The 57,141-nt window shown below is 67.1% G+C and carries 50 protein-coding genes and 1 riboswitch (1 of these 51 only partly in view); of the genes, 25 read left to right on the top strand and 25 right to left on the bottom strand.

Features of this window, described 5'->3' with window-relative positions:
* Positions 1-982 carry the 5' portion of a phospholipase D-like domain-containing protein gene (locus FHY05_RS10795; protein ID WP_183944410.1) on the bottom strand. 455 nt of this gene lie to the left of the window's left edge, so only the first 982 of its 1,437 coding nucleotides appear in the window; it begins with the start codon at positions 980-982; its stop codon lies off the left edge, out of view.
* A gap of 124 nt (positions 983-1,106) precedes the next feature.
* Between FHY05_RS10795 and FHY05_RS10790 the strand changes: the two genes are divergently transcribed.
* Positions 1,107-1,916 carry an alpha/beta fold hydrolase gene (locus FHY05_RS10790; RefSeq protein ID WP_183944409.1) on the top strand — a complete coding sequence of 270 codons (810 nt, stop codon included), beginning with the start codon at positions 1,107-1,109 and terminating at the stop codon, positions 1,914-1,916.
* 118 nt (positions 1,917-2,034) lie between these two features.
* Positions 2,035-3,219, top strand: a complete 1,185-nt coding sequence (locus FHY05_RS10785; protein ID WP_183944408.1) for a benzoate/H(+) symporter BenE family transporter — start codon at positions 2,035-2,037, stop codon at positions 3,217-3,219.
* 54 nt (positions 3,220-3,273) lie between these two features.
* Here FHY05_RS10785 and FHY05_RS10780 read toward each other — a convergent pair whose 3' ends face one another.
* From FHY05_RS10780 to FHY05_RS10760, 5 genes are all read right to left on the bottom strand, one after another.
* Complete coding sequence (locus FHY05_RS10780; RefSeq protein ID WP_183944407.1) at positions 3,274-3,990, bottom strand: TIGR02594 family protein; 717 nt, start codon at positions 3,988-3,990, stop codon at positions 3,274-3,276.
* Between the two features lie 67 nt (positions 3,991-4,057).
* The gene (locus FHY05_RS10775) at positions 4,058-4,897 is read right to left on the bottom strand and encodes an N-acetylmuramidase domain-containing protein (RefSeq protein ID WP_183944406.1); all 840 of its coding nucleotides are present in this window, start codon (positions 4,895-4,897) and stop codon (positions 4,058-4,060) included.
* Positions 4,898-4,922: 25 nt separating this feature from the next.
* Complete coding sequence (locus FHY05_RS10770) at positions 4,923-6,311, bottom strand: hypothetical protein (protein WP_183944405.1); 1,389 nt, start codon at positions 6,309-6,311, stop codon at positions 4,923-4,925.
* A 303-nt stretch (positions 6,312-6,614) separates the two neighbouring features.
* Entirely contained in the window at positions 6,615-8,534 is a 1,920-nt protein-coding gene (locus tag FHY05_RS10765; protein WP_183944404.1) for an AAA family ATPase, read from the bottom strand.
* Between the two features lie 272 nt (positions 8,535-8,806).
* A complete protein-coding gene (locus FHY05_RS10760) occupies positions 8,807-9,706 on the bottom strand; it encodes a LysR family transcriptional regulator (protein ID WP_183944403.1) in 900 nt (299 codons plus the stop codon).
* A 91-nt stretch (positions 9,707-9,797) separates the two neighbouring features.
* On the opposite strand from FHY05_RS10760, the gene FHY05_RS10755 reads away from it, so the two are divergent.
* Positions 9,798-10,853, top strand: coding sequence for an alpha/beta hydrolase (locus FHY05_RS10755; protein ID WP_183944402.1), 1,056 nt, complete (start codon positions 9,798-9,800; stop codon positions 10,851-10,853).
* On the top strand, positions 10,850-11,272 hold the full coding sequence (locus tag FHY05_RS10750) for a VOC family protein (RefSeq protein ID WP_183944401.1): 423 nt from the start codon (positions 10,850-10,852) through the stop codon (positions 11,270-11,272). Before FHY05_RS10755 ends, FHY05_RS10750 begins: the two co-directional genes overlap by 4 nt.
* A gap of 64 nt (positions 11,273-11,336) precedes the next feature.
* On the opposite strand, the gene FHY05_RS10745 is transcribed toward FHY05_RS10750, so the two are convergent.
* The gene (locus FHY05_RS10745; RefSeq protein WP_183944400.1) at positions 11,337-12,641 is read right to left on the bottom strand and encodes a tyrosine-type recombinase/integrase; all 1,305 of its coding nucleotides are present in this window, start codon (positions 12,639-12,641) and stop codon (positions 11,337-11,339) included.
* 350 nt (positions 12,642-12,991) lie between these two features.
* On the opposite strand from FHY05_RS10745, the gene FHY05_RS10740 reads away from it, so the two are divergent.
* From FHY05_RS10740 to FHY05_RS10725, 4 genes are all read left to right on the top strand, one after another.
* On the top strand, positions 12,992-13,456 hold the full coding sequence (locus tag FHY05_RS10740; RefSeq protein ID WP_183944399.1) for a helix-turn-helix domain-containing protein: 465 nt from the start codon (positions 12,992-12,994) through the stop codon (positions 13,454-13,456).
* Positions 13,457-13,780: 324 nt separating this feature from the next.
* On the top strand, positions 13,781-14,065 hold the full coding sequence (locus FHY05_RS10735; protein ID WP_183944398.1) for a hypothetical protein: 285 nt from the start codon (positions 13,781-13,783) through the stop codon (positions 14,063-14,065).
* Positions 14,062-14,955 (top strand): 3'-5' exonuclease, encoded by an 894-nt coding sequence (locus tag FHY05_RS10730; protein ID WP_183944397.1) that lies wholly within the window; start codon positions 14,062-14,064, stop codon positions 14,953-14,955. The genes FHY05_RS10735 and FHY05_RS10730 overlap by 4 nt, the downstream gene beginning before the upstream one ends.
* A 176-nt stretch (positions 14,956-15,131) precedes the next feature.
* Entirely contained in the window at positions 15,132-15,479 is a 348-nt protein-coding gene (locus FHY05_RS10725; RefSeq protein WP_183944396.1) for a hypothetical protein, read from the top strand.
* Here the strand turns inward: FHY05_RS10725 and FHY05_RS10720 are convergent.
* From FHY05_RS10720 to FHY05_RS10695, 6 genes are all read right to left on the bottom strand, one after another.
* Entirely contained in the window at positions 15,459-15,926 is a 468-nt protein-coding gene (locus FHY05_RS10720; protein WP_183944395.1) for a hypothetical protein, read from the bottom strand. The two genes, FHY05_RS10725 and FHY05_RS10720, sit on opposite strands and share 21 nt — an antisense overlap.
* Entirely contained in the window at positions 15,923-17,992 is a 2,070-nt protein-coding gene (locus FHY05_RS10715) for a hypothetical protein (protein WP_183944394.1), read from the bottom strand. The genes FHY05_RS10720 and FHY05_RS10715 overlap by 4 nt, the downstream gene beginning before the upstream one ends.
* Positions 17,993-18,105: 113 nt before the next feature.
* Positions 18,106-19,932: a hypothetical protein gene (locus FHY05_RS10710; protein ID WP_183944393.1), complete on the bottom strand. Its 1,827-nt coding sequence runs from the start codon at positions 19,930-19,932 to the stop codon at positions 18,106-18,108.
* Complete coding sequence (locus FHY05_RS10705) at positions 19,922-21,196, bottom strand: tyrosine-type recombinase/integrase (protein ID WP_183944392.1); 1,275 nt, start codon at positions 21,194-21,196, stop codon at positions 19,922-19,924. The genes FHY05_RS10710 and FHY05_RS10705 overlap by 11 nt, the downstream gene beginning before the upstream one ends.
* 479 nt (positions 21,197-21,675) lie before the next feature.
* The gene (locus FHY05_RS10700; RefSeq protein ID WP_183944391.1) at positions 21,676-22,488 is read right to left on the bottom strand and encodes a hypothetical protein; all 813 of its coding nucleotides are present in this window, start codon (positions 22,486-22,488) and stop codon (positions 21,676-21,678) included.
* Between the two features lie 218 nt (positions 22,489-22,706).
* A complete protein-coding gene (locus tag FHY05_RS10695) occupies positions 22,707-23,282 on the bottom strand; it encodes a hypothetical protein (RefSeq protein ID WP_183944390.1) in 576 nt (191 codons plus the stop codon).
* A gap of 306 nt (positions 23,283-23,588) precedes the next feature.
* Between FHY05_RS10695 and FHY05_RS10690 the strand changes: the two genes are divergently transcribed.
* The 9 genes from FHY05_RS10690 to FHY05_RS10650 all read left to right on the top strand — a co-directional run bounded on the left by FHY05_RS10690 (position 23,589) and on the right by FHY05_RS10650 (position 32,318).
* Positions 23,589-24,488 (top strand): cation diffusion facilitator family transporter, encoded by a 900-nt coding sequence (locus FHY05_RS10690; RefSeq protein ID WP_311732446.1) that lies wholly within the window; start codon positions 23,589-23,591, stop codon positions 24,486-24,488.
* Positions 24,489-24,604: 116 nt separating this feature from the next.
* Positions 24,605-25,201: a Dps family protein gene (locus tag FHY05_RS10685; protein WP_183944388.1), complete on the top strand. Its 597-nt coding sequence runs from the start codon at positions 24,605-24,607 to the stop codon at positions 25,199-25,201.
* 18 nt (positions 25,202-25,219) lie between these two features.
* A complete protein-coding gene (locus FHY05_RS10680) occupies positions 25,220-25,897 on the top strand; it encodes a DJ-1/PfpI family protein (RefSeq protein ID WP_221191135.1) in 678 nt (225 codons plus the stop codon).
* 124 nt (positions 25,898-26,021) lie between these two features.
* Complete coding sequence (locus tag FHY05_RS10675; protein ID WP_183944386.1) at positions 26,022-26,546, top strand: 2Fe-2S iron-sulfur cluster-binding protein; 525 nt, start codon at positions 26,022-26,024, stop codon at positions 26,544-26,546.
* Positions 26,543-27,532 (top strand): xanthine dehydrogenase family protein subunit M, encoded by a 990-nt coding sequence (locus FHY05_RS10670; protein WP_183944385.1) that lies wholly within the window; start codon positions 26,543-26,545, stop codon positions 27,530-27,532. The genes FHY05_RS10675 and FHY05_RS10670 overlap by 4 nt, the downstream gene beginning before the upstream one ends.
* The gene (locus tag FHY05_RS10665; protein ID WP_183944384.1) at positions 27,529-29,748 is read left to right on the top strand and encodes a xanthine dehydrogenase family protein molybdopterin-binding subunit; all 2,220 of its coding nucleotides are present in this window, start codon (positions 27,529-27,531) and stop codon (positions 29,746-29,748) included. The genes FHY05_RS10670 and FHY05_RS10665 overlap by 4 nt, the downstream gene beginning before the upstream one ends.
* A 195-nt stretch (positions 29,749-29,943) precedes the next feature.
* Positions 29,944-30,234, top strand: a complete 291-nt coding sequence (locus FHY05_RS10660; RefSeq protein WP_183944383.1) for a hypothetical protein — start codon at positions 29,944-29,946, stop codon at positions 30,232-30,234.
* A 196-nt stretch (positions 30,235-30,430) separates the two neighbouring features.
* Positions 30,431-31,300 carry a 4,5-DOPA dioxygenase extradiol gene (gene ygiD / locus FHY05_RS10655; protein ID WP_260181507.1) on the top strand — a complete coding sequence of 290 codons (870 nt, stop codon included), beginning with the start codon at positions 30,431-30,433 and terminating at the stop codon, positions 31,298-31,300.
* A 574-nt stretch (positions 31,301-31,874) separates the two neighbouring features.
* A complete protein-coding gene (locus FHY05_RS10650) occupies positions 31,875-32,318 on the top strand; it encodes a hypothetical protein (protein ID WP_183944381.1) in 444 nt (147 codons plus the stop codon).
* A 339-nt stretch (positions 32,319-32,657) separates the two neighbouring features.
* On the opposite strand, the gene FHY05_RS10645 is transcribed toward FHY05_RS10650, so the two are convergent.
* From FHY05_RS10645 to FHY05_RS10635, 3 genes are read right to left on the bottom strand one after another with little or no spacing between them, the layout of a single operon-like run.
* The gene (locus FHY05_RS10645; RefSeq protein WP_183944380.1) at positions 32,658-33,137 is read right to left on the bottom strand and encodes a hypothetical protein; all 480 of its coding nucleotides are present in this window, start codon (positions 33,135-33,137) and stop codon (positions 32,658-32,660) included.
* A 6-nt stretch (positions 33,138-33,143) separates the two neighbouring features.
* The gene (locus tag FHY05_RS10640; protein ID WP_183944379.1) at positions 33,144-33,605 is read right to left on the bottom strand and encodes a helix-turn-helix transcriptional regulator; all 462 of its coding nucleotides are present in this window, start codon (positions 33,603-33,605) and stop codon (positions 33,144-33,146) included.
* Entirely contained in the window at positions 33,598-34,029 is a 432-nt protein-coding gene (locus FHY05_RS10635; RefSeq protein WP_183944378.1) for a hypothetical protein, read from the bottom strand. Before FHY05_RS10635 ends, FHY05_RS10640 begins: the two co-directional genes overlap by 8 nt.
* A 171-nt stretch (positions 34,030-34,200) precedes the next feature.
* Between FHY05_RS10635 and FHY05_RS10630 the strand changes: the two genes are divergently transcribed.
* The 5 genes from FHY05_RS10630 to FHY05_RS10610 all read left to right on the top strand — a co-directional run bounded on the left by FHY05_RS10630 (position 34,201) and on the right by FHY05_RS10610 (position 39,622).
* Positions 34,201-35,820: an adenylate/guanylate cyclase domain-containing protein gene (locus FHY05_RS10630; protein WP_183944377.1), complete on the top strand. Its 1,620-nt coding sequence runs from the start codon at positions 34,201-34,203 to the stop codon at positions 35,818-35,820.
* Positions 35,817-36,545 carry an E2 domain-containing protein gene (locus tag FHY05_RS10625; protein ID WP_183944376.1) on the top strand — a complete coding sequence of 243 codons (729 nt, stop codon included), beginning with the start codon at positions 35,817-35,819 and terminating at the stop codon, positions 36,543-36,545. The genes FHY05_RS10630 and FHY05_RS10625 overlap by 4 nt, the downstream gene beginning before the upstream one ends.
* Positions 36,542-37,477 (top strand): cyclic nucleotide-binding domain-containing protein, encoded by a 936-nt coding sequence (locus tag FHY05_RS10620; protein WP_183944375.1) that lies wholly within the window; start codon positions 36,542-36,544, stop codon positions 37,475-37,477. Before FHY05_RS10625 ends, FHY05_RS10620 begins: the two co-directional genes overlap by 4 nt.
* 66 nt (positions 37,478-37,543) lie before the next feature.
* Positions 37,544-38,629, top strand: a complete 1,086-nt coding sequence (locus FHY05_RS10615; RefSeq protein ID WP_183944374.1) for a CHAT domain-containing protein — start codon at positions 37,544-37,546, stop codon at positions 38,627-38,629.
* Positions 38,630-38,815: 186 nt separating this feature from the next.
* Positions 38,816-39,622: a hypothetical protein gene (locus FHY05_RS10610; protein ID WP_183944373.1), complete on the top strand. Its 807-nt coding sequence runs from the start codon at positions 38,816-38,818 to the stop codon at positions 39,620-39,622.
* A gap of 39 nt (positions 39,623-39,661) precedes the next feature.
* Here the strand turns inward: FHY05_RS10610 and FHY05_RS10605 are convergent, their stop codons facing one another.
* From FHY05_RS10605 to FHY05_RS22270, 4 genes are all read right to left on the bottom strand, one after another.
* Complete coding sequence (locus FHY05_RS10605; RefSeq protein ID WP_183944372.1) at positions 39,662-40,045, bottom strand: hypothetical protein; 384 nt, start codon at positions 40,043-40,045, stop codon at positions 39,662-39,664.
* A 543-nt stretch (positions 40,046-40,588) separates the two neighbouring features.
* Complete coding sequence (locus FHY05_RS10600; RefSeq protein WP_183944371.1) at positions 40,589-41,671, bottom strand: serine protease; 1,083 nt, start codon at positions 41,669-41,671, stop codon at positions 40,589-40,591.
* A 1,039-nt stretch (positions 41,672-42,710) separates the two neighbouring features.
* Positions 42,711-43,901 (bottom strand): hypothetical protein, encoded by a 1,191-nt coding sequence (locus FHY05_RS10595; RefSeq protein ID WP_183944370.1) that lies wholly within the window; start codon positions 43,899-43,901, stop codon positions 42,711-42,713.
* 162 nt (positions 43,902-44,063) lie between these two features.
* Entirely contained in the window at positions 44,064-44,480 is a 417-nt protein-coding gene (locus tag FHY05_RS22270; RefSeq protein WP_221191134.1) for a hypothetical protein, read from the bottom strand.
* On the opposite strand from FHY05_RS22270, the gene FHY05_RS22790 reads away from it, so the two are divergent.
* The gene (locus FHY05_RS22790) at positions 44,364-45,515 is read left to right on the top strand and encodes a phospholipase effector Tle1 domain-containing protein (RefSeq protein WP_311732458.1); all 1,152 of its coding nucleotides are present in this window, start codon (positions 44,364-44,366) and stop codon (positions 45,513-45,515) included. The two genes, FHY05_RS22270 and FHY05_RS22790, sit on opposite strands and share 117 nt — an antisense overlap.
* Before the next feature lie 234 nt (positions 45,516-45,749).
* Here the strand turns inward: FHY05_RS22790 and FHY05_RS10585 are convergent, their stop codons facing one another.
* The 5 genes from FHY05_RS10585 to FHY05_RS10565 form a co-directional block, all read right to left on the bottom strand.
* The gene (locus FHY05_RS10585; RefSeq protein WP_311732445.1) at positions 45,750-47,087 is read right to left on the bottom strand and encodes a PepSY domain-containing protein; all 1,338 of its coding nucleotides are present in this window, start codon (positions 47,085-47,087) and stop codon (positions 45,750-45,752) included.
* Positions 47,084-49,132 carry a TonB-dependent receptor gene (locus tag FHY05_RS10580; protein WP_183944369.1) on the bottom strand — a complete coding sequence of 683 codons (2,049 nt, stop codon included), beginning with the start codon at positions 49,130-49,132 and terminating at the stop codon, positions 47,084-47,086. The genes FHY05_RS10585 and FHY05_RS10580 overlap by 4 nt, the downstream gene beginning before the upstream one ends.
* A gap of 98 nt (positions 49,133-49,230) precedes the next feature.
* Entirely contained in the window at positions 49,231-50,175 is a 945-nt protein-coding gene (locus FHY05_RS10575; RefSeq protein WP_221191132.1) for an alpha/beta hydrolase, read from the bottom strand.
* Positions 50,172-52,301 carry a TonB-dependent siderophore receptor gene (locus tag FHY05_RS10570; RefSeq protein ID WP_183944368.1) on the bottom strand — a complete coding sequence of 710 codons (2,130 nt, stop codon included), beginning with the start codon at positions 52,299-52,301 and terminating at the stop codon, positions 50,172-50,174. Before FHY05_RS10570 ends, FHY05_RS10575 begins: the two co-directional genes overlap by 4 nt.
* Before the next feature lie 84 nt (positions 52,302-52,385).
* Entirely contained in the window at positions 52,386-52,796 is a 411-nt protein-coding gene (locus FHY05_RS10565) for a DUF2946 family protein (protein ID WP_183944367.1), read from the bottom strand.
* Between the two features lie 233 nt (positions 52,797-53,029).
* Positions 53,030-53,235: riboswitch (cobalamin riboswitch) on the top strand.
* Between the two features lie 100 nt (positions 53,236-53,335).
* Between FHY05_RS10565 and FHY05_RS10560 the strand changes: the two genes are divergently transcribed.
* Together FHY05_RS10560 and FHY05_RS10555 are read left to right on the top strand one after the other, a co-directional pair.
* Positions 53,336-55,507, top strand: a complete 2,172-nt coding sequence (locus FHY05_RS10560; RefSeq protein ID WP_183944366.1) for a TonB-dependent siderophore receptor — start codon at positions 53,336-53,338, stop codon at positions 55,505-55,507.
* Position 55,508: 1 nt separating this feature from the next.
* A complete protein-coding gene (locus FHY05_RS10555) occupies positions 55,509-56,990 on the top strand; it encodes a PepSY domain-containing protein (protein ID WP_183944365.1) in 1,482 nt (493 codons plus the stop codon).
* Positions 56,991-57,141: the final 151 nt, after the last annotated feature.

Raw genomic sequence — 57,141 nt, 5'->3', positions numbered from 1 at the left:
TCTCGCGTGCGGCGGCGAGAACGGAGACGAACACGTCGGACATCGTCGCGCGCGGGGAGAGCGGACCGGTTCCGACCGAGATGGCGGCGAAGCCGCCCGTCGGCGCGCGGACCGGCTCGGCATCGAATACGCGGGTCATGTCCTCGCCGGTCTCCGCCATCCACGCCGAGCAGAAGATGACTTCGGCCTGCCGCGCGACGGGACCCTCGAGCCGGAGGAGGATGTCCACCCAAGGTGCGAAGCGCCGCTTCGGCAGGAACGCGGCATCGGCGCAGTTCTGGCTTCCGCACCAGGTGAGGCGGCCGTCCACGACCACGATCTTGCGGTGGTTGCGCAGGTCGGCGCGCCGACCGACCACGAAGCCGAGGCCGAACGGTATCGGCAGGGACTCGCAGAGGATGGCGCCGGCCTTGCGCATCGCCGCCCACTGCGGGGAGCGGATCAGGGCGCGCGATCCCAGCGCGTCGGCGACGACGCGGCAGGTCACGCCGCGCGCGGCGGCTCGGCAGACCGCCTCGACGATCGTCGACCCGTTGCGGTCGCCCAGCCAGATGTAGAAGGAGAGGTGGACCGTACGGACCGCGGCGTCGATGTCGGCGGCGATCATGTCGATCGCCTCGTCCGATCCGGGTGCGAGCCGTGCCAGGTTGCCGCCCGACGTGGGCCAGCCGCTCGCAGCCTCGCATGTCCTGAACGCGTTCTCGCTGGCCTGGCGCACGACCACGGGGCGGATCGCATCAGGCCGCGCGTAGGGCGCTAGCGCCTCGGCGGCCTTCGTCCAGCGGACTCGGACACGGGGCGAGATCCACGGTTCGCCGAACAGGAGGTAAAGCGCTGTGCCCGCTCCCGGCGCAGCGAGCAGGACGATGAGCCAGGACGCGCGCGCGTACGGTTCGCGCCCTTGGAGCAGAACTGCCCGGATGACGACCGCCACGTGGATCGCTCCGAGCATCAGCCAGACGGCGGTCCTCAGCTCGATCACGGCTTCCCTCCCAGCTGAGACGTCCTCTGGCGCTTAGCAGCGGTCCGCCCGCATCAGTAGCGCCGACGCACATCGCAAGGAGGGCTTGCGCGACGCGCTCGGGCTGTAGGCGACGAGCCGCGGTATGTTCTTCCGCGCCATTCAATGGGAGGTGCATGTGAAACGACTGATCGCCGGATGCCTCTTTCTCGTCGCCACCGCCGCGACACAGGCGGCCGGGGCGCAGGAGCCCAAGCCGACCATCGTCCTCGTCCACGGAGCGTTCGCCGACTCGTCGAGCTGGAACGGGGTGATCTCCCGGCTCGAGGACGACGGCTACCGCGTCATCGCCGCTCCGGACGCGCTGAGGAGCGTTCGGGGAGACGCGCGGATAGTGTCGTCGTTGGTCAGGAGCGTGTCCGGCCCGGTCGTCCTCGTGGGTCATTCCTACGGCGGGTCCGTGATCAGCGAGGCCGCCTCTGAGCAGTCCAACGTGAAGGCGCTCGTCTACGTGGCGGCGTTCGCGCCTGACGCCGGCGAGACGGCCCTCGGTCTCACCGGAAGGTTCGCCGGCAGCACGCTCGCCGCGGCGCTGAGCGCTCCGGTGCCGCTCGGCTCCGGCGTCAGCGACCTCTACATAGACAGGGACAAGTTCCGAGCGCAGTTCGCGGCGGACGTTCCGCCCGAGACCGCCAGGCTGATGGCTGCGGGCCAGCGGCCGATTGCGGACGCGGCGCTGAAGGAGCCGTCGGGGGCGCCGGCGTGGCGCAGGCTGCCCTCCTGGTTCGTCTTCGGCGATCAGGACAGGAACATTCCCGTCGCAGCCCACCGCTTCATGGCGAAACGGGCGGGCGCGAAGGCCACGCTGCAGGTCGAGGGCGGGTCCCACGTCGTCATGGTGTCGCATCCGGGCGAGGTCGCGCGGCTGATCGAGCAGGCCGCGGCGGCCCGCTGAAGGGAGGTCCCCCCGCCGTCCGTCCGCCGCAGCGGCGGTGGCGCACCGGCCGGACGGCGGAAGGCGTGCTTGCGCGTCGCGCAAGCACGCCGAGCCGCACGTGTCCGTACAGCGAGGCGTGGAAAACCGCCTGCTTCCGCCGAGCGCCTGGACCTCGGCCTTTGTCGCTGCCGCGATAGGCTTCGGCGCCACCGTGCCGCTGGTGGCGCTCGCGCTTCATGGGCTGGGCGCCACCGTGGCGCAGGCGGCGTCGGCGATCACGGCGCTGTGCCTCGCCATATCCGCCGCGAGCGCCATCACGTCCATCCGGCTGCGGATGCCGGTGACGTTCGGCTGGTCAACGCCGGGAGCCGCGCTGCTGGCCGCCGCCGCGCCGACGGTCGGCTGGCAGGCGATCGTCGGCGCGTTCGTCGCCGCTGCGTCGATGAACGTGGTCCTCGCATCCGTGCCGCCGCTCGACCGGCTCGCCGGGCGTATACCGAAGCAGGTGTCCTCGGCGCTGCTCGCGGGAGTCCTGCTCCCGTTCTGCCTGGCGTTCTTCGGGGCGGCGGGCGCAAGGCCGCTTCTGGTAGCCGCCGTGCTTCTCGTCTTCCTCGCCTTCCGACATCGCGCGACCCGCTACGCCATACCGGCCGCCATGTGCGCCGGACTTGTCCTTCTCGTTCTTCGTGGGGACGTCGCGCCGCCTCCCTCCGGCGTCTCGGCCACCGGCCTGATTCTCACGACGCCGATCCTCTCGCCGGCGGCGGTCGTCGCCATCGGACTGCCGCTCTTCCTGGTCACGCTCGCCTCGCAGAACCTGCCGGGCGTCGTGGTGCTGAGAGCGGCGGGATACGACCCGCCGGCGCGCGCCCTACTACTCTGCGCAGGGGTGGCCAGCCTGGCCGCCGCGCCGTTCGGCGGGCACGCCGTCAACCTCGCGGCGGTGACCTCGGCGATCTGCACGAGCGAGGATGCGCATCCGAGCCATGAGCGCAGATGGGTGGTCGGCGTGATCTACGGCGGCTTCTACGGCATGTTCGGGCTGTTCTCGCCGACGCTGGTCCATCTGTTCCTCGCCATGCGCCCCGAAGTTCTGGCGGTCCTGACCGGCGTGGCGCTGCTGCCGGCGCTCGTCACCTCTCTGGAAGGAAGCCTCGACGGGGGCGGGGACCGCGACGCCGCCATCGTGACCCTCCTCGCGACCGCATCCGGGTTCACGCTGTTCGGTCTCGGAGCCGCCTTCTGGGGCCTCGTCTCCGGTCTCGCGGCGACGATGCTGGCGCGCCTCGCGACTAGGCGCCGGTCGTCCCGGTCCCTCTAGGAGAGTCGGTGGTCTGGACCTCAGCGCCGGATTGGAGCGCCGCGCGATCGAGGGTCAAGCCTCCCGCTGATCGCGGCCGGTGGCGACCACGTTCGCCACGTCTGCGACCAGGCGCTTGCCGGTGGGCGCCGACGCGGTCCTGGGCCAGCGGGCGCAGACGAAGCGGTCCTTTGGCTTCGCGATGATCGAGACCTGGTCGCCTTGGTTGCCGCCGAGCAGCAGATAGTTCCCGTTGCGGTCCTCGCCGACGTAGAACCCTACGTGGCCCTTCCCGCTCTTCCTGTCTTCGCGCCAGAACACCATGACCGCTCCGGTCTGCGGCTCCGCCTTCTCGCCGAAGCGCTCGAACTGGCGCGCGCCGAGCGGGTTCGCGGGCAGCGGCTCCTGCGGCAGCTGGGAGGCGATGCAGTGGCTGACGAAGAGGCCGCACCACGGCACGTCGTCGTCGGAGTACGGGATCTGCAGGTCGCGGGCGAACTGGAGGATCTGCTCGTTGCTGCCGGCGCTCGTGTCCTCCTTCAAGCCGACGAGCCGGTAGGCCTCGTCCAGCCATGGCAGCGAAGACCCGAGCGTCAGATCCTCCACGGCGGCCTCAGGCATCAGCTCGGCGAGGGTCTGGCTTCCCACGATGCCGTCGGGCTTCAGCTTGCGGGCGCTCTGGAAGGCCATGATGGCAGCCGCGGTCCGGCGTCCCCTTTGGCCATCGAGCGGGCCCGGATCGAAGCCTTTCGCCTGGAGCGCCTTCTGTATGTCGAGCATGGTCGTGGTCATGACTTCCCCCGCTTTGAAGATTTGAACAAAGACGACGGACCCCGCGGCTGACGTCGCTGCCGCCCGCTCAGCTTCTCAGAGTGATCTCGCCCTGATCGCCGTAGTCGTGCCCGCAGCCCTTGCAGAGCGGGCCTAGGTACACTCCGGGCTGTGCGGAATCGAAGTCCGGCAGCGTCTCGCCAGCGCTGCGGCGATCCTTTCGAAAGAGGCTGAGCGCGCTTGAGGTGCCCGCGCCCACCACGCCGTCGATGCCCCGCGGATTGTAGCCAAGGTACGTCAGGTATGCCTGGATCTGCCGGATCGCCACGCTAGGTAGGCTCCCGCCTTCCGCGAACGCGCCGAAGGTAGCTTTGAGCTTCTTGTCATATCCATGCTTCGCGTAGTCTGATCCGTTGTAGAAGAACGCTACGGTCCGCCAATCTTGTCCTTGATAGGCCCGGCGAAGATCCGTTCTGGTGGAGATGAACTTCGCGCAGCCGAGTAGTTGTGCGTCTTCGCTTTCGGCGAACGCGTCGATTATGGCTTCGACGTCGCTGTAGCCCGCTCGTCGAGCGTTGAAGCCCATGACTTGCCCCAGCCCCCACGACGCGCTCTCCAGCGCGGCTCTACGGTCCAGCAGCATGGCGCGTTTCAGGCGCTGGTACTCGGCCGCGCCGCCGAGATAGCCGCCGGGTTTCGGATCGCTGAGATCCGGGTGGCTGTGCCGGTAGCGCCCTCCCGTCCGTCCGTTGAAGACGTGCCGCTCGAAGAGGATCTTGGGGCGGCGGTCGGGGAGGAAGCCGAAGCCGCGGGTCTCGACGCCGATTAGCGCCCAAAGCGCCGGCTCGACTCCACCGGCTTCGGCAATGAACGCGTCCACGCCGCTTTGCGACAGCGGCAGTCCGCTGCCGTCGAAGATGTCCTTCATGCCGCTGCCTCCTTGTTCGGCGTCGTCACGGGAGCGCGACTGGGGCGAGGTCGTTGTCGAAGCTGAGGGTGATCGTCTTCTCGTATCTGCGCCGCAGGCCGAGCGCGTTGCGGCTGGTCACCTGGACCGTGTGCGGCACGCCCATCTCGAGCGGGATCTCGATCAGTCCGTCCACCGGAAGCGGCTCGGGCTTCCCGTTGACGAACAGCTCGGGAGATTGGAGCTGATCGACGCCGACCGCGAGGCGCACGTGGCCGAGAGGCGGCCCCTCTCTGCCCGGCTGCTCGGGCGCCGGCGGCGCGGCCGCACGAGGAGCGGTCTCGTCGAGCTGCTCGGCGACGGGCTTCCCGCCCCTGCGATCCTCCGAACCTTCCGGAGGACTCTTCTCGTAGGGCTTGACCGTCGCCCTGATCACCATGAACTTGTTCAGCACGTCGAACCAGAAGGGCGCCCCCAGCGAGACGGCGATGGCAGTTAGGAGCCACCCTGCCACCATGAGCGCTATCCGTCCGACGCCATCCTCGGATGCATCACGGGCGGCCTTCCCGCCCGCTGCCGGGTCTGGTTGCGTACCCCAACCGATGAGGGTGCCCAAGCTCGCCTTGGCGTCCTCGATGTCTTTCTGGTCAGGTGGCGTCGGCCGACCCGGGTTGAGCGCATGGCGCTGGTCTTCGGCTCTCAGAAGGATCTGCTGTCGCACCGAGTTGTTGGAGGCGAGCGTGCTGGCGATACGGACTGCGTCGATGTTGAAGCCGACGGCGGTGACCAGGCCTATGAGGATCAGCACCAGCTGGCTCTCGCGCTTGTACCAGCCGCTCACCCGGTCCATTCCCGCGTCGAACCATGCCTCGAGGCTCTTGCGCGCCCGATCGAAGTCGTTCCCTCCTTCGGCGAGCGCGACGAGGATTGCGTCGCGGACCTTGCCGGGACGAAGCGTCATGGCGTTCGCCCGCAGCGTCTCCATGAGTTGCGAGTCGGACGCCCTCTGATCCCCGCCGCCCGCGCCGACGAGGTCCAGCAGCGCGATGGCGAAGTTGCGGGAGGGTATGTAGGCGGGAAAGCGCGACAGCAGCGGCAGCCGCTTGGCCTCCTCCTTGATGACGAAGCCGTTCTGCTGCACCTGCGTCTGTCTGCGTCGGGTGGACAGCGGATTCTTTCTGAGGAAAGGGACCAGCTTCGTCGGATCGTAGACCCCGTCGAAGAGCCCGTAGAGCTGCGGATGGTCGAAGAGCGACTTCGTAGCGAGTGTTCCCGTCGGATCGTCGAGTAGCTGCCTGATGCCGCGCTCGAGATGGATGGCGCGGGTCTTGAGCAGGCCCTCGATCATCTCTCGCACGGCCGTTGCGAGCAGACTGGCGACGAGGAAGACGAACGCGAGACCGATCCCGATCTCGAGCACCTGAGAGTTGAACATCCGGGCCCCCATGTTTGCCGGATTGCGGATAGGTCTTTTCTCGTTGCGACCCGCAGCTATTCAACTTGCTCTTTCATAGCGTCCGCCAAGCCTCTAAGCAACTGCTGGCACGGTCTTGTAAATTATCTCGGGAGCTCGCTTCCGTATAGCATCGGCTTGGCTTCGCGCGCTTAGGGCGTGTCCGCCAGGGACTCTTAGGCAGCGCGTCAAGGTTGGTGCGTACTCCGAGGTGAGCCGCCCCCCCCCGACCAGCCGCAGTTCGTTCAAGTCCTCAGGGCGATCGCTCGTCGAACAATTGGCCTCTCACCTGATTGATGCTGTCAGGGCCTCTTCGACGCGGCGGGCCAAGGAAGACAGTTCGTCTTGGCGCGTGTCGTCGAGGAGCTTCAGGTCGGGCCTTTCGTCGAGAGCGTCGAGAAGCTCGTAGGCGAGCTCCACCTTGTCCATCTCGCGACCAGTCGCTGCCCGGAAGGCTCCTCGGAGGTTCTTGGTCCGATGCTCATGACTGAGATCGCCGACCTCTAGCCTTCGCCCATTTGGGCTGTACTTGGCGATCAGCGCGTTGGCGGCGTCGAGGAGAAGGCCGGGGTTCAGGAAGTCCTCTGTCTCGACGGCTTGGCCGTTGGCGCTGACTAGTAGAAAGATGCGGCTGGTCGGAATGGCAGCTGCGCCGAGATGTCCCGCGATCGCCTCCCCTGCCGCGTCGCCATCGACGAGGTAGCACACGTTAGCGGCCTGTGAAGGCATCGTAGGCGCGAGCGTGCGGGCGGCCGACGACAGGCCCGGAACGAACTGGTAGCCGAGAGCATCCCTCTTCAGCGCTTCGCGGAACATCGTGGGCAGCAGAAGCATGTCGCTGGGTCCTTCGACGCAGACGGCGCGCCGTGTGGGGAAGAAGGCCAGGGTTGCGGCGCCGAGACCGAACAGCAGTGGGGAAAAGCCGCTGGCTGATCGTTGCCAGAACTTGTTTACGATCCTGCTGCAGGCTGGCTCCTCGGCGATCGGCTCGATCAGCCGCACGCCGTGACCGAGATCCTCTGGAAGGCAGCCGGCGGAATGCGTCGTGTAGATGACCTTCGACGCGAGCCGCTGCCTGGCAAGCATCTGCACGAGGTCCGCCTGCGCATCGTAGTGCAGCCGTTGCTCGGCCTCGTCTATTAGCAGGATGAATTCGGCAGCATGCGCCCGCGAAGCGAAGGCGTGCAGGGCGACGAACTGCCGAAGACCGTCGCTCCGCTCCGCGAGCCTGGTGTAGCGATCGTCCTCGTTCACCACCTGCACCTCGAGCAGGTCTGTCGACAGTCGTAGTGCGACCGTCACTCCGGATTGCCTCCAGGCCTCCTTGAACGAGCGCTCGAGCGTTCGGTTCGCCCGCCGTTCGATGGTGGTGAGGTCGTCGCGTGCGTCGCGCGCGATGGCCGACAGCATTTCCGCGACGTCCAGCCCGGCGACGGCGAGTAGCGACTCCAGGGCTTTCGGAACCGCTTTGGACAGGGAGGACATCGCGTACGATGACGACAGGTTCCGTGCCTCCTCGTCGAAGAACAGAAATTTGGGCACGCTTGGAAATAGTGCGGTAATGGCATGCCTGATGGGTGAGGGGGCGCTTTCGAGTGAGGACATCTCGGTCCAGACCTGCAGCGCCGCTTCGATCTGCAGAAAACGTTCTCGCGGCTCCTCTCCGACAGCGGCCAGCTCGGTGACTACCTTGGCGATCAGGTCCAAGGCTTTCTTGCTTAAATCAGGGCCTTTGTCGGTGATTGCTGCGACAGCCTCGGTCCACAGCTCTTCGAGATCAGGCGTCTCCCAACTCAGGGCCTCCATGCATTCCTTGTTGTGCAGTACCGCGTTCGCGATCTCGACGGCCTCTTTCCGGTGAGCGGTACTACGCGGCGGCGGCATCGGCCGAAAGCCGTAGGACAGATCCCCCTCATAATTTTTTCGGACGCGCATCCAAGCGGGATAAGGAAGGTGCGCGAGCGCCGTCTCGGCTTTCGTCAGCAGAAACAAGGCAACTAGCTCCGTCTCCTCCGTTACGCATCCGCGGGCATGATCGCTCTGCTCGAACGAGTCGTTCGAATTCATGCCGCTCAATGCCGAGAGTAGCGAAGACTTGCCTGCTTCGTTCGGTCCGACGAGCGCCACGAGCTTTCCATTCGTTCGAAGCGTGGTTTGGGCGCGGAATCGGCGATAGCCTTTCACGGCGAAGGAGAAGAGGTCCAACGTAGCTCCTTGTTCGCAGCCCGGCGATATGCCGCGCGATCTGCGAAGCATGACTCGCTCCGCAGGCTAGCCCGAGTCGATGGCGCTGACGAGTATGCATCGCGAGAGGACCGAGGAGCGTTCGAAGCGCTTGGACATGCGACCGGCAAGTGACGTTAGAGCCTCACGAAGGCCCGAAAGGCTCATACGGCGTGCCTGTAGGGGAGGGCGCGCTCAACAAGCGTCTATGAAGCCCATCCATGTGCATCCTCTGTGGGTTCGCGCGGCTTCACTCAGTCGCGGCTCTGCACGTCCTTCAGGACATCTATCAGAGCGCGAAGCGCTCGAGGCATCTGACGGTTGCGTGGATAGTAGAGGAGCAGCCTTGAGGCAGATGGGCAGAAGCGCTCGAGAACAATTGTCACGTGCCCGCGAGCGATGGCCTCGGCGGCGGCACCTTCCCACACGAACGCGATGCCTAGGCCGCGCGCAGCCGCATCGATCTGAAGCGTCACGTCGGTCAAGGTGAGCGAGCCTACCGGTTCGAGCGTGACCGACTCGCCCTCCCGATCGAACGACCATGGCAGAATGCGCCCCGAGGCCAGCCTCATCCTGATGCAGTCGTGCATGGTGAGGTCTTCGGGTCTTCCTGGTGAGCCGTGCCGCCGCAGGTATTCGGGCGAGGCGAGGGTGACGAAGCGCGAAGGTCGGCCGAACGGGATTCCGACCATGTCGCGAGGCACGACGTCGCCGAACCGTATGCCGGCATCGAACCGCTCCTCGACGATGTCGATCAGGCGGCCGTCGGCGACGCACTCCAGCTGGATCTCCGGCAGGCGCTCCTTGAGGAGCGGCACCACCTCGTCGAAGAGCGGCCGTATCGCCGCTGCGGCGGCGCTGATCCGCAACGTCCCTCCGATCGTCTCGCTGACCTGTCGCGCTTCGTCGAGTGCCAGATCGTACTCCTCGAGAACGGCGGTCATGCGCCGCAGAAGCGCTTCTCCCGCCGAAGTCGTGGCGACGCTGCGCGTCGTGCGGTTGAACAGGCGGACGCCGAGCTGACGCTCCAGTCCTCCTATGGTGTGGCTGAGCGTCGAGGGGCTCAGGCCGAGTTCGTCGGCCGCGCGGCGGAAGCTGCGGTGCGAAGCGACGGCGCAGAAGGCCTGCACCTCGTTGAGCGTAGGTCGCGTCATAGGTGGTCCACGTCGATTGCGTCATGCGATTGGCGACGCATTATCCGATCGGCAACCCTCCTCTATCTCGACGCGGCAGAGGAGGACCACGATGCGGACGATCAACCTTGTAGACCCCGCTTCGAGGGAGCTGGCGGTCGCCTTCGCGGCGTTCGACCCGTCGCGGCAGACCTTGGAGGATTACCGAAACGCGCTCGACGCGGCCATCGCGGCTGCGGCCCATGCCCAGGTCGCGCCTCCTGCGATGATCGAGACGGTGCGACGGGATGGGAGCGACGCGGCGATCCGCCTGCTCGTGTATGCGCCCGAAGATGCCGGGCGCCCAAGGCCTGCGATACTCTTCCTGCATGCCAGCGGCTTCATCGCCGGCAGGCCGGAGTCCTCGGCTCGGTCCAACCACGCGTTGGCGGTCGATCACGGAGCGGTCGTCGTGGCCGTGGAGTACGGTCTCGCGCCGGAGTCCTGCTTTCCCGGACCGCTCGAGGATTGCTACGCTGCTCTTCGATGGCTGACGGAGAACGCCGGGCGTCTCCGCGTCGATCCATCGAGGATCGTCGTGATGGGCGAGAGCGCCGGAGGCGGGCTCGCGGCGGCGCTCGCGCAGCTGGTCCGCGATCGCGGCGAGCTCCGGCTGGCCGGTCAGATCCTGGTCTACCCCATGCTCGATCCCCGCACCGGCACCGAGGAGGCTCCTCACGCCAACCCGATCGCCGGCGAGTTCGTCTGGACGAGCCGGCACAACCGCTTCGGCTGGGACGCGATGCGCGGGACCGCCGAGATCGCCCCGGCTCGACTCGGCCATCTGGCGCCTGCGCTTGCCGCCGACGTCGCCGGCCTCCCGCCGACGTTCATCGCCGTAGGCGCCCTCGACCTCTTCGTGGACGAGGACGCCGAATACGCCCTACGCTTGGCTAGGGCCGGAGTGTCTGTGGAGCTGCACATCTATCCGGCGGCCATCCACGGCTTCGACCTGACGGAGGCGGTCGCGACCCCGCAGTACCGGCAGGATCTGGATCGCGCGCTCCGGAGGATGCTCGAAGCGCCCAAGCAGGGGCAGGAGCAGGGCGTTCGGGTGGACGCGGGTACTACCGCCGGGCTCGTGCCCCTCGCTCCCTGCGCTCCGCCGTCGCAGGGGCTAGTGCGATGATGCACTCGGTCCGGAGCCTCCACCATGTCGCCGTCGTGGTGGAGGACCTTGCCGCCAGCGTCGAATGGTACGGCCGCAATCTCGGCTTCCGGCGGCACTACGACTTCGAGCTGCCGGGCGCCCGTGCGAGCATGATCGTACGAGGCGATGCTCGCCTCGAGCTGTACCAGGTCGAAGGCGCGGTCGAGACGGACCCGGGGCGGCGTGACGTCGCCACCGTCCTGCGCTCGACCGGGATCAACCATCTGGCCTTGCTGGTGGAAGACCTCGACGCCGTCGTGGAGGATCTTCAGGCACGAGCCGTGGAAGTCGCTATCCATCCCACGCTGATGCCGAACGCCTCCGGGGATCGCTTCGCCTTCATCCGCGACAACGAGGGGGCGCTCGTCGAGCTGTTCGAGCCGGCAGCGGTCGCGTGACGCCCAAGCGGAGGTTTGGCGGCACGGGGGACGAGTAAACCGGGCAGTCGGCCGCTCACCCCATTCACGAGGAGCTGTTCCGCCTGCATCGAGGCGGCGGCGCGAGCGCATCGGCGCACCGGGCCTCGAGCTCCGAGAAGACGTCGGCGATGCCGGCGGCGACCGTGTCGAGGTAGGTCGGCCCGAAGGTGGCGTAGCGGCGCGTCGTCCTGTGCAGGACGCGGTGGCCCAGCGCCACCTCGAGCTGCACCAGGTCCACGCCCCTGTTGGTGAGGATCGTGGCCATGCTGTGGCGGATGATCTTCGGGCCGTATCCCTCGCGGATGCCGAGCTGCCGGCGCGCACCGTCCCAGGCCGAGCGCACCGCGGCGACGCGTAGCTGCTCAGTCTTTGGTTCGCCTTCGGGATCTCGGATCGTCCGCTCGCGGCAGACCATCCACTCCTGCGTCCCTTCGAGCCACGCGGAAAGGGTCGGCACGACCGGGAGGGTCGGCCGGTGCTTCTTGGTCTGCAGCCGGCCGGCGGGATTGAGGGCGAAGAGACCTTCCTCGCGCATCCACTGCTCGCGCGCCGGATCGACGCTCATGTCGAGGATGGCGTCCGGACGCGCGAGCGTCGCGATGGCGGCGATGAGGTAGCGTCTGAGAGGCAGGAGGCGGTCCGCGTGTCCCGCGTAGCGGCCCGCGCCCTTGAAGCTGTAGTCCAGCAGTTCCCCGAGCGCTTCCATGGACAGCCTGTACGAGCGCTCGGGCGTGACCGCGTCCCGCGTGAGGTGCTCGAAGGCGGGCGCCGCCCGGATGCGCCTGGCGGCGTGGGCGTGGTTGAGGGCGGCCTTGAGCTGGATGACGCTCTCCTCGACCGTCGACGCCGAGCGGGGCCGGCTCTGACCGTCGGTCCAGGCGCCGTGCTCGTCCTTGCGACGCGCCACGATCGGGTCGGCCAGCGCCCAGCGCCGGAACCGGGCGACCAGCCGGTCGTCGACCTGCTCGGGCAGAAACGGGTCGACGAGCCGTCCGGCGTCCATCTCGGCGTCGATGAATCGCGTGACCAGCTTGAGGCGCGCCTTGATCGACTCGGCGCTGACGCGTCCCGAGCCGTGCTCCGTCCAGTAGTCGGCGAGCGCCTCGCTGACGGTGTAGGACGACTGCTCGTCGTCGGTGGCGCGGTGGGACGCGAGATACTGCCGATCGAGGAAGTCGGAGGCTAGTCGAACATCGCTCGTGCCCGTGCTCTTGCGCTTGAGGCGTCCGCTCGCGCGGTCGTACCACCAGACGTAGAGCCGGTCGTTGACGGGCTTGCGTCCAGTTCCCCGGACGTGGTCGAGCCAGAACTCGCCGCGGCGGTAGATCTCGTTTCTTGCTGGCGCCAACGTGCCTGTTCCTTGAGGATCGCCGCCTTCGCGCTGGCGAGATTGTCGATGAGCCCGATGGACGCTAGCGCGTCCAGCTGGTCGGGGCTGAGGGTCACGCCGCGCCGCGTGGCGATCGCGCGCGAGATCTTGCGGTCGAGCGAGACGATCAGTTCGTCGGGCGTCATCTAGCTGGCAGCCGTTCGGTCGACTGCGGGTTGTGCGCGCATCGCGTCGATTGGGTCGAACGGCGCCGGCCGAAAGACTTGTCGCATTTCATCCTCGATCTCCTTTCGGCTCGTCCGGCTCCACCTCTTCTTCCAACTAGCAGCTTCGCTTGACCCGGTACCGCGATCGTGAAAAATTGTCACATGGCCGATCAGGAAGAAGCCTTTTCCCGTGAGGACGTCGGCGGCACCCTGAAACGTCTCAGGAGCGACCGCGGGATGTCGCAAAGGGCTGTCGCTGACAGGGTCGGACTGTCGCGGCGGACTGTCATGCGGGCGGAGAGCGGAGCGCCGATGCGCCGCGAGACGCTCGAGCTGATCGAGAAGGCGCTGGATGCACCGCCGGGTACCCTCGTCGAAGCTCGTCCTGCCGGATCGCTGGACTCCGTCCTCGGCCGTCGCCTTCGGGACCGGCGGCGTGAGATCGGCTTGAGGCTCGGCGAAGTCGCCCGGTTTCTCGGCAAGAGTCCTCCGACCCTATGGCGGCTGGAGCAGGGACACCGCGACGTGCTGGCGAGCCCTTTGCTCACGACGGACTTCGCGAGGGTGCTGAACTTCCGCAACTACGACGAGCTGGTTGCCTTTCTCCGAGGAGAGGATCCAGAGTAGGATGGGCCACCGCAACCGTGGAGTGGCCGGGGCGCCGGGATCGGTCAGGCCCTAAGCCAAGATCCCCTGGCGCTGATATCATTTCAATCCTCGCTGAACTATTGAAATAATCGCGGGAGCCTCCATCTCAGCGTCCAAAGGAGGCGCCTGATGACGTACGCTGCCAAAGGATCGATCGCGATCGACGACCGCCCCCGCCGGATGCCGCCTTGGATCCCGGGCTGCTGTGACCCCGACCCTTCGCGCCGGGTCCGCCATCATGCCCCGAAGCCCGCACCGTCCGTAGGTGCCGGCCCTGACGGCCGCGAAGGGGCGCCACGGCTCATGTCGGCGACCGCGATCGTCTCGGTAGCCGGCTTCGTGACCGCCTTCTTCGTGGGCGCGGTGGTGCGCGACCAGGACGAGCTGCGCGCGTGCGTGGCGCGCCATTGCGGTCGAGGGGTCGCGGCGCTCGCGGACGTTCGTAGCGGCTTCGACCAGTTCGACCCCGTGGCAGTGTGGCTGGTGAGCGAGAAGACGGGCGACCTGCTCGCCGCCGCCGCGATCGATCCCGACGGACCCGCCTTCCGCGGGCTTCTGGTCGTGCTGCGCCAGAGGGTGGTGGCGTGACCGTCGATGGCCTCATGAGCGTGCCGGCGCCCGCCCTGCTCGTCGCTCAGGCGCTGGACCGTCATCCCGACTTCCGCGTGCTCCGCCGCATGCGCACCATGGACCGGCCGGGACACGCGGGCTGGCGCAGCGCGGTGTGCACGGGCGTAGCGATCGACGTGGAGACGACCGGCCGCGATCCGGACCGCCACAGCATAATCGAATTGGGGATGCAGGCTTTCGGGGTCGACCAGGACGGGAGGATCGTCGAGACCGGCGAGCCCCGCGGCTGGTTCGAATGCCCGGGGGAACCCATCTCCGCGGAGATCACCGGGATTACCGGCATCCGCGACGAGGACGTCAAGGGGAGGGCGATCCCCGATGGGGAGGCGGTGGGGACCATTCTGGGCTGCGACTTCGTGGTGGCGCACAACGCCGCCTTCGACCGGCCCTTCCTCGAACGACGCCTGCCCGAGATCGCCGGCTGTGCGTGGGCCTGCAGCCTCGCCGATGTGGATTGGGGCGGTCTGGGGTTCGAGGCCCGCAAGCTCAAGCATCTCGCGATGGAGATGGGCTGGTTCTACGAGCCTCACCGCGCCACCGTCGACGTGACCGCGCTCCTCCACATCCTAGATCATCGACCGTCGGCAGGTCCGAGCGTCGCGACGCTCATGCTGGAACGAGCCCGACGGGACACGTACCTTCTCGAGGCGACGGACGCTCCCTTCGGCAAGAAGGACATCCTTCGGGAGAGAGGGTGGCGTTGGGATCGAAGCCGGCGCGTGTGGTCGATCGAAGTGGATCACGCCGATCTCGAAGCCACGGAGGAATGGGCCACTCTCGAAATCTACGGCGCCCTGCGATGTCCGGAAAGGACGAGGCGGGATTGGCGTACCCGCTACTCCGGCTGAAGCCGGGGCAGGCTAGATGCGGCCGCGAGGTAGCGCTTGAGCGAGGCGGCAACGGAGCTGCCGAATCGACAGGATCGGACACCATCACGTCTCGGAACGGCGCGACGCGCGCACGGGAGGTCGGACCTGGTCCGGACCTCGCCCACCCCTGCGCGGTTCCAATTGGAGAGTTGACGATGGCACGAAGGACGGCCACCGATGAGCGGGCTGCCATTCCCCGGATCATGCTGGACGCTCCGGCGCGCATCGCCTTCGTCCGGTTCGCGGACGAGAATGTCATCCTGGCCGACGCTGAGGCCGACAACGCCGTTATCGCGCGGAGCCTTCTCGCCGCATCGACGAACCTCTCCGACCTGCCGGCCAGGCTGCAGGCGGACGACCACCTGACGGCATCGATCTACGTCGAAGCAGCAGCGATGAACCTGCGAATCGCTGCGACCTCGATCTTGATCAATCGAAGTGTCGACCCCAGTGAAGAGGAGCAGGACGAGATCGATCCCGCTCTACTTGATTGGCTCCGCTGATGCGGTCGAAGCGCGCCGCGCCGCGCGGGCGGCACGTCTTCGCTCCAGATCGGCCATCTGACTTTCGGAGGTGCCCAAATCCGCCTGCGCCGTCGCGGCCGCTCTCGCGACGATGCCGTTCCGCAAACCCTTTGCGATGGCCGCAAGGCGCTGATTCTCGCGCCGAAGCGCCTCGTTCTCCGCTGTGAGCTCCCTAATCAGCGATCGGTCCCGACTTCCGCGGACGTCGGGCGGGGGCGCCGCCTCGGCGTGCTTAGGCTTGGTAAGAAGTTGTATGCGGACGCGAACGTCTTCGTATCGTGCCGCTCGGCCCGAAATCAGCCCCCTAGCGCGGCCGGACCTCTTCGCCACGTTCGCGAAGGTGATCTCCTTTCCCTCCTCGACAAGCGCATCGATCGCGCCATGAAGATCGGCCGCGATCTGCTCGTTCCTCTTGGGCCGGCTCATTCAGGTGACTTCGCAGATTGGCCGCTTTGCACGTCCCGCGCTTGCCTGCTTCGAAGGGACCGTAGCACTCTCCAGGCCTGCCTCGCCTTCATCTCGAAGACCTTGGCAGGGCCGCCGTCTGGCGATCGATGGTGCGCTCGCTTTGCCGCATTGTTCTGCAGAAATCTGGTCCTCCAGTATGGAAGATGGCTCTGGTCGGCTACGAAGCATCGGCAGCCCGCGCAGATCTCCGGGCGCTGGTAGCTGAAGCTCGGCCTGTCGTTGAGAAAGCTCACGCTCCTGGCGAGCTCATGACATCTGGCCTTCGTGGGTGATACCGTTATGGCGCAGATGCCGTGGTCCGCGTGTAGAAGCCGGACGTCGGTGGCGACGAGAACCTCCATCATGTCTTTCCCGAGTTGCGGATGACCGGCCTCCTCCAGCAGGCGGATCCGCTTGAGGTTGCGTTGGACTATGCTGCCCGTCCTGCCGATCGTTCGACCGGGGCGTCTGGTCTGAGCTCGAAGGAAGGTCATGGTCTGCTGCAGCTGGGCTTCATCAACGTCCTCGAGGACACGGACGTCCCGTCCGACGTAGTCGCCTTCGGTGGTCGCAAGATGCATGTGCTTGAAATGGCGTCTGAGCGCGTTCAGAAGCCTCGTGTCGGTTCGAGCGATGTTGGCTGCGAAGGTCTTGCGCCACTGCGAGCAGGAGATGTTCATACCTCTTCGGGATTTGTACTCGATAAGTTCGTCTCCGTTTTCCGCGATATCGGGCAGATCCTGCCACTCCAGCAGCCGAGAGTATAGAAGCCGGACGTTCCTCGAAGTGGAGATGACGGTCGGGTGACTTACATGGGACGACTGGCTAGGGAGCGTCTTCGCTCCGTAGAACGAGACGATTAGAGGTAGGGAGCCGTCGGTGACCGTCAGCAAGGCGCGCCAAGGTGCAAGAAGGTCCTCTAGGAGCATGATCGCACGGACGGGGGTGGGGATCGCCTTCGAGCCCGCGGCGCAGCAGCCCAGCAGCCACGTCTCACGTTCCGGAACGTCTCGACCTTTGTTGACGATGCTTTCCGCGTAGAACAGATCGCGGTCGTTGCTGGCGCTCCGTCTCTTCACGATGCAGCTAGGGAGCGGCGCCTCAGGCTGCCAGCCGGCTCGGAGCGCGACGATCTCTCCGATGCGCATTCCGGTTAGTTGAAGGAGCGTGAGGACGCAGGCGTCGCGGATCGTCTCGATCAGATCGCGTAGGGTCTCGGCGAGCGGCAGTGGACCACCGTCTTCATCATGGATCGGCAGCGTTGGGTGCCATGGAGTCGTCTCACCGTTCAGGATCGCGAAGCGCCATGCGTCGAGGAGGTCCGTGCCGCCCATGCGAAGTGTTTTCCGCGTGGGAGCGACCTCTCTGCGCGCGAGCGCTCGAAGGGCTGCCTTCTGCAGCTTGAGCACGTCGTCAGCAGGCGCCCCAAGCAGTCGATCTGCGGCGATCATGAGAGGCAAGGCGATCTCGTCCGGGAGGGGAGACTTCGCCGGCACACCGGGCGCGCGGACACCGAGCGTCCAGCTCCGAGCCGTCTGGCCGTCCAGCGGATCTTCGTCACCGACGTGGACGCCAAGCAAGCGAAGCACTCGTCTTTGTCTATAGATGAGGGCGATGAAGTTGAAGACGGTATCCACGACGGTGAAGGAGAGTCGGCCGCGGGTGTAATGATCCGTCGCCGATGGATCCTGATGCTGGTGCGTCGATCTGTCCGCTGCGGCAATGCCATCGTCGTCTGCCCCGCCTTGATCCATGTACTCGGCTTCATCGATGCGGCTCGCAAGATCCCGAAGGTTGCGCTGCAGAAATCTGACGGCTGTCACGTCGAAATCGATGAGATCGTAATACTCGAATTCGGTCATGTACCGACCGAGGATCAGCATGCCGGAAGACTGGTTCGCAAGCGTTCTCGTGGCAGGTGCCCGCTCCGCAGGCTGCACCAGCGAGGACCAGACGACCTTTTTGAACAGCTCGACCAGTTCGGGATCTATGTCGGTCGGCCATGGCAGCGTCGCGCCATGGCTAGGTGCCCCGACGTAGGTCATGTCGAGACGCCACACCTTGTCGTTCCACCTGCTTCTTGACGAGACAGGTCGACTGGGATCGGACAGGTCGAAGGCGTCACGCTGAACCACAAGTTCCTGAGTGGTGGGCATTTTCATTCTGGACTCGGCAAAGCTGGAAGCTCGAGGGCGCGCGCTTGTTTATGAACGCCGCTTGCGAACTCCTTCAGGACGACGCGTAGGAGATGGTTGCGGATCGGCGCGAGCTGAGCGTGCCACGATGCCGGAGGCATGCTCTCGATAGCGCGCTCGATCGCGTCCACGAGCAGGTGGGCCTGAGCGCACGCTCGTGGCGATGAGAAGTCGATGGAACCGTGGCGGCACACCGGGCATCTGCCGTAAGCAAGGCATTGCTGATCGCCACGAGATCCGTCGAATGACGGCTTTGCTCCTCGCGTGCAGTTCCACCCGGGGGTGCACGCTTCGGTAGGCTCGTCGGTAAGGCGGCGAGGGTCGAACGATCCTCTCGTGGCGATCATCCGCGCGTGGCTGTTCATGGCTCGCGCAAGTGCCTCGTCCTCGCGCGCCATGCCTGCGGCAGTCACGTAGTGATCGCTCGTGGTCTGCGCCGACGTGTGGTTTGCGGCCGCCTTGACCATGAGGAGATCACCCCTCGATACGACATGGGCGAGATCAAGCACCGCCTTCCGAATGCGCGAGAAGGTGATGTCGCTCGCGTCGATCACGCCGTCGACGTGGTCCGCGGTCCTTGCGAGGAAGCGGCGGAGGGCGCTGTTCAACGTCGCTTCAACGTCTGGGCGTGCGACCGTATCGACGCTGATCGCGGGGCCATGCGGTATGTTCGGGCTCCAGAACTGAAAGAGCGTCAAACTGCCCGTTAGCCGCCTGAGCGGCTTTGCCCACTCGTCCAGGAGCTTCATCATCTCGGCCGGGTTGGTGGGGTCGTCGCTTACGGCCACCGACGCGGTCACACGGCGTCGTGCTCGCGGCTTGTACGCCGTGAGGAAGGCGCGCTCGCCGCCTATCCACGAACGCACCTCGAAGCCGGATCGCCTCGCTGACATCAGCACTCCGCCGTTGAGGCGGAACGCGATAGTGAAGAGCACGATGAACGGGACGAGTTCTTCCGGCTCAGGACGCGCTGATCGCATGATCTCTTCGCGGCCGAGATCCAGGATCCGCTGCGCCAAGCCGGGGTCTACTCCCTGGATCGTCGTCCAAGAACCACGACCCTGCAGAAGATGCACTCTCACCTCCGCCACGGCGGCTCTTCGCTGAAGGGCCAATTGCGAGACGTGGGATGTGCTGTGATCTAAGTTGAGGTCCGCGCGGACTCGCTCGGAGATGCCCCGCACAGCCCTGCCCGCGGACTTGACGATCGAGCGGAGCTCGTGCTCAAGCAGATCCGCGTCGGCCTCCTTTATACTTCTCTCTCGCTTCTGAACTCCGTGCGAAGGCATCTCGTTGGCGTCGATCACCGACTCACCAAGCATGGAGTCGGTTCTTAGATGCTCGAGCACCTGCGCTACGGCCTTGAAGTACGCGGCGCGGGTGTTGGGCTTGAATCTGGCCGCTCCGTTCGTGGTCGCGTTCAGCCAGTTGCGGAAGGCAAGCAGAAATGTCCTGTCTATCCCGGCGAGCGAGATCTCTCTGCGATCGGTTTCTTCGAGGAACAGGATTAGGCCTGACCCAAGCTGTTTCGACAGCGCTATCACGGAGCGTATGCTTGCGACGTTGCGAGATCCTGCATAGAGGTGCAAGCCGCGGGCCAGCGGCATCATCAGATTTACTGCGACGGCGAAGCGGCTGATGAAAATTGATCGCTCTCGACCGGTTGCCGGATCTGGGATGAGCATCGTCAGCTCTTCGCCATCGTGACGAACGTCGAAGGCGCTTGAAGGTGCTGCCAGGCGGTCTGCAAGCTCGGCGCGCTGCCGTGCTGCTGATGTCTTAATCTTCATCTGAAATAATCCAGGAATCAAACCTATTCTTTAGAAGATCGCTTATCTCCTGCTCATGATCCTCGATGAATGATAGGTAATACCGTTCGGTAGTCTCTAGAAGCCGATGTCCAAGCCTGGCTTGAATAATTTTCCATGGTCTCTGGACGCCTGACCTTTGCAGTGCGACGTAGGTCCATACGGCGTAGGTGTGGCGAAGATCATGAAATACGAAGCGGCGAGCGCTCGCGGAACCGTCGATCGTGCGACGTTGAAGACGCGCCTTGTCCACCGCGGATCGAAACCAGCGTGAGGCGGCTTCTGCTTGGACCGGAGCGCCATGTCGAGGAGAGACCGCCGGGTAGACGAAGAGAGCCTCTTCCGCTTGTGCCGACCTTCCAGCGAGGGCGCGTCGCCGCTCATTCTTCAGATAGATCTCCGTTTCTTTGACAAGATCCGGATGAACCCAGAGGTTGCGAGGAACGCCGCCCTTCGTTTTGATGAGGCGCAGAACGACCGCAGACTGACCCGAGGACGACGCGGCACGATTGATGGGTTCGAGCATCGAGCGGGTGAGGCCTAGGACCTCCACTCGGCGAGCTCCGGTCAACAGCGACCATTCGGCAACCAAGCGCGCCACGCTGGTTTCGCCTTGGCGCGCCTCGCTGGGTAGAGGTCCGAGCTGCTCCGCGACCACCTCCCACTCGGCAGGCGTTAGCGGATGGATCGTGGGAGCCGCGACGCGGCCACCGATCGGTACCAGCTTGCCGTTTACGTTCGAAGATCCGATCGTGCGGAACTCGGGAGATTCGAGAAAGCCTCTGACGTGTACAACCCGTCGCCGGATCGACGACGCGCTGAGCGTCAGGCCCGTGCGCAAGCTTGCGACTCGCGACTGATTCTCGGCGAACTTGTCGACTATCGCCTGATCGATGGCGCTGAAGTCACGCCCGTAGTGGTCCAGATGCTCCAGAAATTGGCAGATATCGTATGCTTGGGCTCGGGCGGTGTTCAGCGACCTCGTGCCCTGCAGGCCGGCCTTCGGCCTCGACCAACTGCGTAGCAGGTAGGCAGTTACGGCGTGCAGAGGCTCACCTGTCTCGACGTCGAACACAAAGGGGAATCCGTCCGGGACGAGTGCGGTCTCTGCCTTGGCGTCAGCTTCCGCAGCTCCGCAATCCAGAAGGGCGCTTTTTGCCCCGGCGCGATCGTAGCGACCCACAGCGTAGCAAACGCGCTCGGCGTCTTCAGACAAGTCCACATCGAGCGCCTTAAGCCCGCTCATAGCGACCTCCTCTTAAATGAACACGTTCATGGAAGAGCGGGGTCGCATAACCCCGGTTATACGACCTAAGATGTTCATCTAAGTGTTCAGCTAAGCTGGACGCGGAGTTACGAGGCGTGCTGTCGCCTCCGACCCGCGCGTGGAGAGGTTCACGCCCGTCGCAGACATCCGCTGACGTGAGCGGTGTTCGAGACCAGCAGTTTGTAGGAAGAGCATTCGCGGTGATCATTTCGTGTCCTTTCGGAGCGACGGCGGAAGGTGGCGCCTTCCGACTAGCGCGACGGTGGGATGTCGAACGGCCATTTTGAAAAACTGTCACCGTAAGCCTAACTTTTTGCTCGGGAAGGCTGGCCGCTTCGCGGCGCGGGCACGACGAGCAGGGGCGACCTGCTTGAGCGCGCGATCGTTTCCGTCAGCAGGTTCGTCCGTTCTTCGTGCAGGCCGCTTCCGACGGTTGGCAGCGGCCTTGCTCGGAGCCTCTAGGCGCCAAGCTCCTCCGGCGACACAAAGCGGCGGGCAACGGCTCTCTCCGACTGCGGATGGAGGTAGATGAGTCCCTCATGCATCCCGATCTCGGGCCAACCATCCTGGCGAGCGGGCGTCATCCATGAAGCATGGCGGGTCAGCAGCTCCGGGATCACCTCTGCGGCAGTCCGCCCTCGCCCCTTGATCAACTCCTCGGCGGCCAGCTCGATCTCGTACAAGGCGCTAGCAGCTGCGAGGCGGGCACGGATGCGCTCCCGGCGCACGTGCATCTGGCCGATCATGCGGAGCGTTCGGGCCATGCCGCGCGCGGTGTAGTCCTGGATGTGTTCGAGCGTCGCCTGGAGCATGCTGTCCCACGTCTCGATTGCGGCTTCGAGGCGGGACTCGTGCCAATGAACCGGGATCTCCAGCCGGTCCGCTCCCAAATGGAGCGAGACCAGCTTCATGCCGCCGTTGCGGACGAGGCTGGGCTCGAGCTTGCGACGGACGTCCTCGATGCGGTCGAACAGCCGCTTCTCCCACCGCAGCGCCTCCCTCAGGCGCGCCGCAAGCAGCTCCGCGAACCGCTCGTCCGGTCGCCGCTCCACGTACGGGCGCGCCAAGGCCACGCGCAGCGCGATCCGACCGACGGGCACGACGACGATCACGCTGCGATCAGCCGAGGTTCGCACCCGCCCGATCTCGAACGCGGCGGTCGCACCTGGAACGATCTCGTCGACGACGCGCTGCACGAGCGCGCCGAAGTCCTCCCGTGCTCGATCGAGCGCATGCGCGTCGCTGCTTGTGAGGTCTGCTTGGTAGGTCATCTTGGAAACCCTTTTCATCGATCGATGAGCAACACCGGCCCTTCGACCATCCCCGTGTCTTCTGATCCGCGCCGAGGCGGGATCCGCCATTCCCGATACGCCGCGTCCCGATGCCCAGATGCGGGTTGCCGGATGGGACCACCGAAGCTGCGTGTCGGGCCTCGCGAGCGCATGAGCGAAGCGGCCATTCACGCTGCGACCGTCGTCCCGACGTGCGGTCAGGACTTCATCGATCGCCGGAGGGCCGCCAGCCGGCGGCGCTGATGGGTGGCCAGCGCCTTGAGCTGTCTCGTGAAGTCCTTGACGTCGTGCCCACGTAGACGGTGGACCTCGGTCATTCCGTCCGGGCCGCCCAACTCGACGACGGCGGCGATCTCATGATCGTACCAGTCGAATTGCCAGCTCAGGAGGAGCGGCCACATGCCAACGGACGTCAGCCTGATCTGGAGATCGAGCTTGGCGACCGCTTCGTCGAGATGCTCGGTGATCTGGTTCATGCGGGCGGCGAAGAGGTGCTGGCTCTCCTCCGCCTCGGCAATGCGCTCCGCCACCATCGCGGCGAACTCGCCTGCGCGGGTCACCGGCATCTCGTCCATCTCGCACACGACCAGCTTCATCGACGCCAGCTGCACGGTGGCGAGCGCGACCGTGTCGTACTCGTCCCAGATCGCGAGCGACACCCGATCGGCCAGCGTCGCGTGGTCGGCGACGATCCTTCGCCAGACCGACATCTGCCGCTGCGCCAGCTCCTCGACCGTCCCCGACTGCACTTCCATGATCGCTTCCCATTTCATCGAACGACTGAGTTCAATCGGTAAGCGACCGAGCTTAACACTTCCGCGCGCCCCGCATTCGGCGGCTCCGCTCCGCCAGAAGCCTCCTCCCCTCGCGAAAAGTGACACTTGCGCATCTCGGAAGGCGCCCTTTCGATCTTCGCTCGGCTCTTCGGCGCGATGCCGCGCCCCGCCGGCCTACCATGAGGCGGCGCGGGTCGGATCGGCCCCGCGCCAGCGTCAGCACGGGCGCGAAGAGCATGAGGATCAGGAGTGGCGGACGGACGACCGACGAAGGGCGGAGCCGGCGCGGGCGGGTCGCGCGCCGTGGTATACGTGGCGCTTGCGGGCAACGTGCTCGTCGCGGCGAGCAAGTTCGTCGCCGCCGGCGTGACGGGCTCGAGCGCCCTGCTCACCGAGGCGGTGCACTCCTCCGCCGACACGACGAACCAGATCCTGCTGATCGTCGGTGGCCGGCGCAGCCGCGCTCCGGCCGATGGCACGCACGCGTTCGGATATGGCATGGAGATCTACTTCTGGACGTCGATGGTGGCGGTGCTGGTGCTGCTGGCGGGTGGAGCGGTGTCGCTGGTGGACGGGTGGCTGCACCTGCGCTCGCCTCGCCCGATCGACTCGCCCCTCGTCAGCCTCGGAGTGCTCGTCCTGTCGGCGGTCTTCGAGGGAACCTCCTTCCTCTTCGGCCTTCGCGCCTACCGCCGCATGACGGCGCGGCATGAGGCGCCGGACGAGGACGTCGGCGTATGGGCCTTCATCAAGCGGTCCAAGGACCCGAACCTATACGAGAGCCTGCTCGAGGACGGCGCCGCGCTGATCGGTCTCGCGCTCGCCGCGGCCGGCGTCCTCCTGTCGGCCTACGCCGGCGCGCCCTGGGCCGACGGTGCCGCCTCGATCGCGATCGGAGCGATGCTGGTGGCGGACGCCTACGTGATCATGGCCGCCACCCGGAGCCTGACGGCGGGCGAGACGGTGGCGCCGGCCTTCCATGCGGCGCTAGAGAGGGCGCTGGCGGAGCGGCACGCGGTGCTCGGGACCAGCAGGATCGACACGCTGCATCTAGGGCCGGAGGCGGTGCTGGTCGCGCTGTCGATCTCTCCGCCTGAAAGCCTCTCCCTGCCGGACCTGCGGCGGGAGATGGCCGACGTCCGTCGCGACCTCGTGCGGGTCGACGAGCGCGTGCGCTTCCTGCAGTTCCGGTTCGACGACTGACGCGGCGGTTCGCCGCTTCGCGCAACCGCCCCTTGCGCGCTGCGCAACGTGCGCGTCGCTGAAATCGGCTAGTCAGCCGAGGTAAGAGGAAGCTGGTTTGAAGGAGGTCGTCGATTATGGCTCGGAAGGACGAAGCGCAGCCGGCCTACGAGGTCGAGTACCGGACAATCCAGGAGTTCGGCAAGCTGTCGGACCTGCCGCTCGCGCTGGGCGAGAACTGCAGGAGGCAGAGCGTCGAGCTGCTCAACCAGGTGCTGGCCGACACCATGATGCTGCGGGACCTGTACAAGAAGCACCACTGGCAGATGTCCGGCGCCACGTTCTACCAGCTGCATCTCCTGCTGGACAAGCACTACGAGGCCCAGGCCGAGCTCGTCGACGTCGTCGCGGAGCGCATACAGGCGCTTGGCGGCATCAGCCTCGCCACTCCGCACGACGTAGCCGAGACGACGCGCGTGGAGCGTCCGCCGCGCGACAGGGAGGACGTGCCCACGCAGCTGTCGCGCCTCCTCAAGGCGCACGAGCAGGTGCTCGAGTTCTGCCATGCGGCGGCGAAGACGACCGCGGAGGCGGGGGACGACGGCACCAACGACCTGCTGGTCAGCAACGTCATCCGCACCAACGAGCCGCAGGTCTGGTTCGTGGGCGAGCATCTCGCCGCGACGACGCTCCAGCGGCCGGACGCCGCCGGCGGCTCGCAGGCGGGCCGCTAGGTGCTCGAGCGCGGAGAGGTGCGCATCGGATTCCTGGTCTACGCGGGCGTCGACCAGCTCGACGTCACCGGGCCGTTCGAGGTGCTCAGCAAGCTGCCCGGCGCCCGGTGCGGGCTCTATGCGCCCGAAGGCGGGCAGGTCCGCGACCTGGCCGGCCTCGTCCTCACGGCGGACGCCGCGATCTCGGAGGCGCCGCAGCTCGACGTCCTCGTCGTGCCCGGCGGGCCGGGGCAGGAGGATCTCATGGAGGCCGTCGACGTGCTGGGCTGGCTGCGGCACCAGGCCGCCGGCGCGAGCCTGGTGCTGTCTGTGTGCACCGGTGCCCTCCTCCTCGGGGCCGCGGGTCTGCTCGACGGCCGGTGCGCGACGACGCACTGGTCGGTCCGGCATCTGCTGCCCGCCTTCGGCGCGACGCCGGTCGACCAGCGCGTGGTCGAGGACCGCAGTCTGATCTCCGCGGCGGGCGTCACCTCGGGCATCGACGGTGCGTTCCTGGTCGTGCAGCGGCTCTGGGGCGACGAGGTCGCCCAGGCGATCCAGCTGTCGATCGAGTATGCGCCGGAGCCGCGCTTCGACGCCGGAATTCCCGATGCCGCTCCAGCGGCGATCGTGGAGCGCGTGCGCAGGAGCGCGGCCGACATCACGGCCCGAAGGGAGGCGAGCGCCTGGCGTCATGCGAAGTCGCAGGAGGTCTGATCGGCGACAGGGGGTCGCCTCACGGCGGAGACTTCGGCGCGGTTCGCCGTCGCGGCTGCGTAGTAGGATTGATGCCCGTTCACGCCGCTTGACGCGGCACGCAGATGGAGGTGTCGTGGATTGGATGCTCGCCGACCAGCCGGTCGAAGCCCGCCTCAGGGTCAACGGACGACCGCACGCGCTCAGCATCGAGCCGAGGGTCACCCTCCTGGACGCGCTGCGCGAGCACCTCGGCCTCACCGGGACCAAGAAGGGCTGCGACCACGGCCAGTGCGGAGCCTGCACGGTCCTCGTCAACGGGCGCAGGATCAACAGCTGCCTGTCCTTGGCGCTCGCGCACGAGGGCGACGATGTCGTCACGGTTGAAGGGCTCGCCGGCGGCGGCCGGCTCCATCCGCTTCAGGCGGCGTTCCTCGAGCACGACGGGTTCCAGTGCGGCTACTGCACGCCCGGGCAGATCTGCTCCGCCGTCGGCATGCTCGCCGAGGTGGAGGCGGGCTGGCCGAGCCACGCGACCGGCGACCTTGCCGGCGAGGCGGAGCTGGACGCGGCAGAGATAAGGGAGCGGATGAGCGGCAACATCTGCCGCTGCTCGGCCTACCCGAACATCGTAGCCGCGATCCGCTCCGTCGCGGAGGCCGCGTCGTGATTGCCTTCGACTATGCGCGTCCGCGCACGCTGGCGGGGGCGCTGAAGGCGTCCGCGGATCGCCCGGGCGCGCGCTTCATGGCGGGCGGTACGAACCTCCTCGACCTGATGAAGCTCGGCATCGAGCGGCCGGAGGCGATCGTCGACGTGAGCGCGCTCGACCTGCGCCGGATCGAGGCGCTGGAAGAGGGAGGGCTCCGCATCGGCGCGCTGGTGACCAATGCCGAGCTGGCAGCGCATCCTTTAGTTCGAACGCTCTACCCGATGCTATCCCGTGCGCTGCTGGCCGGGGCCTCCGGTCAGCTGCGCAATCAGGCGACCACCGCAGGCAACCTGCTCCAGCGCACCCGATGCTACTTCTTCTACGATCCGGCTTCGCCCTGCAACAAGCGCGAGCCCGGAAGCGGGTGTTCGGCCATTGGCGGCTTCAACCGCATCATGGCGGTGCTGGGTACCTCCGACGAATGCATCGCGAGCCATCCCTCTGATATGGCCGTCGCGATGCGCGCGCTCGACGCGCTCGTCGAGACCCGGCGGGCGGACGGGTCGACCCGCTGCATAGGGCTGGACAGGCTCTACCGGCTGCCCGGCGAGACGCCCCACCTTGAGCACAGCCTGCTGCCCGGCGAGATGATCGTCTCCGTGCGGCTCCCACCGCCGCCGCCCGGGCGCCAGACGTACCGCAAGGTGCGCGACCGCGCCTCGTACGCCTTCGCGCTCGTCTCGGTCGCCGCGGTGGTGCACGTCTTCGACGGACGCATCGCGTCGGCTCGGCTCGCCTTCGGCGGGGTGGGCACGATGCCGTGGCGCGACGCGGCGGCCGAGGCCGCGCTCATCGGCGCTGCGCCCACGTCCGAGTCCTTCGAGCGCGCCGCCGACGTCGTGCTCGCCGGCGCGAAGGGGCACGGCGGCAACGACTTCAAGATCCCGCTCCTCAGGCGGACCCTGACGGCCTGCCTCAAGCAGATCACGGAGGACCAGCGATGACCCTTGGACATGTCAGGATGGACGCGCCGGTGGAGCGCAGCCTGCTCGACGACGCCGCGGATCCGGTCGTCGGCCGGCCCCTCAGTCGAATCGAGGGACCGCTGAAGGTGTCCGGATCGGCGCGCTACGCCGCCGAGCACCGCTACCCGGGCCTCGTCCACGGCGTCCTGGCGCAGGCGCCCTTCGGCGCCGGCCGCATCAGCCGCGTCGACGTGGGCGGGGCCGAGCGGATGCCAGGAGTGCTGGCGGTGATCCAGGAGGGGCTCGCCCGCAACGCAGGCGACTTCGCGGGGCCCAAGGCGCCGTCGCAGGATCTCGAGAACGTGGTGTACTTCCGGCAGCCCGTCGCCCTGGTCGTCGCGGACACGTTCGAGCGCGCCAGGGCCGGGGCGCTGGCGGTCAGGGTCGAGTACGAGGCGGCGGCCGGGGCCTTCGACTTCGATGCGCTGGTCGGCCGCGCCGTCCCGCCTGACGACGACCTCGGAGGCGCGTTCAAGATCAGGACCGAGCAGGGAGACGTCGACGCGGCGCTTGCCGGCGCGGCGGCGACGATCGACGCCATCTACGAGACCCCCTCGCAGAGCCACGCGCCGATGGAGGCGCATGGCTCGGTCGCCGTGTGGGAGGAGGGGCGGCTGACGGTGCACGGCTCCTACCAGTCGCCGATCACCACGCGCGACCAGCTGGCCTCGAGCCTGGCGATCGACGCGGCGGACGTGCGCGTGATCTCCGACTTCGTGGGAGGCGGCTTCGGCAGCAAGCTCGGCGTCATGCCAGAGGCCGTCGCGGCCGCCCTTGCCGCACGGCAGCTCGGCCGGCCGGTCAAGGTCGTACTGAGCAGGCAGCAGGTCTTCGACGTGGTGGGGCGCCGGCCCGAGACGCGCCAGCGCGTGAGGCTGGGCGCGACGCGCGACGGCAGGCTGACCGCGATCTCGCACGAGACGGTCACCAGCCAGCTCGACGGCGAGATTTTCTTCGAGCCGGCCGGGATCGCCACCCACTTCCTCTACGCCGGCGAGAACCGCGTGGTCGACCACAAGCTGGTGCGGCTGAACAAGGTGCCCGCGATTTCGATGCGGGCGCCGGGCGAGGCAGTCGGCCAGCTGGCGCTGGAGTCCGCCATGGACGAGCTTGCGCACGATCTCGGCATCGATCCGGTCGAGCTGCGGCTCCGCAACGAGCCCGACCGGCATCCGGAGGAGGACATTCCCTACTCGAGCCGATCGCTCAAGCAGTGCCTCGTGCTCGGCGCGGAGCGGTTCGGCTGGGAGGAGAGGAACAGGCTGCCCGGGGGCCGCCGCGAGGGCGAGTGGCTGGTCGGTCACGGCATGGCAGTCGCTGCGCGAGGCAACCTGTTCGGCAAGAGCAAGGCGAAGGTCGAGATCGGCGGCGACGGCAAGGTCACGGTCGCCAGCGAGATGACCGACATCGGCACGGGAAGCTACACCATCCTGGCGCAGATCGCGGCCGACATGCTCGGCGTGCAGATGGAGGACGTCGCGGTGCGCCTCGGCGACACCGACGATCCGACGAGCGCGGGCTCCGGGGGCTCCTGGGGCGCGACGACGTCGGGCACCGCGGTCTACGCCGCCTGCGAGGTCCTGCGGGCGAAGCTCGCGGCGGCGGCGGGAGCGACGCCCGCCGACGTCTCGTTCGCCGATGGTTGCGTTGAGGCGGAAGGCGTGCGCCGCCCGCTCGCGGAGCTCGTCGGCAATGGGATCGAGGCGGAGGGCTCGTGCGAGCCGGGGCAGGCGACCCAGGGCTACAGCCAGGAATCGTACGGCGCGCACTTCTGCGAGGTGCGCGTCAACGCGACGACCGGGGAGACGCGGGTAGCGAGATGGACCAGTGTCTTCGCCGCCGGCCGCATCCTGAACCAGAAGACGGCCAGGTCGCAGTGCATCGGCGGGATCGTGTTCGGCATCGGCGGAGCGCTGACGGAGGACCTCGTCCACGACGTGCGGACGGGCAAGGTCGTCAACCGCGACCTCGGCGAGTACCACGTCGCCGCGCACGCGGACGTGCCCGAGATCGACGTCGTCCTCCTCGAGGAGCGGGACCATGCGGCGAACCCGCTGCTCGCCAAGGGCGTCGGCGAGCTCGGGATCAGCGGCGCAGGCGCGGCCGTGGCGAACGCGATCTTCAACGCGACCGGCGTCCGGGTCCGCGAATTCCCGATCACGCTCGACAAGCTGCTGCTGGACCTTCCGGCCTGACGGCGTCGGCTTCGAGCCGGCTCGCGGCGGCTGGTGCGGCGGCGGCACCTGCCTGTGCCGATCTGCGGTCCCATCAAGCCGGCCGTCGGGCGCCTAACCGCAAGAGCAGGAGCCTGAGGAGCGCACGGACCGGAGGGGGTGAAGGTGGCCGGGGGAGGTCGCCTCCTCGATCAGAGAACGAACGAGGGAACACGCTTGGCGAAGCGTCGCTACTTCAAGGTCTACGGGGGTCCTGACGGCGGATCGGTCCTCGGCCTGTCGTCGTCTCGGTTCGAGTGCCTGCCGCGACACGGCGCCCGGCATCTGAGCGGCGTCTTCCCGTACGTGCTCGTAGCCGCAAGCGATGCAGGCTTCGCGCTGGTGCCGGCTCGCGACGAGGATCTGCGTGTCGCCTTCCTACGCGCCTCGGGGGAGCACGGCGACCGCGAGAGGGAGACGCTCGCGATGGAGATCCGCCGACGCACGCTCTCGCGGTCTACGAAATGATTGTACGGTCGCGCCTGGTCCTGGGTACGTTCCAGGTTCTCACCGGCTGAGGCGTGGCCCGCCTAGAACTCGTCGCAGGCCGCCGCCGGCAGACCGGATCGGCGCCTTCGAGCCTCGTCCGGACCGGTTATCCATGGGCAGGCGGCGCGGCGGACGTGATACGTTGCATCAGCGTCCGACTGGAAGGCGAGCGAACATGAGTAGCAGCACGAGTGCGCGGCCGATGCCCGCGTTGTTCATCGGTCACGGCAGTCCCATGAACACGCTGGAGGAGAACGGTTTCACGAACTCGTGGAAGCGGATCGGCGCCGCCATCGGGAAGCCCCGCGGCATACTCGTGGTCTCGGCTCACTGGTTCATCGGGGCGACCGCGGTGACCGCCATGCCGAGGCCGCGCACCATCCACGACTTCTACGGGTTCCCTCGGGCCCTGTCCGAGTTCGAGTACCCCGCGCCGGGCATGCCCGAGCTTGCGGCTGAGGTCGTCGACCTGGCGAGACCCGATTGGGTCGGCCTCGACCATGACCAGTGGGGCCTGGATCACGGCACCTGGAGCGTGCTCGCGCATCTCTTCCCGGACGCCGACGTGCCGGTGGTACAGCTCTCGATCAACTCCTCCAAGCCGATGGCCTACCATCTGGAGCTCGGCGCGAGGCTCGACGCGCTTCGGAGCCGCGGCGTGCTGGTGCTCTCGAGCGGAAACGTCGTCCACAATCTGCGACGGATCGACTGGCGAGCCGGTGACACGGGCGAGCCGTGGGTCCGGCGGTTCGACGATGCGGCGACCGAACTGATGGCACATCGCCCAGCCGACGTGGCGACCCTCGCCGACCACCCGGACTTCGCCGCAGCGGCGCCCACGCCCGACCACTTCGCCCCGCTGCTCTACACGGCCGGGATCGCGGCGGCCGCGCAGACGGGAGCGGAGGCGCTGGTTCGAGGCTTCTCGCTCGGATCGGTGTCGATGACCTGCTTCGGCGTGTCGTGCGGGGCGCTTGGCTGCCGGCTGGGCCACGACGCGGCGATGCTGCCGGTCGACGTTCCTCCTGATCAGACCAACACCTGAGCTTGCGATGGCACACGCCCCGCTTCCCCGGCGATGGTGACCGCCCGACGAGTTTCCGCGCCGAGCGGCCACCGAAGCGGTTCGGGCTGTTCACACGTGATCGGTCGAGCTCATGGCTTTCCTCCTTGCCTTAAGATTCCTCCGAATGCCGTCCCCATTTTAAGGCGTAGCCAATCGCTGCCCTTCTTGGGGTTGAGCGCAGCATGTCGGTTTGGCTCGATGCGGCCTGAGAAGGGGAGCGCACGACACGCAGCTCCACGAGGCTGACGCATCAGCTAAGGACGTACTCTTGATTGCTCTGGTGCTCGCCGTGCTCCTCACGGCGACCGTCACCCTATTGTACGTACATCAGACAAACGCCCACGGCGGCTACCGCTCCGCCTAGCGCGAACGTTACGCCGGCAACGAAGAGTTCGGGAGGAGTTCGGAAGCGGGCGAGGCCGAACGCCCCCACCAGAAAGGCGGCCAGTCCACAGGAGGTCCACGTTCAAAGGAGAGCGCTGATCCGGAGCCCGGCATAGACTGCGAGGCGAACGCGACCGCTCGGGCTAACCTCGCGGGCAGCCAGGTCACCATGCTGGCCACCGCCGTGACGTTGAGCTTGGCGGTCATCGCCGCCATCGTCTCGGCTCTCCAGCTGAGCATTTTCGGGGTGCAACAACGGAGCCGCACGGGGCCGGTCATCGATCTGGTGGTCGAACGGGGATCCTTCATCTGGTCCGTCCACAACCCGGGCCCGTCCGAGGTGATCCTGAAGACCGTCGTGGCGAGTCTCGCCCCTCCCGGCACACCTCACCGCTCCCTGCTGCCGGTCGGCGCGGCCTTGGACGACATCGCCATACGGCCCGGCCGTACGCGCCGCTTCACTCGCGCGGTACCGGCCGGGCCCGGCAGTCTGTTCCTGGTCTCCCGCTTCGAGCTTGCGGACGGATCCGGTGGATCGGCCTGGGCGAGCTTCACCATGTCCGTCGCTCCCGGCAGCTACGACAAGAAGGAGGAGGGCGTGGCCTACTACTGACATTCGACGCTTTCTTTCGATACCAACTCCAAACCGAAGTTTATTCGTTCCCCTTCGGGCGGGTTGCGCCGAGCGGTGCAAGCGTCGGCGCGCGGCTCGCCCGAGCAGCGACCTTCCCGGCGACGAGCGCATCGCTCGTCAGCGGTCCCGGCCACCAAGCCTCAAGGTGCCAGCAGCTCGCCGTCGAAACAACGTGGAGTGAGGACGACCCTTGTCCCTTTCCCCATGGATGGCGGGTAGCCGGATGCGGCGCGGGAAGGCACAACCCGCGGGTTGCGCCTGGTTCCGGAAAGGGTGGCGACGAACGCCGGATGCTTGCCGCGGCTTCCTGATCGCGCGTCAGTCCGCAACGGTCTCGCGGTCGCTTGCGTAGCGGATGCTTCTCGGCTGGAAGGTCATGATGGGCAAAGTGGGAACCTGCGCGCCGGCCTGGCCCACGAGCGAGGCGACGAGCGCTCGGAAATAGGGGTACGCCGCGAGCTTGCCGACGCGGTCCATGAAGAGCTCTGCCATCGCCTGATCGCAGCCGCCCTCGACCCGGTAGCTGACGAAGTACTTGGCGGCGACGTTGATCACCCGCTTCCGCTTGCGTCGTGACACCGCCTCGAAGCGGACGAAGCCGTAGACGACGCCTTCGTCCTCCAGCGTCACCTCGACGTCGTGGGTCCGCAGCGAGTGGCTGAGCGGCACGTCGTCGGGATCAAGCACCTGAGGGCTCATGTCGAAGCGCGACTCGGTCATCCAGATGCCCCGCAAGGTGGCGTGGCCGATGAGGGCGTTGTAGACCTTGGAGTCGACGGTCGCGGCGTTTCCGGCCATGAGCGTTCAGGCCATCCGTCCCAGAAGCTGGTTCTCGGCGGCCATCCACTCGCTCGATCGCGACGGGCGCCAGTCGGCGGTCACGTCCCCTTCGGTCACCACCTTGGCGCGCGCGACCTCGAACGGCCCCACTTCGTCGGCTAGCACCGTCCAACCGGCGACGTTCTCGAGGCAGCCGTCCCGACCGGCCGTAATCCGCTCCAGATCCCGGACGGACAGGATGACCGGGGTCTCGCCTAGCTGTCGGTAGATGCGGGCTACCGTGCGGATCGTGAGGTTCGAGGCCTCGTCCCCGAACATGTGGCTTACCCGTGCCTCGCTCACGCCCAGCCGCTTCGCGAGATCACGGTATTTCAGCTGCTTCTCGTTCAGGAGGCGCTGCAGCGTCACCTGTGTGGCGAGCAGGAAGGACTCCTCGAACAGCTTGTCGTCCTCGTCGAGCCGATCCCTCTGATCCGTCTCAGCCATCGCCTTCTTCCTTTGCTGTCAGGAGCGCCAGCGCAAGCTGCCGCTCTCCACCATCCTCAAGCCTGCGCCGACGGCGGCCCGGCGGAGCCGGGACCGTCGGATCGACGGCGATCTCGGTCACGAAGAACACGCGATCGGTCGCGTGTCCTCGCAGCACGGTTCCTCTCGCCTCGAAGGCGCCCTCGCGCGCGGCGCCCCTTGGCCGACCCGACGCCGTCAGCCAACGGAACGCGCCGCGGGGGAGATCCCGTTCCCCATGGTCGCAGAAGTGCTCCATCACGGCGGTAAGACGCAGACGGGCGGCCGCGCAGATCGCCGTGCCGAAACGCTCCCACTCCGCGTCCCGCATCGCCACGGCCCAGCGTCGCCCCTCCACGCGGGCGGCCGCAAGCTGCGTCTCGCTCCTAATGCCCCGAAGCGCCATCGCCCGAACCTCTCGCGCTTAACGTAGGCGTTAAGTCGTCAACGGTCCAACGGTTTCGGCTTATCCACAGGAAAGAAGGGCGACAGCCTTGAAGCTGCCACTCCGCTTAACATATACGTTAAGACGGGAGCGACAGGCGGCGGGGCGCGGATTTTGAGAAAGGGATGACGAATGACGTGGAGCAGGTCGCGCGCCGAGGCGCGCATTCGAGGGTTCATGGCGTCGGCGCCGGTCGTGAAGGTCGAGCGCTACGCGGACGAGTACCTGCCTAGGCTGGCGCGGATGCGCGAGGCCGCGCGCGCGGCCGGCCGGGCGCCGCTGGCCGACCGGCCGCTGTTCGACCTGCCGAACGGAGCGGCGGTGCTCGTCGACACGGTCCAGGTCTACGTGCAGCTGCTCAACTACGACGACGTCAGGCTCGAGCGCGGCGTCGAGACGCCGACGAGCCACGCGCGCGGGCTCGCGCTGCTCTCGACCCTCTACTCGGCCGCCGACCGCGTGGTCGAGGGCGCGGGCGCCCAGCGCGTGGACTATCACGGAGCTCGCCTGCACGCGGTGGTGATCGAGCCGCGCGGCGAGGCGTCGACGGCCGAGCGCGTCGCGGCGGCGCTCGACCTGGCCGAGGAGATGACCGCCTTGGCCCGCCTGGGCGGAGACCGCTTCCTCTCCGAGCTCGGCGTGCAGCTGCGCTTCCGCGTCGGGATCGACCTCGGGCCCTGCGTCGCGATCAACAGCGGTAGGAGCGACGAGCGCGAGCCGATGTTCGTGGGGCCTTCGGCGAACCACGCGGCCAAGCTCGCCATGGGCGACGAGGAGGGAGTGTTCCTCTCCGACCGCGTGCGCGCGGCGCTGGCGTTCCGACGCGCGACGACGCTGTTCGAGGAGCGCGCGATGCCGGCTTCCGTGTTCGAGCTGGAGGCATTGCGGGCGAGATCGGCGACCCGCGACCGCGGCGCCGTCGTCACGGCGCGCCTCGACGAGTGGACCGGAGAGGTGCGCGAGGGACGCGCCAGGCCCCCCGTGCCCTCGGACTTCCGCTTTCACCAGCACACCCCGCCGCTGCGCACCATCGACTATGCGACGCTCTCGCCGAGCCGGTCAGTCAGGATGCCGCTTGCGGCGATCTTCGCCGACCTCGACGGCTACACGGCGTACATCGACCGCTGCATGGCCGAAGGCGGCCTCGGCGAGGCGGTGCGGCTTCTGCACGTGCTGCGCTCCGAGCTCAACGCCGTCGTGCAGAGCGAATTCGACGGCCGCAAGGTTCGCTTCATCGGCGACTGCATCCTCGCGATCATGGCGGAGGGCACATCGCAGGAAGTGGACCTGCGCTCGACGGTGGACCAGGCGGCGCTGTGCGCCGGCGCGCTCCGCTCATCCTTCGACCTCTGCGGCGAACTGATGCCCGAGACGCGCAAGCTGGGCCTCGCGATCGGATTCGAGACCGGACCAACGCCGGTGTCGCGGGTGGGCATCCGCGGCGACCGAGCGGTGCGGGTGGCGTCGAGCCTCGCGATCCGCGAGTCGGAGTCCTGCCAGCGCGAGTGCAAGGGGCATCAGACCCGCATCGGCCCGAGCGCCTACGCCGCCGCCTCGGTCGGCGTAAAGGCACTGTTCGGGCCCGGTCGGACGGCGGGCCACCTCGACTACGACGACGTGGCCACGCAGGTCGGTTCGGGGCGGGTTCCGGCGACGGTCGCAGGCTCGCCGACCCGCAGCCCCGCGATCCTCTCCTCGGCTGCCGCCGCCGCGGCAGCCGCGCCGCCGGCCCGCGCCTACCTCGACCGGTGACGCTCGGAGACGCCCTCTCCGCGTCCGCCCCGCCGTGGGCGGCCCCGCTCGGCGCCGGCGGCTGCGAGTGGATTGTCGCGCCGCCGCTGCCGAGCGGCGCCGTCGTTCCGGCCACCCTGGTCAGGATGTGGACGGAGGACGGGTTCATGCGCGTTGGCGAGCGTAGCCCGGGGACGCGGCTGCCGAGGCGCTGCCCGGAGCTGCACGTCAACGGCGACTCCTCGTTCTGCCTGGGCAGGCGGGGCTACCGCGTCGAGGATGCGGGCGAGCTCGCAGTATTCTGGCAGGATCTCGGCGAGTGGCTCGTCAACGAGCAGCGCGCGGAGCGGCGCGGCCGCTGGCCCGCGGGCCGGTGGCTGTCACACGGGCCTGCTGCGGCCGATCGGCAGGCCGATGCCGAGGCCGGCGCCGCAGCCATCGGCATGGCCGACGAGTACGCTCGGTGCATCGAGGTCGACGACGGGTGGTTCGCAGAGCGCCTGAAGGAGGGAGGGCGGCGCGTGCGGCGGGGCGCCGCGTGTCCGCGCGGCTGCCTCGATCTGACGGGGTCGCCGGTACGCTTCGACGCCTGCCGCCATCGCGCCTCGGTCGAGCGCGTGCTCGCCGCCGAGCGGGCGCGGCGGCAGGCCGAGGCGGACTACTTCGCGGCCGCTCGGCGCGCCGGGTACCGGTGCTGCGGCCGCATGCCCGGGTGCCCGCTCATCGACAGGAGGATGGTGGCGTGACGGTACAGATCGACCGCTTCAAGGATCGGGACGACCAGATCGAGGCGATGCTGAGCCAGAAGACGGTCCGCGGGAACCGGAGCGTTGCCGAGGCGCTCGTGGATGCCGGCGAGCTCGTCGCGTTCTCGCCGGGCGAGGAGCTCATGCACCAGGGCGCGAACGACGACGACTGCTGGTTCATACTGGCGGGATCCGTCGACTTGATCGTCAACGGCGAGAGGCTGCCGTACGGACGAGGCGCCGGCGACGTGGTCGGAGAGTTCGCCGCCATCAACCCGCGCCTTCCCCGCACGGCCACGGTGACGGCGCGCGAACCGGTGGTAGCGCTGCGCTGCGGATCGGCGGCGCTGAAAAGCGCGGGACGGGGCGAACCCGAGCTGTGGCGTCTGCTCGCGGTCGAGCTCACCCACAAGATCGAGCAGCGGAACCAGCTCATCGCGTCCGTCAACGAGCGGCCGCGCATCTTCATGATCGCATCGGAGAGCCGCAGGGAGATCGCGCAGCAGATCAGGCTCGCGCTTCTGAGGGATCACGACGTCGAGCTGTGGAACGTCGACGACCTCGTTCCCCCCGGGGAGCATCAGGTCGACGTCCTGCACGAGCAGGCGAGGGCGGCCGACTTCGGCGTGGTGCTGGCCGACCCCGACGACCTGTGCGATCCGCCGGAGCGGGCGAGCGGCGATCGGTGGCACACCGTTCGCTTCGAGCTCGGCTACGTCATGTCGGAGCTGTCGCGCCACCGCACGCTCGTGATGGTGCCCGAGTGGGGGGCAGGCGCGGCCCCGCGGCTGTTCAAGGGAATGCAGCCGATGACCTACTCCCTGCCGGACGAGGGCGTGCCGCCGCGCGTGGCGCTCACGCGGGCCATCGAGGCGATCACGGAGTTCGTCGCGGAGCGGAAGGCGAGGTCGAGGCTGCGCCCTACTTCTTGAGGGTGAGCGCCACGGCTGCGTACAGTTGCGGGCCGCGGCCGAAGACGGCGATGAGGAGGATGTCCGATGCGGGTGATGTACGTGGCCAGCAACCCGACGGGTCACGCCGACCTGGACCTGCCCGGCGAGATCAACGACCTGCAGGAGCTGCTTGAGCGCGGCGCCGGCGCGGATCCGATCGAGTTCCGCGTCTACAGCGACCTGAAGCTGAACGCCCTGACCGCGACCATCGGGCGCTTCCGGCCCGACGTGCTGCACTTCGCGGCGCACGGCGACGGTCGCTCGCTGCTGCTCTCGAAAGGAGACGGGAGCGAGGTCGAGCTAGACGGCAGAGCCCTTGCGGCGCTGCTGAAGGGATTGTCCGCCAGGCCCAGGCTCGTCGTCTTGAACGCCTGCTCGTCCGACAGCGTGGCGGCTGAACTCGTCGCGCACGGCGGCGCGGACTGGGCCATCGGCACGGACGCGACGATCACCAACGACGCGGCCCGCTCGCTGACGGCCGCGCTGTACCAGCGGCTCGCCGACGGCTCGTCGATCGGCGACGCCTTCGCGATCGCCACGACCCACGTCGAGGTGGCGGATCACGGAGACGTCGGCGCCACCCTGCATCCGACCGGGCGGTGGGACGAGGCGGGCGACGATCGCCTCGTCGACCCGCTGCGAATCGTCGCTTGTCTGCCCGTGCTGGATGGGTGGCTCGACGAGGGGCTGACCGAGCCGGCGGGGGACTTCCGGCCCGAGAACCCGCAGGTGCAGTTCTGCGTCGCCGGTGCACCCGCGGCGGCTCGCCAGACGGTGTTCTTCACCGACGACGAGTCGGTCAGGCCCGGGAAGGGTGAGAGCCTGGAGGAGGCGCGCTGCTGGCTGTTCGAGTCCCAGCCGGTCGCAGGGGAGATCTGGATCGCGGACGCGCACGAGTACTGGGGCGACATGGCCTGGTACGTGGCCGTCACCACGACGGACCGACGCGTCGTGAGCGCCTCGGCCATGACGAGCGAAGCGCTTCGGCGCTACTATCTGGACGAGCGGTGGCCGGGCGAGCTGCCGCCCCGCCTCAGGGAGCTCGTCGAGCGGACGATAGCGCATCTCGAGCGCGAGAGCGGCAGCCGGCGCGGCCGACGTCCCGCGCCTCGTGCGCCGTCGTCGCCGTGAATGGATCTCTGCCGCCGCGTCGGTCGCGTGAGGTCCCGATCGCGGACGATATGGATTAAGCGTCGCCGATGACGAGATGGCAGACGGACCAGGATCGCGATCCCGCGCCGCATCGTTTCCGGGAGACTCCTTAGCCACGGATCGGTGCGGAACAAAGATCTAAGGGCGAGCGGCATTTGAACCATCATGATGATGGATGGGTCGAAACGAGGTGTCGTCCGCGCGCTCGCAGGCGTGATGGTGGCTACGTTCGTCGCGGAGGCGGCGTGGAAGCAGGGTGGCTCCCGCTCGAACGACGTCGATCTGAGCAGCTTGCCAACGGCTGCCGCCCGAGGCGGCGCGTGGCATTGGCTGGCCTACGTGCTTCCGGTTCTGTTCGCAGCGATCGCCGCGTGGAGGATTGGCGCTCCGCTGCTCGACCTGTTGAGAGACGTCTGGCCGTCGCTGACCCTCGCGCTCTCCACGTCGCTGGCGGGCGTCGTCGTGGTCGCTCGAAGGGCGGGAAGAATCCTCGCAGGCTTGGTCGCCGGCCTCGCCATTGGGCCGCTCGTCGTCATATCGCTGATCAGCTGGACGCACCTGAGTTCAGTGGATGGTTGCATAGGCGGTCAGTGGAAGGATGGCGAGCACGAAGCCAGCTATGCCCAGGAGAGCGCAGTAGGCCGTCCGCGCGGGCGAGCGAGCCCTCTCAGCCTCGAGAACAGCAAGGCAGAGAAGAAGCACGCCGAAGCCAACCAGGACGGCCATGTCAGGCCCGTCGATTGCAGCGCTTTGACCAGCAACCCCGACAGGGCGATTGCCACCGTCACGATGCGCCTCACCTTCTTCGCCGTGATCGGAACCTTCATCTTCGGGGCCGTGGCTGTTTTTGCCCTCATCATGCAGAGCTTCCCCGATCGGCACCGGCAGCGAGGAGCTCGCCGTGTGAACGTTGCTACCGACGGTGCGGATGCTGTCTGTGGGCGCCGGCCATGCCACGGCGAGGACGATTAGAAGAAGCGGCAAGTCTCGTACCCCGTTGATGATCTCGACTTACCTGCCTTCTGCCGTGGAGCCCTTCTCCGACTGCTCGTTGCTCGCTGCTGGTCTCTCGATTGCCGATCGGTTGAGCGGAGCGGACTCCTCCTCGAGCAGCCAGTCGCCGAAAATTGCTTCCAGCGTCGCAACGGCGGCCTCTGCGTTCGCGGGCTTCTCCACGTAGCCGTTGTCGACGAGGTGGTTGACGTACCAGTCGCGGTTCCACGTCGTCGCGCAGGGCAGCGAGGACAACATGTGTCCCTCGGTATCGAAGTCCAACGCCTCGATGATCGCCTTGCGGCATTGATGAAGCGGGGTCTCCTCCCCGAGCTCGTTCCGCAGGACGTTCTTCAGCTTCTTGGAGAGACGGTTCGCGCGGTCCTGAGTGATGTAGGGCATAACGGTTTTCCTCTTCTTTGCTTCACCTTTGAGCAGAAGCTCATTCGCGGTCGGCGGAGCCAGCGACTTGATCGGAGATTGAGAGACGCGCCTCGCGACCGTCTCGAGACGGTCGCGAGGGATAGCACCCGACCCTAAACGGATTACGACCTGTCCGCGGGATCGATCGGCGGAGTGGTCGCGTCTTCACGTCTCGGGCGGAGCAAGGCACCGATCGGCGCCCAAGGCGTTCGCGCGCGGCGCGGCCGGGGAGGAGGGGAGAGAGGGGAGAGGAGGGGAAGGAAGAGGAGCGGTCGAGCGGAGCGGTTCGGCTCCGACAAGTCGGCGTCGGTCAGCGCTCCCTGTCACCCGCAAGCATGTAGAGCGGGTCGGGCTGCGCCGCGAGCGTCGCGGTCGTTTCCTTGGCGCGCGGGTCGCGGGCGCCGTTCCTACCCGAACTCCTCGGCGTGGGAGTGCGACCTGGCACGACTGCCGCCGCTTGCGCGGAGGCGGACGCGGCGTGTAGCGGCGACCTGGGCGAAAGGGGAAAGCTCGCGATCTCCGTCAGCGCTTAGGAGATGTGTCCTCGGTCGCGGCGGCCTCCCATCCTGGTGCGATCGTTCTTCCTTCCCTGATCATTGATGGCAGCGGGTTGCTGGCTTTTCCATCTCGTGGCTCCCTGATCCGCCCAGCGAACAGCGGAGCATCTATCGAGTTGCTCCACGAGAGGGTCATCGTGGAACGGGCGAAGCCGACGGCATTTCGTCCGGACGTAATGCCGATGGCCCGCCACTCGCCGTTCACGAGAATGAGCAACGGTCCGCCGGACATCCCATGTATGCTGCTGCAGCCGTCGACCAGTATCGGTCTCTGATAGTCACCGCGCCCGAGCCAAACGGCCAACGCGTAACATCCCTGCTTGACCATGACGCCACGAGCTCTGTTCCCCGGAAAGCCGAGCTTCATGGCTTTGTAGACATGGTCGTACTCGATATCGTCCCAATCGATGGGGTCGAACCAGCCGTAGCGATCCCCGACGCAACTCCTAAGTCGTACGAACGCAAAATCGTGCGTGCGCTCTGAGCCGGCAGACCGACCGGCGAAGCCATCGAAAACCGAGCCGGTCGTGTTGCCCTGGAAGGCAAAGCGCGGCGACGAGCCTATCCTGAACTTCCACTCGCCAAGGGCGATCTCGCCCGTCTGGTATGTTCGAGTGGACGGATCGGGCAGGACGTGCCCGGACGTGACCGCGATGCAGCGGGAAATCATGTATCCCGATCCCACGAAGAGCTCGCTGCTACCGTCGGGTTTCCGGACCTCGGTAGCGAATTCTCCGACGGGCGCCGACATCGCCTGCGTGAAGCGGTCCACCTCTTCCAATGGAGACGGCGCGGGAAAGTGGAACGTTAAAGCCTCGTAGATCTGCCTGTCGTTCCGCTCGTCCACCACCCACGCGTCGGACTGGCTGATTATCGGATTGAGCTCGTCGTCCGCCTTGCGACGGGATCTCAGAATGTCCGGGTAGATCCGCTTGAACTCATCACGAACGTAGAACGGTACGGCGGCAAGCTCCTTGGCCGATGGGTGGGGTGTCTTGATGACGTTGCCCATACCCGGCGCGGCGACGAGAAGAAGCGCTATCAGCATAGGATGTCCCCGATCAAGCGACGACGACGCAGGCTGGTGAGCATACTCCTTAGCATTAAGCTCTCCGAACGAGATGCTGCCGATCGCTAGATGTCGCAGACAGATGGCGTTGAGTTCCGCGACGGACGACGGAAAGTGCAGACGGGCGGCGGCGCGACTTCTCTTCCCCCACGGTCGCGGGCGGGCTCGTCCTCCTGGTCAACATGGGGGCGCTCGCCCAGACGACGCTCCCCCAGCAACACCCTGCAACCTTCGTAAGCTACGCCAAGGAGCACATCGGGCCATACGCCGCGTTCCTCACCGACGACCTTATTGGCGATGTGGGGCCTCGCCTGCGTGGCCGAGATCAGCGGGATCGCTGTATTCATGCACGTCAGGTTCCTCGACGTGCCGGGTTGAGTCTGATAGCTTCTGGCCTTGACGTGCATGCGATCTGCGAACCTGACAGCGACGCGGCTCTTCGGCGTTTTCGTTTACTGGTTGGCGCTGATCAAGCGGCAAGCTCCTCATCGACATCGACCTGTCCTGCGGCGCATAGGGCTCGACCTCACCGTGGGCGAGTGCGTGGCACTCATCGAGAAGCGCACCCATGCCGTGCTTGATCGGCGCTAGGCCTACTGTGACAAAGGTAGTAATGCTGTTTGCCGGTAGTGCGCCTGCGCCTATCCGGCTCGTATGAAGGTGACGTGCTGCCAGAATCGGCCGAAGAGGTTCATCCTCGAACGAGACGAGCCCGAGCTGCCGATGATCGGCGACTTCGTCGACCTGGAGGGCGCACGGTACCTGATCCGCCGCGTGGAGCGCGTGGCTCGTGAGGCGCTCGCGTATGTCGTTCGGGACTGAGCGCGAGCGGCGTTCGAGGGCCAGTCCGGCGCGTGATGCCTCTCAGGTTCAGCGATGAACCCTCGCCTCGTCGCTTAGACGTAGCCGCTTAGACGGGTCAGGCCGGCATCGAACGCATTCGAATATATTGCGTATGTTCACGCAAGCGTGGGTGCTCTAGCCTTCCCCGAGCTGCTGCGATACCGGCCGATCTTGATCAGCCGTTCTTGATCTCCGGCGCTCCGTCGAACCAAGCCGAGAGATCGTCGATCGCGTGATCCTGCATCATCCAGTTCGCGACCAGGCGGCCGGATCCGCGACCGTCAGGCTTGAACGCCCAGGACGTGATCCCGAGGCCACGGTCGAACGCGACGGCAGTCCGCCCGCTGTCGAGATCGGTGACCAGCAGCTGCTGCATGCTCTTGGCTCGGTGCACAACCAGCCTCCGCGTTCCGACCTGCATCCACTGCACACGCCAGAAGTAGTGCGACTTGGACGGCTGACCGACCTGGTCGAGCAGCGGCTCGCCGTCTTGGCCGAAGTTCTCGATAGCCAAGGGCGTCAGCTTGCCCGAGCGCGTGTCGAAGAGCGAGAAGTCGGACGCGGCCTTGCGCCCGACGCCGACCATCGAGAACAGGCTCTTGGCGGCCCTTAGCGCGCCGGCGTTGGCGCTCTCGCTGCGCTGGTCCCGACGCAGAAGCATGACGCCCGTCCGGCCCACGTCGCCGTGCTGGTAGTCGGCGGGGTAGTAGCCCTCGGGCAGAGCGTGGCTCGCGACTGGCGTGCCGAAACGGTAAAGGAACATGGCGTCATCACGCCACAGAGCGATGCCGTCCGGCAGGGTGATAAACTTGTCGCCCGAGATGCGGACACCGGTCCGGCCCTCGAACACGAAGCCGCCGCCGCGCTGTGACAGCCGACCCACAGGCACGGGCGACGACATGTCGGTGAGCGCGACGAACTTGACCGGCCGGCTCGCTCCACGACCGAGCAGGAACGTCGCGCCGTTCCGCTCCGCGTCCGCCGCGACGTTGGCCAGCTCGCCTTCCGGGTCCATGTACGGGTGCCCGCCAACAACGAGCCGCATGTCCGTCGTGCCGTCCAGAGAGACGGTCCCGGGCTTCGCCTTTCGCACCTCGGCGCCCAGCTGCGCCTCCGACAGCTCGGCGGTGGCCGCCGACTGCGCTGGCGCGGCAGAAGGGGCGGCCGCCATCAGGCCGAGAGCGCCGAGCTGCCCGGCCATCTGCCGCTGCCGCTCGGCGAGGCGCTCAGCCTGCTCCGGAGTGATCTGCATTCCCTGCGCCCTGGCGGCGCTCATCAGGCGCTCAGCTTCGGGCGACATCGTCTGCGCCACGGCCGTCGCAGCGCATGCCGCTGCGAGCCCAAATATCAGGATCTTCGTTCGCACGATCTCGACTCCCCAGCCCCGGAGTGCAGCGTGACACCGCTCGGGCAGGGTTACAATTCTGCGATGGCGCCATAATGACAGAGGTTCGCCTGCTTGGTCCTGACATCGTCACGGCCAGCCGAGCGCTTCGCTACGCCTCGTCCTACGCAGCGGCGAAACAGGTCAGATGGGCTTGAAAACCGCTGGCCTGATCCTGGCCATCAAGTCACGATGCAGGTCAGTGCGGGGGAAACTCGATGAACCGCTTGTTTTCTGTTTCGACGGCACCTGGAACAAGCTGGAGCCGGGACGGGCTACGAAGGTAGTGCTGACCGCAGCCAGCATCGAGCGGATGGGCGCGACGGCGTCCCGCAGATCATCCACTATGACGAGGGTGTCGGCACCGGCGATCTGGACCAGTTCCGGGGCGGCATGTTCGGCACCGGCCTGATCGACAACGTCCGCGAGGCCTAGCGCTTCCTCATCTTCAACTACGATCCCGGAGACGAGATCCACGTCTTCGGCTTCTCCCGGGGAGCATACAGCGCGCGCACCTTCGTCGGCTTCATCCGTCATGTCGGCCCGCTTCAGCGCCTGCATGTCGGCCGCATCGACGAGGCGCTGACGCTCTACGAGGAGCGGCGCAAGGGCGACGAGGGATCGGACGACGCGCTGCGGCAGTTCCGTTCGCGGTACTCCGGTTCCCTCTGCATCGGCGAAGGCGACGACAAGTGGCGGTGCGCGAACGTCGAGGGCTACGACCCCGGCTTGGCGCCGCAGCTGCGGGTCAGATTTCTGGGCGTATGGGACACGGTTGGAGCTCTCGGCGTGCCCGAAAAGCTGCCGTTCAGCGGATGGTTCAATCGCGAGTACGACTTCCACGACCCGAGCCTCGACGCCTTTGTCGAGAGCGCACGTCACGCCGTCGCGATCGACGAGCGGCGTGAACTGTTTCCGGTCGTTTCGTTCGGCGATCTCACCCAGCTCAACCGATCTGCCGGTGTCGAGCCGGACCACCCGGACGCGCCCTACCAGGAGAAGTGGTTTCCGGGCGTGCACGGTGCGATCGGAGGCGGCGGCGACATACGCGGCCTGTCGGACGACGCGCTCGTCTGGGTACTGGCCGGGGCCAGCAAGGCCGGGCTGAAGCTCGACACCGCCAACGGGACGCGAATCCACGGATTCAAGCCGGACGCGCTGGCGCCGCTGGCGAACGAGTCCAAGCCGGAGTGGAGCGCCACCCAGCTGCTCAGGGACGATCGCGACGGTCCCCGACACGTGTGGCAGGTCGCTCAGGCGGCGCAGCGCCGCTGGCGCACGCCGGCCCACCGTCTCGGCGGCGAGCCATATCGCCCCGACACCCTGAAGCACGTGGCTGCCGAACTCAACGCGATGGGCATGTGGACGTTCGAGCCGCCGGCCGACGTCCTCGCGGTCGAGCTGGTCAAGCCATCGGACACGCTCAGCCACTACGCGCATCGGCACTACGGCGATGCGAGTCTGTGGCGGACCATTTTCAAGGCGAACATCGACACGCTAGACGATCCCGACGAGATCTTCCCGGGCCAGGAGATCAGAATCCCCCGCCTGCCGGAGGCGACGGCGTCGGGCGATATCGGACGTGCTGGTGGGTGATTGCGGCGGAGGTCGACTCCGCCCTGATGTTCGCAATCGGCAGGAAGGCGGAATGGCCGCTTTAGGAGGCTGAGATGCGATAGCTGCCGTTGCCAGGAAAATAGCGGCGCGGTAGGAAGCCTGGCCCCGCACATGATCAATAGATCGGACGCCGGCATCGATTTCGCGTTTTTCGAAGATCGATCCCAAGGGGACGGCCCCGGCCGCCCCGCCCACCGATCGTTTGCAAGGCGGTTATTTGAAATAGGCTAGTTTTCTTCCGAACCGATCCACGATCAGTATCACCAGCACGGACGCCCCGAAAAGCGGAAGCAGGACGCCCAGCCCGACCAGCACGAGCGCCGCCCAACCGAGCTTCACTTGTTCTGCCGCAGGTGCTCCGAACCCGCTTGCGGGGCGACGTCGCAGCCACATCAGCACGCCGACGACGCTGAGGCCGATCAAGGCGACCGCAGTGAGCACGCCGATGATCTGGTTAGCGACGCCGAACAGCTGCCCTTCGTGCCAGGCGACGCCCGTATTCACGACCTGGTCGATCAGGTGCTGATCCGCGAAACCGCTCCGCCCGATTTCTGTTCCAGTAGCGGGATTGTAGGTCACCTGGCGGGTCAGGGTGCGGTTCTGCGCGGCCGACTTTATCGTCCACACATCACCGGTCGGTGGACCGAAAGCCTGCGGTGCATGGGGTGGTAAGATCAGCACCGGGAAGGCCATGCGCTCGGCCTCGGCCTTCGTCACGAAGGCGGAAAGCGGAAGATCTGCGCCCGGTACAACAGGCTGCGCCATTGGCATCGCCATGCCGTTATCGTGGCCGGCGTGACCGCCACCGACACCGATCTTCCAATCCTGCGGCCCCTCAACCCAGCCCAGCTCGGCACGGGTCCAGGCAAAGGCGCTGCCCCAGACACCGGCCCAAGGAAGGCCACTGGCGAGCATGACGAGCAGCAGCCCCGCGATCCAGAAGCCGGTGACGCGGTGCAGGTCCTTCAGCAGCGGACGCCCACGCAGGTACAGTCGCGGCCAGAGCGTGCCGGCGAGCCGAAGCGGACGCGGCCACCAGAGGTATAGGCCCGTCAGGATCATCACGATTGTCCAGCTCGCCGCCAGTTCGACCAGCCAGTCGCCCCAGCGGCCGATCAGCAGCGAGCCGTGAATGCGCGCCACCACCGCGGCGATGCGGGTGTCGGGATTGAGGCTTCCCAGCACGCGCCCTTGCGGCGAGACATAGACTTCGCGCAGCGTGCCGGCTGGTAGCCCGAGCTGGACCATTGCCGCGTCGCCGGCTTCGCGGGGCAGGCGGTAGTGGTTGAAACGCGCGCCGGGGTTCGCAGCGAGGACCGCGTCCAACTGCCGGTCGGGCGATACGGCGCCGGCCGTGCCCAGCCCGAGCCAGGACCGCTCCTCCCAGCGCTCGATCTGCGGCTTGAACAGGTAGATCGAGCCCGTGACAGACAGGATTAGGATGAAGGGCAGCACGAACAGCCCGGCATAGAAGTGCCAGCGCCAGAACAGCGGATAGAGCGAACCCAGGGTGGCGCGGCGCGGCTCGGACCGGAGCGTCGCGGCCGTCACCAGCGGTAGCGCAGGCCGCCGAATACGGCCCGTCCTATGCCCGGGTTGAAGATTTCCGAGGTCGCGCTCGCCACGCCGGCGATGGCGACGGTGGAGATGTAGTGCTCGTTGGTGAGATTGCGGCCCTCGACGTAAGCCGACCAGCGCCCGCTCGGATCGTAACCGAGTTTGAGGCCGAGCAAGGCATATGGGTCCACCGACAGGCTGTTGGCGTTGTCGGCGTAATAGTGACCCGGCGCCCACTCGACGTTCGGCCCGGCGTAGATGCCGGTCGGGTGCCGGTAGAGCGCTTCGGCACGGAGATAGTGCTTGGGGATGCCCGGCAGCTCGTTGTCGCCATAGCGGCTGTCGTCCCGGAAGAAGAAGTCGCTGTAGGTATAGGCCGCCGTGATCGCGAGGCTGTCCCCGGCGGCGAGCGCCGACAGGGAAAGATCGGCGTGCAGGCCCGCTTCGACGCCTTGGTGCACCGTGCGATCGACATTGATGACGCTGCATGCGCTGAACGGCCCGGTCGTCAGGCATTGCAGCTCGTTCCTGATCTCCGATCGGTAGAGCGAGATGTCCCACCCGATCCCGCCACGCTTCCCTCGCGTGCCGACCTCGAAAGTGGTGGCGCGCTGCGCCCGCAGGTTGCCACTTGCCGGCGTCGCGAACGAGTTGGCGTCGTAGGTCGGCACTTCGGCGCTGCGGGACACGTTGCCGAACACCTGCGCATCGGCGGTGACGTCCCACAGGACACCGGCGCGCGGGCTCCACAGGTCATAGCTCTTCGCGTCGGATTGGTTGCCGTCCGACAGGAAGCGATCCTGCCGGTCCCGTCGCGCATTCAGGTACTGGAGCCCGGCGACCACGGCGAGGTTCGGTGCCACGAACAGGGAGTCCTCGGCATAGGCCGAGAGGTTGCGCGACGTGTCGACCATCGAGGCGGCGAGCGCGCCCTTCACCGCGCCGTCCAGGTTGACGAACTGCTCGGTGTCGATCGTGCCGTTCTGAAGGTTCGCGCCGACGATCAGCCGGTTGCGAACCACGCCGAGCGAGCGATCGTCCACCGCGCGCACGAAAGCTCCATAGTCATCGACGGTGAAGTCGAGCCACTGGTAGATGGGATGCCGGACATGCCGGTTGTTGTAGAAGATGCCGGCTTCGACCGTGGTGTCGCCCAGGCGCGTGGTCGTCTTGTTGGCGACCCGGATCGAGCGGACGTTACGCTGCTGGTCTTGCCGGACCCATTCAGGGTTGGCTGAGCGCGGGTCATCCAGTGCCTGATCCTTGCTGACCTCGCCCGGGATGCGCTGCTTGGTGCTGGTCGCATAGACGTAGAAGCGGGTCTCTATGTCCGGTGAGAGGCGATAGCCGAGGTTGAGGTTGCCCCGGAACTGATGCCCGTTGCTGTGATCGCGGTAACCGTCGTTCGTCTGAGCGGAGGCGGTCGCAAAATAGTCGAGATCGCCCGCGACCCCGCCGGTGCTCGCCTGCCCCTTCACATAGCCGAAGCTGCCGACATCCAGTCGAGCATCTAACGGCGGCGCGTCGCGGCCCACCGGCGTGACGAGGTTGATCGCGCCGCCCAGCGCGTTCGATCCGTAGCGGAGCGCGTTCGCGCCTTTGAACACCTCGACATAGCGGTAGGCGCTGGGGTCGACCTCGAAAAAGTCGAGCAGGCCGTCTGACGTGTTCATCGGCATGCCGTCGATCGTCAGCGTGATGCCGCGCACGCCATAGGCGCGGGACAGACCGGAGCCGCGGATCGACAATCGCACGTCGTCGCCCATGCGGGGCTGGACGATCACGCCGGGCACATACTGGAGGATGTCCTTGATGGTCTGGACCGGCGTGTTCTGGAACACCGTGTCGGGCACCACCGCGACCGCTCCCGGTGTGCGTTCGATCTGCCGGGTGGCCTCGCCCACCGTCGGTGTGGCGGTGACGACAATATCTGCGGCGTCACGTTCCGCGTTGTCGGCTCGTTGCGATTGGCCGCGCGCCGGCATGGCGAACAGGAGGGAAGGCATCACAACGCCTGCCAGGAAGAGAGATCGGGCCATGGGATTGCCTTCAATTGATTTGACCCGCCTGCCGCGTCGGTCAGCGCGATGTTGGCGCCGAGAAGCTCGGGCCGGGTCATTGGAAAAAGCCGGCAGCACTACTCGGCCTGTCGGGTCGGTAATGACGCAAGCTGGCGAGACTGCATCCACGAAAGGAACTGGTCGAACCAATGGTCACTCGTGGTGCCCTGTCGATGCAGGTCAAAACCATGTCCGCCCCGCTCGTACAGGTGCAGCTCGGCGATGGCCCCGGCCTTTCGCCAAGCCGTGTAGAGCAGAACCGGATCGTTCGGCTGATACTCGTCGTCGGCCGCTCCCGCGATGAATGCGGGCGGCGCGTCGGCCAGAACCGGCGTCCGCAGACCACCGTAGATCAGGCCGACGAAGTCCGGACGCGAGGCCGCATCGCCAATCGCCAGATCAGCCGCGAGGTAAGCCCCGGCCGAGAAGCCAAGGACGCCGACACGATGGGGATCGATGCCCCATTCGGAGGCGCGCTGCCGGACGATCGTCATCGCCCGCACGCCGTCCTCGACGGCGTGCGGCTCGCCGGCAAAGCGCGGCATCTCGACCGGCTCGCCAGTCTTCGCCCGCGCCATGACGACGCCCATCTCCTTCATATGGACGTCGGGCATCCGCATCGGCCCGTCCCCGCTCCGGATCGTGCGGTATTTCAGCACGAAGGCGGTAATGCCTCGTGCCGCCAGCGCCCGCGCGATGTCAGTACCGCCCAACGTGTAGCCCAGCGCCACGAACCCGCCACCCGGTGCGACGATCACGGCTGTGCCGTTCGCATGACCGGGTGCGGGCCGATACAGCTCCAGCGTCGGCTCGCTGACGTCGTAGATCATCGTCTCGCCGTTCGGCAGCCGATCCCGCTTTTCGGGCACGCCGAGCGAGGGCACGCTGTCTTTCGGGTGTAGCGGGATGATGGTCTCGCCGGTCGCCGGCGTCTGCGCGCTGGCGATCGTCGCCGAAGGCACGGCCGCTACAGCCATGCTTGCCAGGGCAATCGAGCGCCATACGAGGCGCGCCTTGCTCATATCCGCACCTTCAGCGTGACATAGGCCGAACGGGGCTGGTTGGGCGCGACTACCGGATAGCCGAGGTAGGAATAGGGATCAAAGGACCGCCGGTTGCCTAGGTTGACCACCGACGCGCCCAGCGTGAACCGGCCGATGTCGTAGGACGCCTGCGCGTCGATCGCGGCATAACCGGGCACGGCGATCGTGTTCGGCAGCGTCAGCTCGCGCGAGGTGAAGGCGCTGATGCCAGCCCCGAGCGCGAGGCCTTTGGCGGGGCCGTGCAGCACCCGGTAGCGCGCCGAGATCCGCCCGCTGCTCTTCGGCACACGGATCAGCCGATCACCGTGTGCCACGCCGTCGTCGCGGGTGTCAGTGTAGGCGTAGTTGGCGAGCAGCGAGAAGGCGGGCGTCGGCTCCCACACCATGTCCACCTCGACGCCGCGGGCGCGCTGCCTCCCGCTCTGGACGTAGAAGCCGACGCTCGCGGGATCCGCGGTGACGACGTTGTCGTGGGTCTGTCGGAACACGGCGATCGTGCCGGACAGCCCCGTGCCGGCGAGTGCTAGCTTCACCCCGCCTTCGAAGTTGCTCGAGGTCTCCGGCACCGGCGCTTGCCTGCCGATGAAGCCGAACGGCGCGCGGAACGCGGTCGCATAGCCCGCGAACAGTGCGATACCCTTTACCACGTCGAGTGTGGCGCCGATCCGGGGCGAGAGGTGCGTGTAGGTCTTGTCGTTGGCGACGCCGATGTTGCTGTTCTCGACGAACTTGAGCGAGGTCAGGCGCAAGCCCCCGGTCAGGTGCAGCGGGCCATAGGTCGCCTGATCCTGGATGTAGCCGGCGAAGGTCGTGAAACGATCGTCGGTGTAGGAGTTGACCGGGAGCTGCGGGGTATAGAGCAGGTCGTAGCTGGGGTTCGACAGGTCGATCGTGCCGGAGGGACTGTCGCTGACAAACAGCCCCATGGCGCTGTAGAAGCTGGTCCAGTCGTAATTGACCCCGACGAGCAGCTTGTGCGTGCCCCCGAGCAGATCGACGTCGCCGGCGAGGTTGGCATCGACCGTCGCCTCTTTCGTGCGGTTTCGCATCGTGATCGGAAAGACGTCGTAAAGAGGCGCGACCGTCTCAGTAGGCGCGAGACCCGGATAGACGAAGCTGCCCTGCTCATCGATCATGCTCGAATAATACCGGCCGCTGACCGTCAGCTTCAGGCGATCCGCGAAGGCGTGGCGGAGCGTCGCCTGCCCCATGCGTATATCGTTGGTCGTCAGCGGCTGATCGATCGGCGACCCAGGAAAGGCGTCGCGGTGGATCGTGCCGGCCAGCGCCGCGTCGGCAGGCAGACCGGAATATTCGAGGTTGCTGCGCCGGCTGAACTGCCCTTGGAGCAGCAGATCGGTCGCGGGGTCGATTTGGAACGAAAGGCTGGGCTGTACGGACCAGCGCCGCGCCTTTACCTTGTCGATCCAGCCATCGTTGCTCTGATACTCGCCGGTGATCCGCGCGGCGATCCCGTCAGCCAAGGGCACGTTGATGTCGCCGTAGGGGTTCCAGGTCGAGAAACTGCCGGCGCGCATCGCCAGATAGCCGCCCGGCTTGTCGTTCGGCCGGACGCTTTCGAGGTTAATGACCCCGCCCAGCGGCGTGCCGATACCGCCCCCGTAGAGCGTCGCGGTCGGACCTTTCAGAACGTCGATCCGCTCGATGCCGACGAGGCTGTTGGGATCGTAGGCCTGCTGGTTGCCGGCGAAGACCGACAGCCCGTCGAGGTAGACCTCTGCAGGGAAGCCGCGGACGACCGGCGGGATGAACAGCACCTCGTCCGATCGTGTCGGGGTGACGCCCGAGACATTGACCAGCGCGTCGCCCAGCGTGCGGCGATCCTGTTCCTGGATCAGCGTGCGGGTCAGCACCTGTATCGACTGCGGCACCTGGATCAGGGGCGTGTCGGTGCGGGTGGCCGCGCTTGTTTCAGGGGCGGTGTATGTCTCGCGTGCTCCGGTGACGATGATGTCGCCCGTCCAGCTCTGTACCGTGGTGACGTCGGAAGTTGCGGAGGAGGTGTTCTGCGCCTGTGCGGCAGCCGGTATTGCCAGCAGCAGGCAAGGCGCAGCAACACCTGCCAGTAGGTGAATTCGAAGCATTGGAGATACCTTTGACCAACCTGACGCCGAAGGCGTGAGTCGCAGATCATGGTCGCGCCGGACGAAGCGGCGCGGGATGACAGGTCAGAGGTAGACTGGTGGTCCTCGCAGCGGAGGCCGTAGATGGACTGGACCTGAGGGTGCCGGCGGGATCGTCGCGACGAGGCCCACGGCCAGGATAAAGACGATCAGCGCGGCAAGCTGGATAGGGTCGATCGCGCCGGTCATCGCAGCCGACAGGCTGGAGAAGGCGCAGGGCATCTCAGCCTTGCCGTGATCCATGGAGTTGCCATGATCGGGCATGTCGCCGTGCATGCCCGGCATATTCATGTCCATCGGCGCTGGACCGAAGCCGGAGCAGAGCGTGATGCTGATCTGCCCCGCCGTGTTGTCGATCATGTACCCGGTCGGCACCAGCAGCTTCAGCAGCAGCGCCGCCGCGCAGAGCAGCACCGCGAGATGGCGTTGCGCGAGAAGACGGCGAACGGCGTGCACGGTCAGCGACTATCCGCATCAGCCGGGCATGTCACCCGGACATTCTGTCATATCGCTATGGCCTAGCTGGGTTAACGAGGTGTTATCTAGAGCGAATGCGGCGCGGCCCGCAGTCTTGAGGACCGTCGCTGGAGAAGGTGCGCCAGGCGAGAAAGCGCATCTGCGTTACCAGCCGATCTGCGGCCGCATATAAAGATATCTTTATATGAACTTGACGCGCCGCCTCGGCTCGCCGATGCGGTGCAGGTCAAGGTTCTCCGGTCGGCTCGCCGCGCCGGAGCTAAGACGGGAAGCCGGTGCGATGCCGGCGCTGCCCCCGCAACTGTAAGCGGCGAGCAGGTGGTCGCTCCGTGTCACTGGTCGCTCGCGCGGCCGGGAAGGCCAGACCATCCGCACCGACCCGCGAGCCAGGAGACCTGCCTAGACGCCATAACGTCCACCGGCGGGGTGCCCGGTCTGGCCGCTTGCATGCCGCGGCCGGGCCTCCCGTCCGCGCGCGCCGGTGTCTGGTCCGCGTGCCCCGTCCTTCATCGGGGTATATGAAGATGATCGACACCTACCGTCCGGCGGCGCATGTCGCCGCGCTGCTGCTCGTCACCTGTTCCTCCAGCGCGCTGGCGCGGGACGACGATCGCGTACCGCCGCGCGACGACATCCTCGTCGTCGGCCGCGGCGACGGCGCGCTCGACCGCCCGAGCGCGACCGGCAGCCGGCTCGGCCTCACGCCGCTCGAACTACCCGCCAGCGTGGCCACCGTCGACGGCGACGCGATCCGCGCGCGCGGCGATCTCACCGTGGTCGAGGCGGTCTCGCGCGCGCCCGGCATCACCGCCGCGGCCAATGCCGGGAACGGCAACACCGCGCTCGCCGCGCGCGGCTTCGTCGGCCAGGGTTCGGTGCTGCAACTGGTCGACGGCATCCGGCTCTTCCCGGTCGCTGGCACGATCACCTTCCCGACCGATCCCTGGAACGTCGAGCGGATCGAAGTGCTGACCGGCCCCGCTTCGGTGCTCTACGGCCAGGGCGCACTCGGCGGCGCGGTCAACGTCGTCTCGCACGCGCCGAGCGAGACCGCACGCTATGACGCTGAGCTGAGCTACGGCGCGCAGGACACATGGCATGTCGCCGCGGGGGCGGGCGGTTCGGTGGGTGAGCAGCTCGGCTACCGCCTGGACGCGAGCTACCGTCGCTCGGACGGCTGGGTCGACCGCGGCGACAACCACAGCCTCGCGCTCTCAGGCGCGCTGCGCTTCGCGCCAAGCGAACGGCTCACCGTCACGCTGCGCGGCGACTACGGTGACGTCAGACCGATGCGCTACTGGGGCACGCCGCTGATCAACGGCCGGCTCGACTCGCGCACCCGGCGCCGCAACTACAACGTCGCCGACGCCGACATCCGCTTCCGCGATGATCGCCAGACGCTCGTCGCCGAATGGAAAGTCAGCGACGCGGTGACGCTGACCAACGCCGTCTATCGGCTTGCCAGCAAGCGCAGCTGGTACGACCTCGAGAGCTACGCCTGGGCGCCGGCGGCCGGTCGGCCGAACGGCGTGATCGAGCGATCGGACAACCTCGGGATCGTCCAGGACATCGCCCAGTACGGCGACCAGGCGAGCGTGAAGCTGAGCGCGCCGCTGGGCGGAGGCTTGGCCAATGACCTGGTGCTCGGCGCCGAGGTCAACCGCGTGAACCTGCGTTACTCGAACAACTTCGCCGTCGCGGATCAGGCCGACGCGGTCGATCCCTTCGACTTCGTCCCCGGCACGCTGGAGGATCGCGCCGCGACGCTGCCGCGCTATCGCACTGCTACCACCGAGTGGAGCATCTTCGGCGAGGACCGGCTGCGGCTGCTGCGTCGGCTCTCGCTGATCGGCGGCTTCCGCTACGAGGTGGATACGGTGCGCCGCCGCAACATCCTCTACGACGCGGCGGGCGCTCCGGCGGGCGAGGCGAACGCCTTCCCGGGCGGCGCGCGCGAGAAGAGGTTCCGCGACACGACGTGGCGCGTCGGCACCGTCTACCAGCCCGCGCAGAGCGTCTCGCTCTACGCGCAATATGCCACCGGCGTGGATCCCGTCGGCACGCTGACCACCTTCACGAACAGCGCGACGCAGTTCGCCTTCACCAATGCCAAGGGCGATCAGGTCGAGGCGGGCGCCAAGGCAGCGCTCCTCGGCGGACGCGTCAACGTGACACTCGCCGGCTATCGCATCGTGAAGAACGATCTGGTCGCGCAGCGCGTCACCAACGGCCCGCTCGAGCAGATCGGGCGGCAGTCCTCCAGGGGAATCGAGGCGGCGCTGTCGCTGGCGCTCGCCGCCGGCTTCTCGGTCGAAGCGAACGGGACGGTGCTCGACGCCCGCTTCGACGACTTCCTCAACGGCAACGCGGATCTCTCCGGCAACACGCCGCCCAACGTGCCCGAGCGCGCCGGCAACCTGTGGCTTACCTGGGAGAGCCGCGGCGTGCGCGCACAGGCGGGGTTGCGCCACGTCGGTGCGCGTTTCGTTGACTCGGCCAACAGCGCGCGGGTGCCCGCCTACACCGTCGCCGATGGCGGCCTCTCGTTCGCTGTCACGCCGGCGCTCGCGGCCGACGTGCGCGTCTACAACCTCTTCGACACCCGGTACGTCACCTCGACCTATGGCGCGACGCAGTGGCTGCTCGGCCGGCCGCGCTCGCTCGACGTCGCACTTCGCGCAAGGCTGTGAGATGAAGCGCTCGTTCCTGCCCCCGGCGGTCAGGCGCTGGCTGTACCTGATCTACCGCTGGATTGGCGTGGCCAGTTGCCTGCTCTTCCTGATGTGGTTCCTGTCCGGGCTGGTGATGCTCTACGTCCCGTACCCGGCGCTCACCAACCGCGAGGCGTTGGCCGGTCAGCCGCCGATCGACTGGCTCAAGGTGCACGTACAACCACGAGAGGCTGAGCAACTCGCTGGCCTGCCCGAACAGCCGCGCGCGATGCGGCTGGAGATGATGGCAGGCCGTCCAGTGTGGCGCGTGACGGGCCGGGCAGGCGAGCTCGTGACGATCGACGCCGATACCGCGGCGCTGGTCCGTGGCGTCGGCAGCGCGGAAGCCGCGCGGATTGCGTCCGCCTTCGGTCGCGCACCGGCGGTCGACGTCGCGTCCGTGGAGCGCGACCAATGGACCGTCGCTGGTCGCTATGATCCGCATCGACCGCTCTGGCGCGCGGCGCTGAAGGGGCCAGACGGTCGTGCGCTATACGTCTCGAGCCGCACTGGCGCGGTCATGCTCGACACCGACGCGCACGAGCGCTTCTGGAACTGGCTTGGTGCGGTGCCGCACTGGCTCTACCCCACAGCGTTGCGCCAGCATTCGGAGGGCTGGCGGCAGGTGGTGATCTGGGTGGCGGGACCGTGCGTGCTTGCCGCGATCACCGGCATGTGGATCGGGCTGATGCGCGTTCGGCTCGGCCAACGCCGCTTCAAGGGCAGGCGTGTGACGCCGTACCGGGGCTGGATGCTGTGGCACCATATCGCCGGCCTCACAGGTGGCGTGATGCTGACCTCCTGGATCGTGAGCGGGTGGTTATCCGTCGATCCGGGGCGCTTCTTCCGAGGCGGCGGCCCAACCGAGCGCGCAATCCTGCGCTATGAGTGGGCGGAGCTGCCGCCGATCGACGTTCCAGGAACAGCCGCGGTAGCACCGCGCCATTCCGTGCGCCTGGAGGTCGTGCGCGCCGCGGGACTAGTCTCGCTCGACCTACAAAGCCCGGTTAGGCGCGTCGTTGTCGCTGCCGACGGCGGACGCACCCTACCCAACGTCAACCGCGTTTCGAGGGCGGCACGGGTACTGGTTCCTGATGGTGCCGCTCCGCGCTTGACCAGGCTGACCGCGCCCGATTTCTACTGGTACGGCGTCGATACCAAGCCGCAGCTTCCGGTCCTACGCCTTCGCTTCCAGGATTCGAGCGGGACCTGGCTGTACCTGGATCCGGCCACTGGCGCGGTACTCAGCAGGATCGATCGGCGAGGGCGCGTGTACCGAGTCGCCTACGATCTGCTGCATCGCTGGGATGCCAACGTGCTAATCGCGAACCCACCTGCACGCCGAGCCTGCATTTGGCTGTTCTCAACCGTCGGCATAGTCATTTCCGCTAGCGGGATCGTCCTCGGGTGGCGTCGCATGACTCGCGTCCTCTTCGCGCAGATGCGGCCAGAAGCCTCCTAAATCTTAAGTAGTCCAGCGGAGCAATCGGAGCAGCGTGCGAGCCTCAGACGTCGACATGAACGAACATGGGGTAATCGCGGGAGCGAGCTACCTCGATCAGCGATGACGTGGAGGCAGGTGGCTGTTCCCCGGTAGATGAAGGTGCGGGCTC

The organism is Sphingomonas sp. BK580 (assembly GCF_014194975.1).
In the GTDB taxonomy this organism is placed as follows: domain Bacteria; phylum Pseudomonadota; class Alphaproteobacteria; order Sphingomonadales; family Sphingomonadaceae; genus Sphingomonas.
The sequence above is the reverse complement of the archived record's forward strand: the minus strand, read 5'-3'. Positions and strand labels throughout refer to the sequence as shown.

What these genes read in the sequence shown, in the direction of transcription:
- FHY05_RS10725 (WP_183944396.1), top strand. Translation starts at nt 15,132, where the DNA reads ATGGCACGAAGGACGGCCACCGATGAGCGGGCTGCCATTCCCCGGATC.
- FHY05_RS10665 (WP_183944384.1), top strand. Translation starts at nt 27,529, where the DNA reads ATGACCCTTGGACATGTCAGGATGGACGCGCCGGTGGAGCGCAGCCTG.
- FHY05_RS10700 (WP_183944391.1), bottom strand. Translation starts at nt 22,488, where the DNA reads ATGACCTACCAAGCAGACCTCACAAGCAGCGACGCGCATGCGCTCGAT.
- FHY05_RS22270 (WP_221191134.1), bottom strand. Translation starts at nt 44,480, where the DNA reads ATGCAGGCGCTGAAGCGGGCCGACATGACGGATGAAGCCGACGAAGGT.
- FHY05_RS10780 (WP_183944407.1), bottom strand. Translation starts at nt 3,990, where the DNA reads ATGACCACGACCATGCTCGACATACAGAAGGCGCTCCAGGCGAAAGGC.
- FHY05_RS10685 (WP_183944388.1), top strand. Translation starts at nt 24,605, where the DNA reads ATGGCTCGGAAGGACGAAGCGCAGCCGGCCTACGAGGTCGAGTACCGG.
- FHY05_RS10750 (WP_183944401.1), top strand. Translation starts at nt 10,850, where the DNA reads ATGATGCACTCGGTCCGGAGCCTCCACCATGTCGCCGTCGTGGTGGAG.
- FHY05_RS10575 (WP_221191132.1), bottom strand. Translation starts at nt 50,175, where the DNA reads ATGAGCAAGGCGCGCCTCGTATGGCGCTCGATTGCCCTGGCAAGCATG.
- FHY05_RS10560 (WP_183944366.1), top strand. Translation starts at nt 53,336, where the DNA reads ATGAAGATGATCGACACCTACCGTCCGGCGGCGCATGTCGCCGCGCTG.
- FHY05_RS10740 (WP_183944399.1), top strand. Translation starts at nt 12,992, where the DNA reads ATGGCCGATCAGGAAGAAGCCTTTTCCCGTGAGGACGTCGGCGGCACC.
- FHY05_RS10705 (WP_183944392.1), bottom strand. Translation starts at nt 21,196, where the DNA reads ATGAGCGGGCTTAAGGCGCTCGATGTGGACTTGTCTGAAGACGCCGAG.
- FHY05_RS10650 (WP_183944381.1), top strand. Translation starts at nt 31,875, where the DNA reads ATGCTGGCCACCGCCGTGACGTTGAGCTTGGCGGTCATCGCCGCCATC.
- FHY05_RS10635 (WP_183944378.1), bottom strand. Translation starts at nt 34,029, where the DNA reads ATGGCGCTTCGGGGCATTAGGAGCGAGACGCAGCTTGCGGCCGCCCGC.
- FHY05_RS10760 (WP_183944403.1), bottom strand. Translation starts at nt 9,706, where the DNA reads ATGACGCGACCTACGCTCAACGAGGTGCAGGCCTTCTGCGCCGTCGCT.
- FHY05_RS10715 (WP_183944394.1), bottom strand. Translation starts at nt 17,992, where the DNA reads ATGACCTACGTCGGGGCACCTAGCCATGGCGCGACGCTGCCATGGCCG.
- FHY05_RS10605 (WP_183944372.1), bottom strand. Translation starts at nt 40,045, where the DNA reads ATGCCCTACATCACTCAGGACCGCGCGAACCGTCTCTCCAAGAAGCTG.
- ygiD (WP_260181507.1), top strand. Translation starts at nt 30,431, where the DNA reads ATGAGTAGCAGCACGAGTGCGCGGCCGATGCCCGCGTTGTTCATCGGT.
- FHY05_RS10770 (WP_183944405.1), bottom strand. Translation starts at nt 6,311, where the DNA reads ATGTTCAACTCTCAGGTGCTCGAGATCGGGATCGGTCTCGCGTTCGTC.
- FHY05_RS10695 (WP_183944390.1), bottom strand. Translation starts at nt 23,282, where the DNA reads ATGAAATGGGAAGCGATCATGGAAGTGCAGTCGGGGACGGTCGAGGAG.
- FHY05_RS10570 (WP_183944368.1), bottom strand. Translation starts at nt 52,301, where the DNA reads ATGCTTCGAATTCACCTACTGGCAGGTGTTGCTGCGCCTTGCCTGCTG.
- FHY05_RS10735 (WP_183944398.1), top strand. Translation starts at nt 13,781, where the DNA reads ATGTCGGCGACCGCGATCGTCTCGGTAGCCGGCTTCGTGACCGCCTTC.
- FHY05_RS10600 (WP_183944371.1), bottom strand. Translation starts at nt 41,671, where the DNA reads ATGCTGATAGCGCTTCTTCTCGTCGCCGCGCCGGGTATGGGCAACGTC.
- FHY05_RS10790 (WP_183944409.1), top strand. Translation starts at nt 1,107, where the DNA reads ATGTTCTTCCGCGCCATTCAATGGGAGGTGCATGTGAAACGACTGATC.
- FHY05_RS10610 (WP_183944373.1), top strand. Translation starts at nt 38,816, where the DNA reads ATGATGATGGATGGGTCGAAACGAGGTGTCGTCCGCGCGCTCGCAGGC.
- FHY05_RS10580 (WP_183944369.1), bottom strand. Translation starts at nt 49,132, where the DNA reads ATGGCCCGATCTCTCTTCCTGGCAGGCGTTGTGATGCCTTCCCTCCTG.
- FHY05_RS10720 (WP_183944395.1), bottom strand. Translation starts at nt 15,926, where the DNA reads ATGAGCCGGCCCAAGAGGAACGAGCAGATCGCGGCCGATCTTCATGGC.
- FHY05_RS10775 (WP_183944406.1), bottom strand. Translation starts at nt 4,897, where the DNA reads ATGAAGGACATCTTCGACGGCAGCGGACTGCCGCTGTCGCAAAGCGGC.
- FHY05_RS10640 (WP_183944379.1), bottom strand. Translation starts at nt 33,605, where the DNA reads ATGGCTGAGACGGATCAGAGGGATCGGCTCGACGAGGACGACAAGCTG.
- FHY05_RS10630 (WP_183944377.1), top strand. Translation starts at nt 34,201, where the DNA reads ATGACGTGGAGCAGGTCGCGCGCCGAGGCGCGCATTCGAGGGTTCATG.
- FHY05_RS10675 (WP_183944386.1), top strand. Translation starts at nt 26,022, where the DNA reads ATGCTCGCCGACCAGCCGGTCGAAGCCCGCCTCAGGGTCAACGGACGA.
- FHY05_RS10615 (WP_183944374.1), top strand. Translation starts at nt 37,544, where the DNA reads ATGCGGGTGATGTACGTGGCCAGCAACCCGACGGGTCACGCCGACCTG.
- FHY05_RS10555 (WP_183944365.1), top strand. Translation starts at nt 55,509, where the DNA reads ATGAAGCGCTCGTTCCTGCCCCCGGCGGTCAGGCGCTGGCTGTACCTG.
- FHY05_RS10645 (WP_183944380.1), bottom strand. Translation starts at nt 33,137, where the DNA reads ATGGCCGGAAACGCCGCGACCGTCGACTCCAAGGTCTACAACGCCCTC.
- FHY05_RS10755 (WP_183944402.1), top strand. Translation starts at nt 9,798, where the DNA reads ATGCGGACGATCAACCTTGTAGACCCCGCTTCGAGGGAGCTGGCGGTC.
- FHY05_RS10710 (WP_183944393.1), bottom strand. Translation starts at nt 19,932, where the DNA reads ATGAAGATTAAGACATCAGCAGCACGGCAGCGCGCCGAGCTTGCAGAC.